The organism is Actinoplanes couchii, assembly GCF_016862075.1.
Classification (GTDB): Bacteria; Actinomycetota; Actinomycetes; order Mycobacteriales; family Micromonosporaceae; genus Actinoplanes; species Actinoplanes couchii.
In genome coordinates, this window is record NZ_BOMG01000090.1 from 1 (window position 1) to 54,204 (window position 54,204).

Consider the following 54,204-nt stretch of genomic DNA (forward strand, 5'->3'; position numbering starts at 1 on the left):
GGGTTGCGGTTTGCACCTTGGTCGGGTTGCGGTTTGCACCTTGGTCGGGTTGCGGTTTGCACCTTGGTCGGGTTGCGGTTTGCACCTTGGTCGGGCTTCGCCCTTCCTCGTGGTGGGTCGGTCCGGCGCTATCGCGCACAACCTTTTGTCGCCGTGGTCTTCCGTCGCTGCGTTTGGCCATTTTCCTGCCGCCACTCGCTGGGTTCCGCCACTGGGCACGGGCTTTTCGGCCAGCCTGCGTGGTTTCTTCGCCGAGCCCGGCCTGCTGTTGCCGCGTCTGGCTTTCTTCCGCCGCTACGCACTGCGTTCCGCCGACGCGCACGGTCTTCCTTGCCGCCCGGCTGGTTCTCACCGTCGAGCCGGCCTTCCCATGCCACGCCCGGCCTTCCCCACCACTACGCACCGAGTTCCGCCCCACGCGCGGCCTTTCCCGCCGCCGCGCATGGCCTCCATCACCACGCCTGGCTTTGGCTCGCCGCTACGTGGGTGTGCTTCGTTGCCACACGCGACCTCTCTCGCCGCCGCGAATGGTCCTTCACCGCAACGGCCGGCCTTCGTCTACCGGCACGCATCGCTTTCATCACCGCGCAAGGTCTGCCCATTGCCACCTGCCGCTTTCATCGCCATGGGTGGGATGCTCGGCCTTTCGGGAACACGTCCGGCTCTCTGTGAGCCACAACCGGCGTTTCGGGATCACTACCGGCTCTCTGTAGCCACAACCGGCGTTTCGGGATCGCTCCTGGTTCTCTGGGGCCGCGACCGGCGTTTCGGGATCGCGCCGGGGCCCTCTTGGAGCGCAATCGGCGTTGCGGGATCGTGGCTGGGTCTCTTTGAGTGGGGGCGGCTTTTGGGGGGTTGCGGGTGGTGGTACAAGGGTGGACCACTGCGGGTGAGGGTGGGGCTACCGTCGGCGGTATGGGTCCACTACGGAGCGCTGGTCTTGAGCTTGGGGAGCGGATTCGGGCGCGGCGCCTGCTTCGCGGGTGGAGTGTTCGGTATGCGGCCAGCCGGGCCGGGGTTTCGCATGCCACCTGGAGCCGGATCGAGCGTGGGCTGCAGACCGCCGACAACCGGTTCATGCTGGCCGACATCGCGGGGGCGCTGGAATGCGCGCCCGCCGATCTGGCCGGCGTCGGGGTGCCGGCGCACGATCGGGTGACCGCGTCGGCGCAGGCCGGGGTTCTCGGGCTGCGGCGGGCCCTGATCGACATCGACCTGACCGAGCCACCGGACGGGGCCGCGCCGATGCTTGCCGAGTTGCGGCGCAGCGTGGAGGTGGTGGAGGCGTTGTACCGGGCGTGCGACTACGCGGGTGTGGCCCGTCTGCTTCCGGAACTGCTGCGTGACCTGCACACCGAGACGGCCGGGCCGGATCAGGCGGAGGCTCTGCGGCTGCTGTGCATCGCGACGTCGATCGCCTCCACCACGTTGCGGGCGCTCGGTCATCCGGCCGACGCCTGGCTGGGTGCGGAACGGTGCCGGGACACGGCGGAGGAGTCCGGCGATCCGGTGCTGCGGGGGCACGCGGCCTATGCGATGGCCCGGGCTGCGGTCGCCTGCGGTTCCTACCAGCGGGGGCAGACCCTGGCCGAACGCGCCGCCGGCGATCTGCTGCCGCATCTCGGGCGGGCCGGGGCAGCCGAGACTCTCGGTACGTTGTTCCTGGTCGCCGCCCTGGCCAGCCGCTGCCGGGGCCGTCTCGACGACAGCCAGGAGTGGTTGAACGAGGCGGCGGCGCTGGCGCTTCGGATCGGCGAGACCGACACGACGCGGATGTTCTTCGGGCCCACCAACGTGGACATCTGGCGGATGAGCATCGAGGTCGACGACGGTGATCCGGCGCAGGTGGTGGAGATCGCCCGGCGCACCGATCCGGCCGCGATCCCGGCGGGCATACGCCAGGTGTTCTACTACGCGGACACGGCCCGTGCGCTGGTCCGTCTCGGCGGCCGGGACCGGGAGGCGATCCGTTTCCTGCTGACCGCCGAGCGCATCGCCCCGCAGCACGTCCGCACGTCCACCGAGCTGGCGGTGACCGTCCGTTCCCTGCTGGACCGCTCCCGCCGCCAGGCCGGCGGCGCCGAACTGCGAGCGCTGGGCGAACGTATGCGGGTGGCCTGAGAGCCGGGTAGAACAACGGGATGCGGAAGCTGCCCGTGGGCATGGTGGTGCTGCTCGGTGGTGGGGCGGTCGCGCTGGTGCTGGGACTGTGGTTCTTCGTCGAGCTGATCGGCCTGTCGCTCGGGTTCAGGACGTACGTTGCGGGCGGGGGCGGCCCGACCGGGTATCGGGCCCGGCACTGACGCCGGCGGACACCTGAGCACCGTCGGTGACCGGTCCGATGGCCACGAAGACGTCGTCGACGGCGCCGGCGAACTGGTCGTTGCCGGGGGCGGGGCCTTTGCCGCCGACGCGCAGGGGTTCGGCGTTGGCGATGGAGAGCTGTTCGGGGATCGGCACCCAGGCCCGCGGGATGCCGTCGACGTACATGGTCAGCCGGTCGGCGGTGCGCCGGCATTCCAGGTCGTGCCAGCTGCCGTCGGCGACGTCGATCCACGGTTCGGCCCGGTAGATCCGGGCCCGCTGACCGGCTATCACGCAGCTCGGATGCCCCTGCCGGTGGTCGACCTGGAGTTTGTACTGGCTGACGCCGCCGACCGAGTAGCCCTTCTGCACCACGTTCGCGCCGTCGGCCAGGTCGTCGTGGGTCATCCGGATCGAGGCGCCGTAGCGGAGCGAGCGGATGCCGGGGTTGAGGCTGTCGTCGCGGAGGCCTTCGAGGATGGCCCGGGGGCAATCCCTCTCCTTCGGGAGGGTGCACCGGTCCGGGTAGGCGACGGCAAGACCGGTTCCCTGCGGTACGAGCCGGAGGGTGCCCCCGTTCTGCCCGAGCGGCCGTAGCTCGTGTCCTCCGGCGGCGGCCGCGATCGGACGGCCCACTCCGCCGTCGAAGTCGTAGTGGACGGCGAGGGGGGTGCTGGCGGTCCGGACCCGGCCGGGTGGCAGCGGCGCGGAGAACGCGGCGACGTTGTCCAGGAACCCGGGCCGGGGCGGCAGCGGCGGGATGGTCGGGGCGGTGGAGATGTCCGGCTGGCTGGGGGAGACGGCGGGCACCGCGGCCGACGGGGTGCGGTTCAGCAGGAGCGGGACCGCGGACAGCGCGATGGTCGATGACAGGACGCCTACCGGGACGACGAGCCGCCGAATTTGAAGCATGGGGCTATTGTCCCGATTACCACGGAAGGACCGAAACGAAACTCCGGACGACGGCAGAAGCACCCGTACGAGGTCAACCGAACCGATGACCTAGGAGGCGCCCTGGACCGCCGGCTCCCCGATCACCGCGTGCAGCACGTCGTCCAGGGTGATCACTCCGAGCGGCCGCTGCCCGTCGCTGACCAGCACGATGTGCAGCCGATCCCGGCGCATCGTCAGCAGCAGGTCGGCGAGGCTGCGGCCGGGCGAGACCACCGCCAGGGGCCGGATCACGTCGGCCGGCACCGGGAGGCGGCGCTGTGCTCCCGCGTACCCGAGGATGTCCTTGATGTGAATGAAGCCGAGCACGCGCCGGGTGTCGCGCTGGACCACCGGGAACCGGGACCGGCCACTGCGCGTCGCGACCGCCTCCAGCGTTGCCGGTGACACGTCGGCGGCCACCGTGGTCACCCGTGACCAGGGCAGGAACGTGTCGGCGGCGGTGCGGTCGCTGAGCCCGAGGGCGGCGTGGATGCGGGCGTACTGTTCGGTCCCGAGCAGCCCCTCGGTGCGCGCGTGGTTGACCATGCCGGCCAGTTCCTCGGCGGTGAAGACCGTCTTGACCGCGTCGGTGGTCTCGATCTTCCAGAGTTTCAGGATCATCCGGGACAGGAACCGCATCGCATTGAGCAGCGGTTTTGTCGCGATGCAGAAGGCCAGCATGAACGGGCCGAGGACGAGCGCGGAGCGTTCCGGGCCGGCCAGGGTGATGTTCTTCGGCACCATCTCGCCGATCACCGTGTGCAGGAACGTCACGATCATCAGGGCCAGCACGAACGCGATCGGGTGCACCACGTTGTCCGGCAGCCCGATCGCATGGAACGGGCCCTCCAGCAGGTGCGCGACCGTCGGTTCGGCGATCGCGCCGAGGACCAGCGTGCAGATCGTGATGCCGAGCTGGGCGCCGGCGATCATCAGCGGGATCTGGCTCATCGCGGACAGTGCCCAGCGGGCCGCCTGCGAGGTCTCGGCGAGTGGCTCCAGGACGGTCCGCCGCGACGCGATCAGCGCGAATTCCCCACCGACAAAAAGACCATTTCCGACCAGGAGTACGGCTACAAAAAGCAACTCAGTCATCAGCCGGCTCCTGCGGCGCCACGACGCGCACCTGTTCGATGCGGTGCCGGTCGACCTCCATCACGGTGAACTCCCACCCGTGTTCCTCCAGCGATTCCCCGGCGATCGGGATGTGTCCGAGGCGGGCGAGCAGAAAACCGGCGAGCGTCTCGTACGGCCCCTCGGGCAGCCGGAACCCGGTCTGCTCGTGGATCTCGTCCTCCCGCAGCAGCCCGTCGACCAGGAAGGTCTTCTCCCCACCGGGCGCCGTCAGCTCCTGCGTGCCGGTCTCGCCGAGATCGGTGTCGTACTCGTCGGCGATCTCCCCGACCAGTTCCTCGACCAGGTCCTCGGTGGTGACCACGCCGTCGGTGCCGCCGTACTCGTCGACCACGATGGCCAGGTCCGCGCCGGCCGACCGCAGCACGGCGAGCACCTTGTCCAGGGTCAGGCTCTCCGGCACGTAGACCGGCTCCTTGGCCAGGGCGGACACCCGGGTGGCGGCCCGTCGTTCGGGTGGCACGCCCAGGGCGTCGTTCACACCGACGACTCCGGTCACCACGTCGAGGGTGTTCTCGTACACCGGAAATCGGGTGTGACCGGTCTCTCGGGCCACCGTGATCAGGTCGGCGACGCTGGCGGTGGTCTTGAGACCGACCACGTCGACCCGTGGCGTCATCGCCTTGGCGGCACGCTTCTCACCGAACCGGATGGTCCGGCGCAGCAGGGTGGCGGTCTCGGTGGGCAGCGCCCCGGCCGAGGCGCTGATCGCGGCGAGCAGGCCGAGCTCCTCCGGCGAGCGGGCGCTGGCCAGCTCCTCCTGCGGCTCGATGCCGAGGCGGCGGACCAGCCAGTTCGCGGTGCCGTTGAGCGCGGCGATCAGCCATTTGAGGACGATCGAGAAGGCGCGCAGCGGGGCCGCGGTCCGCAGCGCGATGCCCATCGGGCGGGCCAGCGCCGCGTTCTTCGGCACGAGTTCACCGAAGAGCATCGACACCAGGGTCGCCACCACCAGGGCGATCACGTGGGTCAGGGTTTCGGTCGAGTCGCCGGCGATCGGTTCGACGAGCGGCTCGAAGAGTTTGGAGAGGGCCGGTTCAGCCAGGTAACCGGTGAGCAGCGCGGTCAAGGTGATGCCGAGCTGCGCCCCGGAGAGCTGGAAGGAGAGTTCCTGGAGCGCGGTCCGAACCCGGCGTGCCTGACGATCACCCGCCGTGGCTCGTATGTCGATCTCCACTCGATCGACGGTCACCAAACCGAACTCGGCCGCCACGAAAAACGCGTTGCCCATCGTGAGCAGCGCGAACGCCACCAACGGGAGCACCGCGGTCAGGAACAGCCCGTCCATGATCGGTTCACCTCGGACCTCATTGTGCCGGACCCGGGCCATTCGTCACCAATCACGCCGGTGACGCAGGGTTCTACCGTCGGGGGATGGACCTCTTGGAAGAGCTGGTGCTTCTGGCGTACGCCGACGACGGGCGCCGGATCATCGAGGGCAGCGGCCTCGACTACGCGCTGGGCGGCGCGCTGCTTGTCGAACTGGCGCTGGCCGAACGCATCGGGGTGGAGAACGGCAGGGTCGTGGTGCTGGACACCACACCCGTCGGCTCCGGGTTGGTGACGCAGGCCCTCAACCGGATCAGCACCGACGGCCGGGACCGCAAGCCCGGGCACTGGGTGCGGAAACTCTCCGAAGGTGTCCGGCAGCCGGTGCTGGATCATCTGGTCGCCTCGGAGGTGCTGCGGGCCGAGCACAGCCGGGTGCTGGTCATCTTTCCCCGGACCCGGTACCCGGCGGTGCACGGGGTGGAGCCGGCCGCCGAGACCGAGGCTCGCGGGCGGATGCGGGCGGCGCTGGCGGGGCACGGGACCGTCGATCCGCGTACCGGCGCGCTCTGTGCCCTGGTCGCGGCGACCGGCGCGGCCCGCAAGATCTTCCCCGACATGGACCGCAAGGTGCTCCGGGCCCGGCTCGACGAGATCAGCGAGGGGCAGTGGGCGGCCGAGGCGGTGTACCGGACCATCCGGGACGTGCAGATGGCCGTGGCGGCCGCGGTCGTCGTCACCGATGGCGGCGGCGGTGACGGAGGCGGCGGAGGTGGCGACGGCGGGGGTGGTGGCGGGTCCTGAACACGACGATGGCCGGCCGCGGACCGCGGCCGGCCATCGTTCGGACCTGACTCAGGCTTCCTGTTTGAGCGAGCGGAGCAGGACGGTGGCCACGTCGACCACCTCCACCTCCTCCTGCTTGCCCTTTCCGGTCACGCCGTCACCGATCATCGTGTAGCAGAACGGGCAGCCCACCGCGATCGTCTTCGCGCCGGTGGCCAGGGCCTCCTCGGTGCGCTCCACGTTGATCCGCTTGCCGATACGCTCCTCCATCCACATCCGGGCGCCACCGGCACCGCAGCAGAAGGACCGCTCCTGGTTCCGCGGCATCTCGGTGATGTCCTTGCCGGCGGCCGAGCCCAGCAGCTCGCGGGGCGCGTCGAAGACCCGGTTGTGCCGGCCCAGGTAGCAGGGGTCGTGGTAGGTGACCTCACCGTCGATCGGCTGGACCGGGGTGAGCTTGCCCTCCTTGACCAGGTGCGCGAGCAGCTGGGTGTGGTGCACCACCTCGACCTTGAGGCCGAGCTGCTCGTACTCGTTGCCGAGGGTGTTGAAGCAGTGCGGGCAGGTCGCGACGATCCGCTTCACCTTCTGGTCTCCGAAGGCCTCGTTGAGCGTCTCGACGTTCTGCTGGGCGAGCATCTGGTAGATGAACTCGTTGCCGATCCGCCGCGCCGGGTCACCCGTACAGGTCTCCCCCTCGCCGAGGATCGCGTAGTTGACACCGGCCTCGTGCAGCAGCGTGGCCACCGCGCGGGTGGTCTTCTTGGCCCGGTCCTCGAACGCGCCGGCGCAGCCGACCCAGAAGAGGTAATCGAATTCGGCCTCGCCGACCCGCGGCACCTCGAAGTCCAGACCCTTGGTCCAGTCCTCCCGGGTGTTCTGCGGCGCGCCCCACGGGTTGCCCTTGTTCTCCAGGTTGCGCAGCATCACGCCGGCCTCGGAGGGGAAGCTCGACTCGATCAGCACCTGGTAGCGGCGCATGTCGACGATGTGGTCGATGTGCTCGATGTCGACCGGGCACTGCTCGACGCAGGCACCGCAGGTGGTGCAGGACCACAGCACGTCCGGGTCGATGACACCGTTCTCGTCGACGCCGCCGATCAGCGGGCGGTTGCCCTCGGCCAGCGCGAGGACGTCCATGTGGGCGAGCTGGGCCTCGGTGGCCTTCTCCTCGCCCATCAGATCTTTTCCGCCTCCGGCGAGGAGATAGGGCGCTTTCGCGTACGCGTGATCACGCAGCGACAGCACGAGGAGCTTCGGCGAGAGCGGCTTCGCCGTGTTCCACGCCGGGCACTGCGACTGACAGCGCCCGCACTCGGTGCAGGTGGAGAAGTCGAGCAGACCCTTCCAGGTGAACTGTTCGACCTGATTGACACCGAAGAGGTCCTTCTCCGGGTCGGCCTCCTCGAAGTCGAGCGGCTTGCCCTCGCTCATCATCGGCTTGAGCGCACCCAGTCCGGAACCGGCCGGCTTCTCCGGGCTGCGCTTGAAGTAGATGTTGAAGAACGCCAGGAAGCGGTGCCAGGCGACACCCATCGTCGGGTTCAGCGAGATGGTGATCAGCCAGCTCATCGAGATGAGGATCTTGATGAGCGCCATCCAGGTGGCGCCGTCCGCCCAGGCCGGCAGCACCGAGCCGATGGCGTGGCTGAGCGGGGTGGCCCAGAGCGGGTACTCGAAGTGACCGGTGGCGACCTTGAACCCGCGGATCAGGAACCCGAAGATCAGGACGCCGATGATGATCGCCTCGACGAAGTAGGCCTGCCACATCGTCGAACCCAGGAAACGTGAACGCTTGACCTTGCCCGGTTTCTGCCGCTGGCGCACGAACACCAGGTAGAGGATGCCGAGCGTGCCAAGGATCCCGATCCACTCGGTGACCAGCCCGAACACCACCCAGTGCCCGATGATCGGCAGGCCCAGTCGCGGGCTCACCACCTCGAAGTACGCCTCGAGCACCAGCGACGACAGGATGACGAACGAGACCATCACCAGCCAGTGGGCCGCGCCGATCGCGGACCACTTCAGCATCCGGGTGTGACCGACGGTCTCCACCAGCATGGTCTTCGTGCGGGTCTTCGGATCCTCGAAACGAGCCGGGTCCGGCTGGCCCTGCCGGATCACCGCGGTAATCGTCATAACGGCACGGACCGCAAGGTAGACGGCCACCACCGTGATTGCCCCCGCCAAGACGGTGGCGACTATCTGCGCGTAGCCCATCAGCGTTGTGCCTCCTCGGTCGGCGGTGCGCCAACCTATGTTACTCATGAGTAATAGCTGGGCAAGCGCCCCACGCCGAAAGCGCACCCCACGCCGAGCCGGGGTGCGCTAACTTTCGGAGATTTTCACATGTATGCGGGGCGCTTTATCGCCAGCGTGACAGCAGTCCCAGGGAAGCGACCATGCAGCCGAAGCCGACCGCCAGGTTCCAGTAACGCCAGCTCTCCACTGGCCACTGCTGCGAGGACAGGTAGTAGATCACCAGCCAGGCGATACCGACCACGATCAAGGTCACCGCGGTAGCGGGCAACCAGACCGGACTCGGCTTGTTGGTCGCACCCTTGACCGCCGGGCTGATGTCCGACGGCGGGGTGTAGACCTTCTTCTTGCGAACCTGAGACTTGGGCACGGTCTTCTCCTGAGGGCAACAAGTGGTGAACAACCCACCGCTGAGCGGCTCCGGAAGTCCCGAACGCTGCCCGTGGCGAATACTGTTCGCTCGCTAGCGTAGTCAAGGCGGTACGCAGACAGGCACCCGCCGGGGAGAGAAAATACCCCGAGCGTCTGTTCTCAGGGGGGCTGAGTGGCTTTTTCAAGGTGGAAACTCGCGCTCCGGCGTGTCCCGACCGGCCGGCGATCGGTCTGGTCGGCCGGAGTTCCGCTGATCGCGCTCGCCGCGGGTCTGCTGTTCACCACGTCGGCGACCACGGCGGACGGTACGACCCTGCGCGAGGACCGGCGCCCGCAGCTCACCCAGCTGATCGCCGAGAAACGCAAGCGGCTGGCGGCCGGGGAGCGCGAGGCGGCCGATCTGCTGGCCGAGGTGGACCGGGAGACCGGGCGTCTGGCCGAACTGGACCAGCCGGCCCAGAACCAGGCCAACGCGCTGCGTCAATCCGCGGGTTTCTCGAAACTCACCGGTCCGGGTGTGACGGTCACTCTCAACGACTCACCCCGTCGTGGCGCGGATTTCGGCGACAACGCCCCGGACAACGACGACCTGGTAGTACATCAGGGTGACGTCCAGGCCGTCGTGAACGCTCTCTGGGCCGGTGGCGCCGAGGCCATGACGATCATGGATGTCCGGGTGATCTCCACGAGCGCGGTACGCTGTGTCGGCAATACCCTGCTCCTTCACGGCCAGGTCTTCTCACCACCCTTCAAGATCACTGCGATCGGCGAACCCACAGCGATGAGTCACGCGTTGGAGTCCGCAGAGGGAGTCAGACAGTTCCGGGAGGCCGTCACCGACTTCGGGCTCGGTTACACGGAAAAGGCGGAGAAGAACGTGACAGTGCAGGCGTACGACGGATCGACCGACCTCCGTTCGGCGCAGGCAGCCCCGTGACGGCCTCGTCCGGCTCGGGCCGCCACCGCGCCCCGGACAGCGACGCGCTGACCGCTCAGACCGCCTACATCCCACGCCTGACCGACGCGTCCCCGGACGGCGTCCCCGGCGGGCCGCTCACCCCGCCGGCCGACAGCGGCAGGCACTTCACTCCTCCGGCCGACAGCGGCAGGCACTTCACTGCTCCGATCGGCGGCGGGCAGTCCGCCCCCTCGGCCGGCGCCGGCGGAGGCACCGGGTCCTGGCACAGCCGGCCCGCCCCGGAGGGCCTGAGCGCTCCCACGGCCGCGCCGCACCCTCCGGCCCCGGTTGCGCCCGCCGCACCCGTCAGCGAGCCGCTGAGCACCGCTTACGACGGCGCCACGGCGGCTTGGGCTCCGGTCGACGAGCAGCGGAAGCCCGCGTGGGCCCAGTCCAACCCGTCGTGGGCGGCCGCGCCCCCCACGGCGCCGGTGCCCAACACCGCTCCGGCTGCCGTACCGGCTCCTGGTTCTGGTTCTGCCTCTGCTCCTGCCCCTGCTTCGGCTCCGGCTGAGCCGGTGCGGGACTTCAGCCCCACCACGATGATCCCGACCATCAACGCTCCGACCGGCCTGCTCCCGGTGGTGCCCGCGGCCGGCGCGGTCCAGGCCGCACGTGCGGCGGCCGGCCCGGATGCCGCGCTCGGCGCCGCCCCGGTCGGCCCCACCCCGCTCGGCGCCCGCCCGGCCGAGGCCGGCCCGGCCGCCGACGAGGCGGATCCCGGCAAGCGCGGCGAGCGGGTGGTCAAGCTGCGGCCGGAGCAGACCGATGAGGGCTACAAGAGCGTCTACTCCGAACTGACCCGGCCGACCATCGGCTCACGGATCCGCACCGGCATCCGCACCTCCGGCGAGCTGATGATCACTTTCGGCCTGGTGGTGCTGCTGTTCGCGGGTTATCAGGTCTTCGGCAACTCGGCCGCGGTCGAGTCCGAGCAGGACGATCTCGGCACCGAGTTGGACCAGGCCTGGGCCGATCCGACGGTGGCGCCGTCCGGGCCGGTCAAGAAGGGCCCGGCCGCGCCCGGCGCGAATCTGGTCGGCCGCCTCTACATCCCGAAGTTCGACATGAAGTGGGTGGTCGTCGACGGCGTCAAGCCGGACGACATCAAGTACGCCCCGGGCCATTACCCGGACAGCGCGAAACCCGGCCAGATCGGCAACTTCTCGGTCGCCGGCCACCGGGTCCGGAAGATCTTCTGGCGGCTGGACGAGCTCAAGGACGGCGACGTCATCGGGGTCGAGACCCGGGAGAGCTGGTTCGTCTACCGGGTGTATCAGCAGGAGGTCGTGAAACCGCACCAGGTCGAGGTGGTCGCGCCGGTCCCCGGCAAGCCCAAGGCCAAGCCCACCGAGGCGGTGCTCACGCTCACCACCTGCAACCCGAAGTTCAACAACTACGAGCGGCTGATCATCCATGCCGAGCTGGTCGAGACCGTCCCGCGGGACCAGACCAAGACGGACGCCGGCATGCCGGCCGAGATGAAGGCCTGATTTCGTGTACGCGTGGATCTGGCGCAAGTTGCCGGGTGGCCTGTGGGCGAAGCTGACCTGCGCGGTCGTGCTGCTCACGGCCGTCGGCACGCTGCTGTGGTACGTCGTCTTCCCGTGGGCCACCCCGCTCCTGCCGTTCGACGACGTGCAGGTCGAGGCCGGCACCGGGCAGGACGCCGACACCACGGTCCCGGGTGACGACGAGCTTCCGTACAGCACCACCTCCAATCAACCGAACCCGAACTCCAGCAGGTGACGACGTGCGCATTCTGGTGATCGACAACTACGACTCGTTCGTCTTCAACATCGTGCAGTACCTCGAACAGCTCGGTGCGCAGTGCGAGGTCCGGCGCAACGACGAGATCACCGTGGCCGAGGTGGGCACCTTCGGCGCGGCCGGGATCCTGCTGTCACCGGGACCGGGCGAGCCGACCCGCGCGGGCATCATGATGGACGTGATCCGGGAGTACGCCGGGAAGCTCCCGATGTTCGGCGTCTGCCTGGGCCATCAGGCGATCGGGGCGGCCTTCGGCGCGACCGTGGACCGGGCCCCGGAGCTGCTGCACGGCAAGACCTCCGAGGTGCACCACAAGGGCGCCGGGGTGCTGGCCGGGCTGCCCGACCCGTTCACCGCGACCCGCTACCACTCGCTCGCCGTGGTGCCGGAGACGCTGCCCGCCGAGATCGAGGTGACCGGCACGACCGAATCCGGCGTGGTCATGGCGATGCGGCACCGCACCCTCCCGATCGAGGGCGTCCAGTTCCACCCCGAGTCGGTCCTGACCGAGGGCGGCCACACCATGCTGGCGAACTGGCTGGCGTCCCGCGGTCTGCCGTCCGCCCTGGAGAAGGCCCCGGCACTGGCCGCCGAGGTGGAGACCCGCCGCCTGTCCGCGTTCGCCACCGCCTGAGCACTATCTGATCAAAAACGGCCGGCACCCTTCGGGGTGCCGGCCGTTTTCCGTTCGATCAGGGAGTCTCGCCGTCCGGTGGTGGGCTGGACGACTCCGAGGTGCTCGGATTCGGTTCGGCTTCCGGCTCCTGGATGATCTGGATGACGACGGTGCTGCCCTTCTTGACCTTCTTGTTGGCCGTCGGGCTCTGGGTCATCACCGTTCCCACATCACCGTCGGCCTGCACCAGCTGAACCTCGACGTTCAGCCCGCGCTCGTCGAGCAGCGCCTCCGCCGCCGACTGGGTCAGACCGACCAGCTTCGGCACCTCGACCTGGCTGTTGTTCGAGTACCGGACGGTGATCGTGGTGTTCGGCGGCACCGACTCACCGGAGCTCTCGACCTCGATGACCTGGTTCTTCGGCAGGGTGCTGTCGACCTCACGCGGATCCACCTTGAGGCCGAGGTCCTCCAGCTGCGCCTTGACCGAGCTGAGGCTGCCGCCCTTGAGGTTGCCCGGAATCGCGACCTGTTCCGGCTTGGCGCAGAGGGTGTACGTGACCGGGTCGGTTAGCTGCACGGTCGAACCCTGCAACGGGTTCTGCTTGATGACCGTGTTGTCGCAGTCCTCGGTCGTCTCCGGGTCGGTCGCGCTGAAATTGGTGAACTTCTGCGCGGTCAGCTCGGCCACCGCGTCCTTGTTGGTCATGCCCTCCAGGTTGGGCATGGCCACCGGCTGCGGCTCCGCGGCGGTGTTGTTGCCGGGATCCTTGTCCCGGTTCAGCGCCAGGGCCACCCCGAGAACGACCACCACCAGCACGGCCAGGCCGGCCACCACGGCCATCACCCACGACGACCGGCTCTCCGGTTTCGGCTGGACACCGCCCATGTAGCCGTCGTTGACCGGACGGTGCACGGTGGTGGCGCCCTGCGGCGGCCACTGTTGCTGCTGCATGCCGGAGTTCAGCGCCATGGTCTCGGCCTGGCTCATCACCGGGGTGGCCAGGACCGGACGGCCGGAGACGGCGCGCAACGCGTCGGCGCGCATCTCCTGGGCGCTCTGGTAACGGTTGAGGGGGTTCTTCGAGAGCGCCTTCAACGCCATCGCGTCGATCTCCGGCGGCAGGTCGCGGACGATCGAGCTCGGTGCCTTCGGTTCCTCACGGACGTGCTGGTAGGCGACGCTGACCGGGCTGTCGCCGACGAACGGGGGGTGCCCGATGACCAGTTCGAACAGGACACAGCCGGCCGCGTACACATCGGATCGTGCGTCGACCGACTCGCCCCGGGCCTGCTCGGGCGAAAGATATTGTGCCGTGCCGATGACCGCGCTGGTCTGCGTCATCGTGGTGGCACCGCTGGCCAGAGCCCGGGCGATGCCGAAGTCCATCACCTTGACCTGGCCGTTCTGCGTGATCATCACGTTGCCGGGCTTGATGTCCCGGTGGATGATCCCGTGCCGGTGGCTGAACTCCAGCGCCGCGCAGATGTCGGCGATGATCTCCAGTGCCCGGCGTGGCTGGAGCCGTTGTTCCTGGGCCAGAACCTCCTTGAGGGTCTGGCCGTTGACGAACTCCATCACGATGAACGGCTGCTTCTCGCCGGACGCCGAGATCTCCTCGCCGGTGTCGTAGACGGCGACGATTGCGGGGTGGTTCAGGGCCGCGGAGTTCTGTGCCTCACGACGGAAACGCTCCTGAAAGGTGGCGTCCCGGGCCAGGTCGGTTCGCAGCATCTTGATCGCGACGTCCCGGCCGAGACGCTGGTCGCGTCCCTTGTGCACCTCGGCCATGCCGCCGTATCCGAGCAGCTCGCCGACCTGATACCTGCCACCGAGCAGGCGGGCCTGAGCCGTCATAACGTCTGTCGTCCTTCGTTAGGTCGGAACCGACCGAGCTGGGCATCGGCCTTCTTTAGACGGTACGACGTCACCGACACCTCGTCAGCGACCGCGTCCGAGCGGAGGATAGCCTCAGAGCTGCTGTGATGACCCAGCGTGCTGCCTGAGGCGGTAATGCCGTTGCCGGTTCGTAACAGGAAAGAGATGACCCCGGCGCAGAGCAGCACCAGCAGTGCCAGCACCACGGCGAGGACGACCAGCACCTGACGTCCGAAAGTACTCTCCGGTTTGGCAGCCGCCGGGTGGTAAGGGTTCGCGGGGGGCGCCGACTGCGGCCGGTAGGGCTGCGGCGGCGCTGGTGACACGGGTGGTGCCATCGGCGGCGGGGTCGGCACCGAGGCCGCACCCCGGGCACCCGACACCGGGCGCGGCACCGCGGCCCGGGCCGCCCCCGACTGCGGGCGGTTGGGCGGAGCGCTGACCGGGCTCGGGTTCTGCATCGGCGGCTGCTGCGGAGCGACCGGCTGCTGCGCGGTCGTCAACGAAGACGCCGCCTGCCGGGCCACCGCGGCCATCGCCGAGGCGCTGGGCCAGCGGGTCGTCGGGTCCTTGGCCATCGCCCGTTCCACGATGGCGCGCACCGCGGGCGGGATGTCGCCGGGAAGCGGGCGCGGAGTCTCCCGCACGTGCTTCATGGCGATCTCGATCGGGGTGGCGCCGTCGAACGGCCGGTGCCCGGAGAGGCACTGGTACGCGACGACACCGAGGGCGTACACATCGGAGGCCGCCGTGGCGACGTCACCGGCGGCCTGTTCGGGAGAGATGTAGGACGCCGTGCCGAGCACCGCGCCGGCCACCGTCAACTGGCCGACCAGGGCCGACCGGGCGATGCCGAAGTCGGTCAGGACCAGGGTGCCGTTCGGGCGTACCAGCAGGTTGCCGGGTTTGACGTCCCGGTGCACGATGCCGTTGCCGTGCGCGGCCTGGAGCGCGTCGGCGGCCTGGGCCACCAGCGCCATGGTCCGGGCCGGGGTGAGCCGGCCGACCCGGCTCAGGGTCCGGGACAGCGCGTCACCCTCGACGTACTCCATGACCAGGAAGGCGATCGACTGGTCACTGCCGTAGTCGTAGACGTCGACCACGCCCGGGTGGTTGATGGTGGCCATGGTCCGGGCCTCGCCGCGGAACCGCTCGGCGAAACCCGGCTCGTCGAGCAGGGCAGGGAGCAGGATCTTGACCGCGACGGTCCGGCCCAGGACATCGTCGATGCCCTTCCAGACATCGCCCATGCCGCCCCCGGCGATCCGCTCCTCCAAGCGGTATCGCCCCCCGAGCGTGACCCCCGGGCGGATCATGTCAGTTCCCTCCCTGAGCGGCCGTGGCCTTCATGATGAGCCCGGCGATCCGGGCCGCCTCGGCACTGGCGTGACCACCGGGCACGTTCTCCAGCATGACGCACACCGCGGAAACGGCCTTGCCGTCCTTGTAGGCGAAACCGACGAACCAGCCGTGCGGATCGCCGTCGGCGGTGTTCTGGGCGGTGCCGGTCTTGCCACCGACCTCCCACCCGCTGATCTTGGCGTTCTTGCCGGTGCCGTCCGTGACGACGCTCACCATCATCTCGCGCAGGCCGTTGGCCGTGGACGAGCTGATCGGCTCACGCAGCGCCTTCGGAGCGGCGGTGTAGATCGTCCCGCGACTCGAGTCGAGCTGCTGTTGCACCAGGTAGGGCCGCATCTGCTTGCCACCGTTGGCCACCGTGGCGGCGATCATCGCGCCCTCCAGCGGAGTCATCCGGACGTCACGCTGACCGAGCGACGACTGGGCGAGGGCCGCCTTGTCGACGCTGCCGTCCTTGTTGGCGATGGTGCCGGTGCGGCTGGCCGCCACCGTCAGGCCCTTGCCGCTCTCCAGGTCGCCGACCTTGAGCGACTCGTCCTCGAACCCGAAGTCCTTGGCCTTGTCGATCACCTTGTCGCGCCCGAGCTTCACACCGAGCTTGGAGTAGCCGGTGTTGCAGCTCGTGGTCAGCGCCTCCTTCAGGGTGATCTGGCTGCCCGGGCAGACCTCGTCCTCGGAGTTGCGGATCGTCGCGCCGCCCTCCTGGTAGACGGCGCCGGCCGGGATCTCGGTGTCCAGGTTGTACCCGTTCTCCAGCGCCGCCGCCGAGACGATCACCTTGAACACCGAGCCGGGCGGCAGGGTGTTCGCGACGGCCCGGTTCAGCAACGGCTGGCTCTTGTCGTTGTTGAGCTCGTTGTACGCCGCCGAAGCCACCTTGCTGTCGTGGCTGGCCAGCGGGTTCGGGTCGTAGCTCGGCATCGAGACCAGGGCCTGGACGGCGCCGGTGCTCGGGTCGATCGCGACCGCCGCGCCTCGGGTGACACCGCGCTCGTTGTTGGTCATCTGCTTCCAGGCGACCTCCTGCGCACGCGGGATCAGCGAGAGGACGATGTTGCCGCCGCTGCTGGAATCACCGGTGAACATGTCGCTGAGCCGGTCCGCGAAGAGCTTGTCGCTGGCGCCGGAAAGGATGTCGTTCTCGGCCGACTCGATGCCGACCGCCACACCGCTCAGCGGCTTGTAGCCGAGGACCGGGGCGTAGACCTCTTTTTTCGGGTACGTCCGCTGGTACTTCAGCTCGCCACCGGTCTCGGTGTTCTCGGCCAGGGGCACGCCGCCGGCCTCGATCACGCCACGGGGACGGTCGTACTCGGCGATCTGGACCCGCTGGTTGCGGTCGTCGGTGCGGTACTCGTCGGCCTTGTACGCCTGGATCCAGTTCAGTTTCACGAAAATCGCACCGAACAGGACCATGATGACCACACCAGAGCGTCGAAGCGGACCGTTCACGGCTTGATCACCTCCGTCATGGCGCCGTGCAGTTGAGTGGGTGCTTTCTTGGGTGCTCCACCGGCCCGTTCCGGCACGGCGTTCTGTGGTCGCCGGGCCGCGTCGGAGATCCGCAACAGCATGGCGACGAGCATCCAGTTCGCCATCAGCGACGAACCACCGGCGGACAGGAACGGGGTGGTCTGACCGGTCAGCGGGATCAGGCCGGTGATGCCGCCGAGGATGACGAAGACCTGCAGGCCGAGGGTGAAGGCCAGACCACCGGCGACGAGCTTGCCGAAGGAGTCCCGGACCGCCAGGGCCGCGTGCAGGCCACGTTCCACGATCAGCAGATAGAGCACCAGGAGCGCGATCAGCCCGAAGAGACCGATCTCCTCGCCGAGACCGGCGAAGATGAAGTCGTTCCGGACCTCGGGCACCTTGCTCGGGGAGCCCGCGCCCGGCCCGGTGCCGAAGAGGCCGCCGGTGCCGAGCCCGAACAGGCCCTGGACGAGCTGGTAGCTGCTGCCGCTCTCCCGCTCGTAGTTCGACTGGGCGAACGGATCGAGCCACACCGCGGCCCGGTCGTAGAAGTTCGCGAACGGCCCGCCGACCACGCTGCCCAGCAGGTACGCCACGTAGACGCCGCCGAAGAACAGCAGCAGGCCGATGATCAGCCAGCTGGACCGCTCGGTCGCCACGTAGAGCGTGACGACGAAGAGCCCGAAGTAGAGCAGCGCGGTGCCGAGGTCCTTCTCGAAGACCAGGACCAGGACGCTGAACAGCCACACGGTCAGAACCGGACCGAGGTCCCGGCCACGCGGGAAGTCGATCCCGAGGACCCGGCGGCTGGCCAGGGACAGCACCTCGCGCTTGCGGACCAGGTAGTACGCGAAGAACGAGACCAGTGCGATCTTGGCGAACTCACCCGGCTGGATCGAGAAGGCGCTGCCGAACTTGATCCAGATCTTGGCGCCGTTGACCTCGGAGTACTTACCCGGGAGCACGGCCGGGATCATCATCAGCACGATGCCGATGAGGCCGAGTGTGTAGGCGTACCGCGAAATGATCTTGTGGTCGCGCACCACCGTCAACAGCACCGCGGCCAGGACCAGCGACATCAGCGTCCAGGCGAGCTGCCGCCCGCTGGTCTCGGCGAAGAACCCCGGCTCGGGCAGGTCCCGGGCGATCGCCCGGGCGATGTCCAGGCGGCGGAGGAAGGCCACGCCGATGCCGTTGATCAACGCCACCGCGGGCAGCAGAACCGGGTCGGCATACGGTGCGGTGAATCGGACGACGATGTGCAGACCGAGGAACAGGCCGCCGATCAGAGCGGCCGGCACCCAGAAGTTCGCATTGATCTTGTCGTACTGATTCGCCTCGACCGTCGCGCTGAAAACCGCGACGAGGACCATGGCGAACGCCAGCAGCCCGAGTTCGGCGTTACGGCGCGTCTTCCATTGCCGGATACGCGACATCTCGCCCGTGGAGGCGGGCGTCGGAGCCGGTACGGCGGGCGCGGTCAAGAATTATCCCCAGACGTGTAGGCCGAGTTACTCAGTCGACGGTCCGGCACACGACCGGGTCGACCGCCGGCGGAGTACTTTCCGCGGAACCGGCACCGGCAGCGGGCGCCGAGGCCCCGGCACTCCGGTTCGGCACCACGGACGGACTGGCCGAGGCGGAGACCGGCGGCGTGGTGCCGGCGGTCGTGCAGATCGGCTTGAGGTTCGGGTTCGACGGATCGTCCTTGGTCAGGTCGGCCAGCGTGGTGCGGGCGGTCGCCTGGTTCGCGGCGTGGATGCCCTGCTTGACCCGTTCCTGAGCGGTCGAGGTCAGATCCTCGAGCCGGACCTGGCTGGTCTCGCTCACCGTCGACAGGTCCAGACCGGCGACCTGGCCGGGCACGCCCTGGAAGATGGCGAGCTGACCCTGCTCGGTCGCACCGACGTAGTACTGCCCCTGGGTGTACCGCCAGCCGGCCCACAGGCCACCGCCGAGCACCCCGAGCAGCGCCAGCACCAGCAGGGTGGTGCGCACCGGGTGACCGGAGGGCTCCGCGTCCCGCTCGTAACCGCTGCTCGGCTCCGGCTGGGCCGGGCGGGGCGCCTGCGGTTTCAGCGCGGCGGCGCGGGCCGCCGAGGTGGAGCTGTCGGCGACCGTGGTGTTGCCCCGGTCGAGCGACGCGGCGCCACCCACGATCGGAGCCTGCTCGACGATGCCGTCGACGGCGTCCGCGATGATCACGGTGATGTTGTCCGGCCCGCCGCCGCGCAGGGCGAGCTGGACCAGCCGCTCGACACACGCTTTCGGGTCGGTCAGCTCCCGCATGGTCTGGCCGATGGTCTCGCCACTGACCACACCGGAGAGACCGTCGCTGCAGATCAGGTAGCGATCGCCCTGGAGCACCTGGCGAACTGAATACTCCGGGTCGATGTCCCGCCCGTCCAGCGCCCTGGTGAGCAGCGACCGCTGCGGGTGGCTGCTCGCCTCCTCCGGGCTGACACGGCCTTCGTCGACGAGCATCTGGACGTACGTGTCGTCCTTGGTGATCTGGGCGAACTCACCCTTGCGCAGCAGGTACGCCCGGGAGTCCCCGATGTGCACCATGCCGAACTTGCTGCCGGAGAAGAGGACCGCGGTCAGCGTGGTCCCCATCCCCTCGAGTTGAGGGTTGGCGTCGACGGTGTCCCGCAGCTGCTGATTGGCGGTCCCGACGGCGTGCCGCAAGGCGTCGACCATGGCGTCCCCGGGGACGTCGTCGTCGAGCGGCGCCATGGCGGCGATGACGATGTTGGACGCGACGTCACCGGCGGCCATGCCGCCCATGCCGTCCGCGACAGCGAGAAGTCGCGGCCCGGCGTAGACGGAGTCCTGGTTCAGGTCTCGGATCAGACCGCGGTCGCTCTGGGCGGCATAGCGCAGGGTCAGGGTCATGGCCGTAACTCGAGAGAAGTGCGCCCGATCCGGATCGGAACGCCAAGGGGGACTGGAGTGGGTCCGGAGACCTTACCGCGATCAAGGTAGGTGCCGTTGGTCGAGCCGAGGTCCTCGACGAACCACTGGCCCTCGCGCGGCACCAGGCGGGCGTGCCGCGCGGACGCGAAGTCGTCGGTGATGACGAGCGTCGAATCCTCGGCGCGGCCGATCGTGATGTGAGCTTCACCGAGAGTGATTCTCGTGCCGGCCAAGTTACCGGCAGTCACGACCAGTTGCCGCGCCGCCTTACCGCGTTTCACCTTCGCGGGCCGGCCAGGGAGCACCGCGCCACCCACCCCCCGAGGGCTGGCGACGATGCTCTTGGCCCGGCTGCTCGCGAAGAGGTCCCGCCGGATCACTCCGACCACCGTGAACACGAAGATCCACAGCAGGATGAGGAACCCGAAACGAGCAACGGTGAGGACGAATTCGGGCAAGGCCGCTAGCCGTCCACTCGGAAGGTGAGTGTGGTCGTCCCGAGCTGGATCATGTCCCCCGGGTTGAGGGCGACGGCGGACACCCGCTGGCCGTTGACCATGGTGCCGTTCGTCGACCCCAGATCCGTCAGCACGACCTGGTTGCCGTCGTAGTCCAGCCGGGCGTGGCGGCGCGAGATGCCGACGTCGGGCAGGCGCAGGTTCGCCTGGTCGCCGCGGCCGATCACCGTCGAGCCCATCTGCAGCGGGTAGGTCCGGCCGTCACCGGAGACCAGGCCCACGCTGCGCGGGCCACCATGGTGCTGTTGCTGCTGGTAGCCGCCGCCCTGCTGGTCATAGGGCGAATACTGCGGGCCGGCGTCGTAGGCCGGCTGTTGCACCGGGGCGACCTCGCCACCGGTGTAGACCTCGGCCGTCACCCGGAACATCCCGGTGTCCAGCCCGTCGCCGCGCTCGATCTCGACGATCACGTCGCCGTAGACCGTCCAGGCCTGCTCACCGATGAACTCGGCCTGGGACTGCGCCAGCTCCTGAGCCAGCGCGGCGGCATAGGGCGCCAGACGACTGTGGTCGTAGGGCGACAGGTCGATCACGTAGCGGTTGGGCACCAGGGTGCGGCCACCGGCGAGGATGGCCTTGTGCGCCTCGGCCTCCCGCTGCATGGCATTCAGAATCTCCACAGGGTGCACGACACCCTTGAAGACCTTGGCGAAGGCCCCTTCGACCAGGCCTTCCAATCGCTTCTCAAAGCGCTGCAGCACGCTCACCGGCTCCTCCTCGGGTTCCGAGGACATGATGGTATCCGGCGACCGCTTGCGCATCCTTAGAGCAAGAGCAGCCGGCACTTCTGACCCTCGTATGGCGCCCCTCGACGCCGTGCTAATGTTTCCTCCGTCGCGGGGCGAATACAAACTCGCTTAGTGACGTGCGACAGCGTAGTCTGTCGCAGCCAGTAACAAGAAGCAGGCCTGACCCGCCTGGTTCCGCCGAAAAGATCAGATGTATGATCTTGGAAGCACAGCACGACGGCAAGACAGCAAGGCAGTCACATGGGGATGTGGCGGAATGGCAGACGCGCACGGTTCAGGTCCGTGTGTCCGAAAGGACGTGGGGGTTCAACTCCCCCCATCCCCACGAGAGCGAATGGGCGACGTCTGTTCCGCATATACCGCGGAACCGGCGTCGCTCTCGTCATATCTACCCCGTGGGCCGAGCCCCCGGGAACCCCGCATCACGGTGGGCGCTGAGGAAGGCCCCGGGTTCGGGTGGGCCTCGTCAAGGTCAAAATCAAGTGCCTGCGTGGGTACGCTCATCGAAGGTCCGCGGGGGCGTCAACTTTCGGGTGAAGGTGTGGGGAGCGTTATGCTCGCCGCCTCAATCGGTCTTCAGGGTGGGGTGCGGTCGTGACTGCGACTGGTGCTGGTGTTCGGCAGGGCAAGCACAACGTTCTGGGCGTGCTGGTGGACGCCACGGACTATGCGACTGCCACCGCGCAGATCATCGAGGCGGCTCGGGAGCAGCGTCCGTTCGCGGTCACCGCTCTGGCCGTGCACGGGGTCATGACCGGGGTGGAAGATCCGGCTCACAATGCCCGGCTCAATTCTTTCGATCTGGTCACACCCGATGGGCAGCCTGTTCGCTGGGCGCTGAACGTTCTGCACAAGGCCGGGCTGACCGATCGGGTCTACGGGCCGTCGCTGACCTTGAAAGTGGTCGAGCAGGCTGCCGCCGAGGGCCTGCCGATTTATCTGTACGGGTCCACCGATCCGGTTCTGGAGCGGCTTGTTCCGGCTCTTCAGGGGATGTTCCCGGCTCTGAAGATCGCCGGCGTGGAGGCTTCGAAGTTCCGTAAGTCACAGCCGGGCGAGCCGGAGGCCATCGCCGAGCGCATCAAGGCCTCGGGTGCCCGGGTCGTGCTGGTCGGGCTGGGCTGCCCGCGGCAGGAGATCTTCACCTACGCGATGCGCCCGCTGCTGGACATGCCGCTGCTGGCCGTCGGCGCCGCCTTCGACTACCACGCCGGCCTGCTGAAGAACCCGCCCGCCTGGATGCAGAAGTACGCGCTGGAGTGGCTGTGGCGTCTCGGTCTGGAGCCGAAGCGCCTGTGGAAGCGCTACATCATCCTGAACCCGGCCTACCTGAGCCGGCTGGGCGCGCAGAAGCTCGGCCTGTGGAAGGCGACCCCGCCGGCCCCGGCGACCGAGCCGGTGCGTGAGTTCGCGGTCTGATCTTTTTCCGACACTGCGGCACAGATCACTTTCCGGCTGACGCGTTTGTCCACATCGTCTGATCTGATCATGACCCAGGGTGAAGTTTCGATAACTCTTGGTCGCCCATAACCCCTACGGGTTCTCGTTCCGGGCATATCCCGGTTTCGAAGCTTGCTCCAGCGGTGAACGCTGTCGATGTGGACACCGCTGTGGACGTCATCATGATCAGCACGCTCGCTGCCGCCTGGCTCGCCGCCGGGTTGCTCTCCGACGGGCTGCAGACCGCCGCGACCGCACACCAGCTCCGCCGACGAGCCGGGCTGGTGACCGGGCTGATCGTCGCGGGTCTCGCGGTGTTCATCGCGGTGCCACTCGTCGCGACCATGCTGCCGGGTGTCCAGTCCGCCCCGACCGCGGCCCTGCTGCCGGCCGTTCCCGGCCTGCTCGTGGTGACCGCGACGGTGCGCCGTCTCGGGCGTGTCCGGCGTGGCGCGGGCGCGTTCGCCACCGCCCCGCTGACCCCGATCCCGCCCGGCCTGCGCGCCGCCGCCGCCCACCCGCTGCTGGCCGCGCCACTGCAGATCACCGGCCTGGCCGCGCTGATCGGCCTGCCGATCGCCGCCGGCCTGGTGACCCTGCCGATCGGCGAGTCGGCCGGGGTGGCGGGCTTCGCCGTCATCGGAGTCGCACTGGCGATCGCCGGCATCGGCGTCCGGGCCGCCCTGCGCCACAGCCGCCTGGCCCCACTGGTCCTGACCCCCATCGACCGCGAGCGCATCCCGGCCGGGGTCCGCTGACCCCACACCACCGCACCCCACATCCGCGTCCGGTCCGCGCCACCACACCCACGCCGTGCCGAGGCAGCCGATGTCACGGTCGGGGATCTGCGGGCCGACGACCGGCTCACGATGACCCTTTACATCGCCGAGCCGGGATCTCCGTCCGCCGACTCGCTGGGCCTGCTCAGCGCGTAGGGATCTGAGCGGTCAGTGGCGCCGGGCCTCCTGCTGGTAGAGAAGCTCCAGAATGGACCTGGTGGCCTCGAACCAGCGGTCCAGCCAGTCGGACGGCGGCAGGGTGCCCCGGGCCGGGAGTTCCATCAGCAGGCCCCGGAGCAGGGGGTGGTCGGCCATCGACTGGCCGGACGAGCCGCTGTCGCTCCAGCTGCTGGAGCTGAAGGAGTCGCTCAGGCTCGGCATGTCCAGGGCCGGGAGTTTCCCGGCTCGGTCCAGCGGGCTGCTCGGTTCGAGGCTGCTGTGTGACCGGCCCGGGGATCGGGTCGGCAGGCCCGACGTGGAGCGGACCAGTTCGCCGTCGCTGCTGTCCAAGGCTTCGCGCCGGCCCTGCCGGTAGGCGCTGACACCGCCGCTGAACCGGTCCTGCGCCGTCGACGAACCGCTGCTGAGATTGTCGGACCCAATCGTCATCTGTCTGCCTTGCCTCGTTTAGTGATGTGTCCCGGCCCACAGCGCGGTCCGGTCCGCGCTTGGACTCTTCAACGAGGCGATCCCGGTCCAGCGACGGAAAACCGGGCAAATAGCAACGACCGGCCCGGGCGATCATGTCGCCGGACCGGTCGTGCCTACGTTCTCAGAGGTCGAACTCGCCGTCCTTGGCACCACCCACGAACGCGTCCCATTCGGCGGCCGTGAAGATCAATGCCGGACCGGTCGGGTTCTTCGAGTCCCGCACCGCGATCGCCTCTCCGACAAAAGCCACCTCGACACAGTTGTCGCAGTTGGGGCCACTGCGCGTGCTCTTGAACCACTGGGCCCGGTTCAGGTCGACCCGGAGGCCCTTCGCCTCGATTTCCACAATGGCTCCTCTACCAGCATCTCGATCATCTCGATGGAATCCTCCGGATCCAGGGCGGCAGCCTTGATGGTGTCGAAGACTTCGCGGTACTTGCGGAGTTCGTCGTCCTTCTCCAGGAAGAGACCACCGGCCGCGTTCTCGGTGAAGACCACGGCGGGATCCCCGTCCGGGAAGTCGAGGATCGTGAACGTGCCGTCCATGGCGGCATGCGCGCCGACCTCGAACGGCAGGATCTGGAGAGTCACATTCGGCAGCCGTGCGGCCTCGACCAGATGTCGAAGCTGGTCACGCATGACCGCGTCACCGCCGACGGGGCGACTCACCACCGCTTCATCGAGTACCACCCAAAGATCGATTGGATCGTCCTGAATCAACAACGACTGGCGTTGCATGCGGACGCGGACCCGATGCGCGATTCTCAGGTCGGTGTCATCCCATCGGGCGGATCCAATGAGAGCCAGGGCGTATTCCTCGCTCTGCAACAGACCGGGAATCACCTGCTGTTCGTACGCCTGAATTGATCTAGCTTCGGCTTCGAAGCCGACATAAGTGCTGTTCAGGACGGTGGAGAAGGGATGCCACCAGCCTTTCTGGCGGGCATCTCGAGATATTTCTACTAATTCGCCCGCTATGTCATTATTCACACCATAAATGACCAACATGTCGCTTACGTCGACGGGGCTGGCACTGGTATGTCCGGTTTCGATGCGGGATATCTTCGATGGCGAACAACCAAGTCGCTCTGCCACCACGTCGATGGTTACGCCGGCCGCCTCACGATGTCTGCGCAGTTCCACACCGAGGCGGCGTCGACGAAGGGTGGGACTGCGGCGTCGATTCACCGATCCAGTCTCCCGGCGTGCCCATGATCATTCAAGCACAGTGGATGATCACGCAGGATCACGGAAGCGTGACATGCAACTTGCATCGACGACACTGGTGGTGCAATCTTTCCGTATGGCCAGCGTCACTTAATGTTCTTGAGCGACCCGGCCAGAGTTGGTTATTTCGTACCGAAACGACGTCCATCACGGGGCGCCGAGCCATCGGAAGTCCTTCGTGGACTTCTGCCCTGACACGGGTGGGGCTGTTCGGCGGCAGTGACGTTCCGCAACCTCCTTCGATGGTCAATTCCGTCGAGGGGTTGCAAAAGTGCACTCAGGCGGCAAACTGATGCACTTGTCACCAATGTCCACAATCCCACATGAGTCTCAGGGCAGGAGATGACGTGGTCCTACCTCGGTCCGGTGATGTAATCCACGTGACGAAGGCGGCAAGCGTCCAATTCGCGTCACCGATGTTGTTCCGGGTCATTCGTGTGCACGACTGGCCGACCTATGAAGGATGGGTCTGGCTGGACGGCTACGAACTGAACTCGGCAGGTGACGCGGTCGAACGCCGCTCCATCTTCGTCCAGGTAAACGGCCTGCGGCCGGTCGGAAAGGCCCCCGATCCGCGGGCCCGCAACGGTCGGCAGCCAGCACGTCCGGGAGCTGTTCCGACCCGGACTGTTCGCGCCACCAACCGCTAGCGCGTGGTCATCCGGGACTGCTGGCAGACGGCACGGCGGTCGGCGGCTCCTCGCCGGCTCGCGCGGTGGCCACGATGAGGGTGATGCGGGTGTCCGAGGGCACCTGCTGCCCCTCCTCCGGGTCACAGGCGATCACGGTGTCCGGTTCGGCATCGCTCTCCCGGCGGATCACCCGCCACCCCAACCCGGTACGCGACAGAGCCGCCTGCGCGTCCGCGAGGGGCATCCCACGTAATGCCGGCACGGTCACCTCGGCATCGGCCGGATCGGTCGTCGCCGGGGTGGCCGGTGCCTCCACCCGCTGAGCCGGCGGGCTGGTGTTCTCCGGAGCCACCCCGCCTGTCGTGATGCGGACAGCGGTCGGCGTGGCCGCGGGCCGTTCCGGTTCCTTGCCGGTGTTCTGTACGATCACCGCGATACCGAAGGCGAGAAGGGCGATCAGCGACAGCGCGATCGTGCCCACCGCGATCGGGGCCCACCACCGGCCGGACGGTTCGACCGCGGCCGGGTCGGCCCAGCCGCTCTCCTCCGCATAGGGGTCGCGAGGCACTGCGCCGACCGGCCGCACTCCGGCCCGACCGGTCCACACGTCACCGTCCGGGTCCACAGAGTCCGCTGGTTCCGGCCGCTCCGGATCGCGCTCCTCAGGCATTCCCGGTCCTTCCGCTGACAGGTATCCCTGGCGTCAACGTACCCGGTCAACATCTTTCGACATGCCCTCGTCCGTACGGATTCGACGGGCAAGTTTCCGCGAGATGCTCACCGGTCAGTGACGTTGGAGAATATTCGTGCTGGGGCCCGGTATGTGTTCCCACCAGCGGAAAGCGATCCAATGACCATTTCGCGGACATCGTCATCGGCAAGTACAGTGCCCCGCATGGCCGAGAAGGGCTTGACCACACAGGCCGCCACCGCCGCCGGGATCGCGGCCGGCGCGGGCGCGGCACAGCTCGGGCTGGGCTACGGGCTCGGCGTGATCGCGTGGCCGGTGAGCGCGGCCGATCCGGACAGCACCTGGCTGGGCAGCCTCGGCTGGGCCGCCTGGATCACCGCGAGCGCGACGGTGCTCGGTGCGGTGATCGCCGGCCGGATGCGTGCCGAGATCCCCAGCCGCTGGCGGGTGCTGTGGCGTTTTGTGCTCTCCCTGGCCGCGACTCTGGGCGGGGTGGTGTCGCTGATCCTGGTCGCGTTGCCGGCCCGGTCGGCGGTGCGCCCCGACACCGTCTCCCCGCAGTTGGTGGCGGGTGGCTACGCGCTGGCGGGTCTGGCCGTCGGCTTGATCGTGGCGTTCTGGGCGGTCTCGTCCGGCCCGGTCGCGGCCAACCTGATCGGGACGGCGCTGTGGCTGTGGGCGCTGGCCGTCGCCGGGGTGATGGCCGAGCTGGCCAGTGACCGCGATTTCGCGACCTACCTGGCGAGCTGGCAGTTCACCGAGTCGGTGAACCCGGTGTCGTACGGCGGGATCTACTGGCCCAGCGCCCTGCTGACGTTGGCCGCGGCGTTCGTCATCGGCCTGGTCGCGGCCGTTCCGGCGGCTCTGCGCCGGGATGTCGGGCTGGGCACGGCGATCTCCGGGGCGGTCGGCCCGCTGCTCGTCGCGTTCTCGTTCCTGGCGCTGGCTCCACAGTTGACCCAGACGCTCGGCCCGCTGCAGTCGGCTTACCTGATCGCGCCCTACGCGGTCCTCGCCGGCCTGGGTGGTTCCGCGCTGACGGTGGCCGTCGCGAAGAGCCGCCCGGTGAAGGCGCCGCGGGAGACCGAGCCGGTGGAGGCCGAGGTGGCGGAGACCGAGGTGACGGGGACCGAGCCGCGGGAGACCGGGCCGAGGGCGCTGCCCGCGCCCCCGAAGCCGAGCGGCCGCACCAACACCCAGGAAAAGCCGGCCCCCGCAAAGGCAACGCCGACCTCTGCGAAGGCGACGACACCTGCCCCCGCAAAGGTGACGCCGGCACCGGTGAAAGCTGCGGCTCCGGTAAAGGCCGCCGCACCCGTCGAGCCCCAGCCTGGTACACCCCGGCCGATGAACTCCCCGCCGACCGCGCCGAAGCCGGTGAACCCGCCGCCGACCGCGCCCAAGCCGGTGTCCCCGGCCCCGAAACCGCCGATGAAGCGCAAGAACGGCGAGTCCGCCTCGCGCTCGACGATCACCCCGCCGCCGGCCAAGCCGACGGTGGCCCGAATCAACCAGGACGACACGAAGTAGGTCCCGCCCCGCAGATCGCGGCAAGGCCCGGCGCAGCAAGGCGAGGCGCGGCGAAGGCGCGACACGGCGCGGCGCGGGAAAGCGCGGCCGGGCGTCACACCGGCCAGGTGTGTACCGGCTCGTTGGTGCGCTGGAACTCCACGTACCGCTGGGTCATCTCGCGGAGCGCGGCGGTCCGGTCCCGGCCCCGCTCCTCGGCGGCCCGGACCGCGGCCGTCTGCGAGGCCGCTCCGTTGCGCCCGGTCCGGCAGCGGTCTTCGATGATTCCGAGCAGCCGGTCGCGCTGGGCCGGCTGGACCCCGAACCGGTCCAGTCCGGCATGGGCCACCGGCAGCAGAACCTCGCGGACCAGCTCGGTGGCGGGCGCCGGATCCCGGCCGGGCCAGGCGAGCCGCGCGTCGATGCCGTCCCGCGCCCCGGCCCGGAAGTTGGCCTCGGCGCGGGCGAACTCCAGCCCGTGCCAGAGCTCCGGTTCCTCGGCGAGCCGGCCGATCAGTCCGAAGTAGAACGCCGCGTTGGCGAGGGTGTCGGCCACGGTCGGGCCGGACGGCAGGACGCGGTTCTCCACGCGCAGGTGGGGACGGTCGGCGGAGACGTCGTAGACGGGACGGTTCCATCGGTAGACCGTCCCGTTGTGCAGTCTCAACTCGTACAGCAGCGGGGTCTTTCCGGAGTCGCGGACCGCGACCGGGTCCTCCTCGCTGAGTTCCGGCAGCAGGGGTGGGAAGTAGCGGAGGTTCTCCTCGTAGAGGTCGAGGATCGAGTCGATCCAGCGGTCGCCGAACCAGACCCGGGGACGGACGCCCTGGGCGCTGAACTCGTCCGGCCGGGCGTCGGTGGCCTGTTCGAAGAACGGGATGCGGGTCTCCGCCCAGAGCCGGCGCCGGTAGAGGAACGGCGAGTTGGCGCCGAGGGCGAGTTGCACGCCGGCGACGGCCTGGGACGCGTTCCAGTAGCGGGCGAAGTCGTCCGGCGCGACCTGGAGGTGAAATTGCGCACTCGTGCAGGCGCCTTCCGGGGCGATGGAGTCGCTGCTGGTCACGAGTCGTTCGGCACCGTGGATGTCGATCCGGAAGTCGTCGCCGCGGGCGCCGGCGATCTCGGCGTCCAGGGCCCGGAACCGTTCGTTGTCGGTGAGGTTGGCCGGCACCAGGTGTTCGGGGGTGAGGGTGGGCAGCATCCCGATCAGGGCCAGGCCGGTCTCGTCCTTGGACGCGCACTCGGACGCGGCACGCAGGCAGTCGAGGATCTCGTTCTCGAAGTCGCCCAGCCCGGTTCCGGCGAGGTCGCGGGGTGGCACGTTGAGTTCGAGGTTGAAGCGGCCCAGCTCGGGCTGGAAGCGGGGGTCGTCGAGGTCGGCGAGGATCTCGGTGTTGCGCATGGCCGGCCCGGCTTCGGCGTCGACCAGGTTGATCTCGATCTCCAGGCCGGCGCTCGGCCCGCCGGCCTCGAACGGCTCGGTGGCCAGCATGCCGGACAGCACGTCGACGCAGCGTCGCACCTTCTCCCGGAACAGGACCCGGTCGTGCGGGGTGAAAACGGCGGTCACCAGATCCTTGCCCATGTGGCCCCTCCGGGGACGACGGGGACGAAACGGACGTCGATCACCGCTCTGTGAACGGACGCGTGCGCTCGGTCAACCCTGCCATCCCGGCCCGGCAATCGCCAGCGAAGAACAAAAGCGCCGCCCGCGGCCACCGGACGGCGCTTTCGATCAGGCCACAGAGGACTCAGCCCTGCTGCAGGATGGCTTCGCCCTCGATCTCGATCTTGATCTTCTTGCCGATCATCACGCCACCGGTCTCCAGGGCCATATTGTAGGTCAGGCCCCAGTCCTCCCGGTCGATCTCGGTGTGCGCGCTGAAGCCGAAGAGGTGCTGCCCGTAGGGGCTGGTGGTGGCGCCCTCGAACTCGACGACCAGCTCGACCGGCTTGGTCACGTCCTTGATCGTCAGCTCGCCGGAGAGCACGAACTCGGCGCCGGCGTGCGACTTCACACCGGTGCTCCGGTACTCGATGGTCGGGTACTTCTCGGCCTCGAAGAAGTCGCCGGTGCGGAGGTGGCCGTCGCGGTCGACGTTGCCGGTCTCGACGCTCGCGGTCTTGATGGAGGCGGTCACCGAGGAGTCCAGCGGGTTCTCCCCGACCACGACGGTCGCGCTGGCCTCGGCGAACTGGCCGCGGACCTTGCTGACCATGAGGTGTTTCACGACGAAGCCGACCCGCTTGTGCGCCGCGTCCAGCTCGTAGGTGCCGGCGGCGGGGATCTGGAGGCCTTCGAACTCACGGGTGCTGACGGTCATGACACTGCCTTCTTCCGAAGCTTTGTGGGGATGCTTGTCTGACGGAGCAACTATATGCGCAGCAATATTCCTCATGTCAAGTGCCTGGTAGTGTCGGCCACATGAACACCGACCTGGACGACCCACGTCTCACCGCGGGCGGGCTGCTGGCTGAGGCATACACCGGATTGATGAACCGCCTGGCCGCACAGTTCGAGGAACATCGGTTGTCCTCGGTGGAGTTCGAAGTGCTGATGCGGCTGGCCCGCTCGCCCGGGAGCCGCCTGCGGATGACCGACCTGGCCGGCCAGACCACCTTATCCACCAGCGGTGTCACCCGGGTCGTAGATCGCATGGAACGCAGCGGCCTGGTTCGCCGGGAGGCGTGCCCGACCGACCGGCGCAGCTCCTACGCGGTGATCACCGACGACGGCATGCAGCGTCTCGACGAGGTCCTGCCGGGGCACCTGGAGCTGCTCCAGAGGTGGTATGTCGGGTTGCTCCCCGAGGACCGCCTCACCCAGCTCCTCGACTCGCTGCGGGTGATCCGCGACGCGGTCAACCCCTGCGCGGCGGCCGGCAGCGAGGAGAGCGCACTCCCGGCCTGACCTCGCGGTCTTTCACGATCAAGAGCCTGCTGCGGTACGGGTGACGACAGCGCCGTCTCCGGCCGTACCACAGCAGGGGCTTGATCTGGCTCCTAAAGCCCCAGCCCACGGGCGATGAGCAGGCGTTGCACCTCGGAGGTGCCCTCGCCGACCTCGAGGATCTTCGCGTCCCGGTAGAACCGGCCGACCGCCGACTCGTTCATGAAGCCGTAGCCGCCGTGCACCTGGGTCGCCCAGCGGCTGTTCTCCATCGCGGCGTTGCTGGCGTTCAGTTTGGCGATCGCCGCGAACCGCTTGAAGTCGTCGCCGGCCAGCATCCGCGACGCCGCGTCGTAGTAACCGAGCCGGGCCGTGTGCGCGCGCAGATCCATGTCGGCGATCATGAACTTCACCGCCTGGTGATCGCTGATCGGCTTGCCGAAGGTGGTGCGGTTCCGGGCGTACGTCACCGACTCGTCGACACAGCCCTGGGCCAGCCCGACCGAGAGCGCCGCGATCGCGATCCGGCCCTCGTCCAGGATCCGCAGGAACTGGGCCAGCCCACGGCCGCGACCGCCGAGCAGGTTCGCGGCGGGCACCCGGACGTCGTCGAAGAACAGCTCGTGGGTGTCCGAAGCGCACCAGCCGACCTTGGAGTAGGCGGGCGCCACGGTGAATCCCGGAGTGCCGGACGGGACGATGATCGTCGACAGCTCCTTGGAACCGTCCGGATTCGTCCCGGTCACCGCCATCACCGTGACCAGGCAGGTGATGTCGGTGCCGGAGTTGGTGATGAACGCCTTCGTCCCGTTGATCACCCACTCGCCGGTGCTGTCGTCCAGGACCGCTCGGGTGGTGGTGCCACCGGCGTCCGAACCGGTGCCGGGCTCGGTCAGACCGAACGCGGCGAGCGCCTCACCGCTGGTCAGGCGCGGGAGCCAGCGCTCCTTCTGCTCGGCGGTGCCGTACCGGAAGATCGGCATGGCGCCGAGCGAGACGGCGGCCTCCAGCGTGACGGCGACCGAGCTGTCCACCCGGGCCAGCTCCTCCAGGGCCAGGCAGAGCGCGAAGTAGTCGCCGCCCATCCCGCCGAACTCCTCCGGGAACGGAAGACCGAAAAGGCCCATCTTGCCCATCTGCCGTACGACGTCGTACGGGAACGTCTTCTTCTCGTAGTGCTCGGCGATCACCGGCGCGACCTGCTCCTGAGCGAACTGCCGAACGCTGTCGCGCAACTCCTCGTGCTCGTCGCCGAGCCGGAAGTCGACCATGACTACCTCTCTCTGGGTTTCGCCTCGTTATGGCTGACTTTTCACACCGGGGTCACGCCGTGGCGGCGTCGTGCGAAGGAGCGGTCCTTGCCCTCGGCGGCGAGGAAACGCCGCACCAGCTCGGCCCGCAGATCGGCCGGCTCGACCACGGCGTCCACCACGAGCTCGCTGGCCAGGCGCATGATGTCGATGTCGCGCTCGTACTCGGCGCGACGCTCGGCGACAAACGCGGCCCGTTCCTCCGGGTCGTCGATCGCCGCGATCTTGTTGGCGTAGACCGCGTTCACCGCCGCCTCCGCCCCCATCACCGCGATCTTCGCGGTGGGCAGGGCGATGGTGGCGTCCGGCTCGAAACCGGGGCCGGCCATCGCGTACAACCCGGCGCCGTAGGCCTTGCGCACCACCACACAGATCTTCGGCACGGTGGCCTCGGAGATGGCGGTGATCATCTTGGCGCCGTGCCGGATGATGCCCTGCCGCTCGACCGCGGTGCCGACCATGAAACCGGGCACGTCGGTGAGGAACAGCAACGGCACGTTGAAAGCGTCACAGAGCTGCGTGAACCGGCTGGCCTTGTCGGCCGAGTCGACGAACAGCACCCCGCCCTTGAACATCGAGTTGTTGCCGACGATACCGATCACCTGCCCGTTCAGGCGGGCGAATCCGACCGTCAGCTCCCGGGCCCACAGCGCCCAGATCTCGAAGTACGAATTCTCGTCGACCAGGCCCTTCACATACCGCCGCATGTCGAAGGCCTGGCGCTCGCTGGCCGGGACCAGACCGGCGAGATCGATCTTCGCCGGATCGGCGGCGGCCGCGGCCGGAGGACGCCGGGTCCAGTTGGACGGCAGGTAGGACAGGTAGGTGCGGACCACGTCCAGGGCCTCGCGCTCGGACTTGCAGAGGAAGTGCCCGACCCCGGACTCCTTGCAGTGCACCTGGGCGCCGCCCATCGCCTCCAGGGTGGTCTTCTCCCCAGTGACCATCTCGACCATCCGGTCGGACCCCAGATACATACTCGCGTTGCCGTCGACCATGGCGACCACGTCGCAGAACGCCGGGATGTAGGCCCCGCCGGCCGCCGACGGGCCGAACAGCGCGCAGACCTGCGGGATCGAACCGGACGCCTTGACCTGGGTGTGGAAGATCTTCCCGGCGCCGCGACGACCGGGGAAGAGGTCGACCTGGTCGGTGATCCGGGCGCCGGCCGAGTCGACCAGATAGACCATCGGGACGCCGAGCTGATAGGCCCGCTCGATGACACGGATGATCTTCTCGACCGTGCGGGCGCCCCAGGAACCGGCCTTGACCGTGGAGTCGTTGGCCATCACGCAGACGTCGCGCCCGTCGATCCGGGCGGATCCGGTGATCACGCCGTCGGCGGGCAGCCCGTCGGCGAGACTGTTGGCGTAGAGGCCGTCCTCGACGAAGGAGCCCTCGTCGGTCAGCAGGGCGATCCGCTCGCGGGCGAAGAGTTTGCCCTTGGCCGCGTTGGCGGTGTGATAACGCTCCGCCCCGCCGGCCAGCACACGTTTGCGCACTCCGGCCAGCGTCTCGCCGTCCATGGCTCTCCTTAACGCTCGTTAGACTTAACGAACGTTAGGGTATCCCACAGAGTGATACACCGGCAACGGCGAACGGGAGCCCCTCCAGGGACTCCCGTTCGGTGGTGCCGGGTGAGAATCAGTTCCTGCCGCCGCGACCACCGACGGTGGTGTTGCCGTAGGCGTCGCCGGCCGGGGTGCCGTAACCGTCGTCCTTCGCCGGGGCGTTGCCGCCACGGTTGCCACCGTTCTTGTAACCGTCGTCGACCTTCTGGTCGTCGACGTTCTGGTTGTCGACGTCGCCGTAACCGGCCGGGTTGCCCCGGACCGGCTCGCTGGCCACGTTCTTGACCGGCTTCTTCTTCACCGGCTTCTTGGCCGGCTTGTCACAGTTGCAGGTCGCGGCGGGGCTGGTGTTGCCACCGTTGGTGCCGGGAGTGCCGTACGCGCTACCGGGCGCCCCACCGTTGCCGCCGGGGTTGCCGCCGCTGTACGCGCCACTGGGAGTGCCGGTGTTGTACGCGCCACCGGGGGTGCCGGTGTTGTACCCGCCGCCCTGGGTGCCAGCGTTGTATCCGCCACCCTGGGTGCCAGCGTTGTATCCGCCACCCTGGGTGCCGGTGGTGACGTACGCGCCGCCGGGGTTGTTCACGTTGGCGTACCCACCGCTCGGGTAGCCCACGTTGGTGTAACCGCCACCGGCGTTGGCGTACCCACCGCTGGTGGTGGTGTACCCGCTGCTGCTGGTGGTGTAGCCGCCACCCGAGTTGGTGTAGCCGCCACCCGCGTTGGAGCAGGTCGGGACGCCACAGCCGGCGCTGCTGACGTAACCGCCCAGGTAGCTGCTGTCCAGGTAGGCGCCGCCACCGCAGGAGTCGTAGTCGGCGACCAGGCCGTAGAACGCCGTGGCGCGGTAGTCCCAGTCACCGCAGTCGCTGCCGCCGATGATGTAGCTCGAGGTGTAGACCGGGACGACCCGCTTCACCCAGTGGGTCCGCTTGCGGTGGACGACGACGGCGTTGCTGTTCGAGCAGGAGCCGTAGGCGCTGGCGTAACCGAGGATCGCCATCGAGCTGCCGCACGAACCGCCCGAGATGCGCCGGAAACCGCTGGTGCTCTCGGTGCGCTGCCGGTTGTGCTTGGTCGCCCGGCGCTCGACCTGCTTCCTGCTGGGCTTGATGGTCCGGCTCTCCGGGGTCCGCGAACCGTCCACGGTGGAGCCGCCCTGGCTGCCGCCCTGGTTGGCGCCCTGCGATTCGCCGGCCAGCGCGCTGAGGTTGCCCAGCGGGACCACGCCGTCCAGCGACGGAACCGCCTTGCCCACGGTGCCGGTCACGGTGCTCAGATCGAGCGGGGCCAGACCACCCAGAATGCCCGGGGCCGCACTGCTCGGCGCCTCGCCGCCCGGGCCGTTGTCGGCGAGAGCGGCGGCAGACGGAGCGAGCAGCAGAGCGCCGGCCGCGAGCACGCCGACACTCAGCGTTTTACGAATCCAAGTCTTCTTCATAGAGAAGGGATGCCTTTCACAAATGGTCAATTCGATGTTTCGGGCGCAACGGCTCCCCGGAGCTATTTCTCCGGCCTGAATTCGCTGGTGACAGCGCCTTCGCAAGGCGTCATGCGATTCGCCGCTCGTTCGCAAGCGGATGGGGAATCACGAAAGTCGGGGGGTCATTCCGGTACGGGCGCGCTCCGGTGGATCTTCAGGCGGTCTCCGACGGCTGGTCGGCCGTTTGCAGGGAGCCGCCGACCGCTGAGACGACGCGTGCACGCGGGGCGCACCGGTGAGCGGTGCCTCCCGCGCGGCGCTCCGGTCGCCGCTCCGTCCCCTGGCTGTGGGACGGCATGTGCGAGGAGCTGCCGTGGGGGATCACGGAGCGGCTCGCCGTGCGCTCGTCGCGCTCGACCCCCCAGCTCTTCACGATCCACCCCTCGTCGTCAGCGGCAGCCGATGTGGTTCCTTTAGTCAGAAACAGGCGTTATCGGCTGCTCGGTAATGGTAACGACGGGAACGCGCGGGAAGTCACGCGAACAAATCGGGAAATCGCCCGCTTACCTATTGCCCACCAAACGGGTGCGCGGTCCGGCGCGGAGAACACCGGACGGCAACTGCCGGCCGATCAGGCGTTCGGCGAGCGCGGCCGCCTCGATGAGACGGTCCAGGTCTATTCCGGTGTCGATACCCATGTCGTGGAGCATGTGCACCACCTCCTCGGTGGCCACGTTTCCGGTGGCGCCCGGCGCGTAGGGACAGCCGCCCAGCCCGCCGGCGCTCGCGTCGAACTCGGACACGCCCAGGTCCAGTGCGGTCAGGATGTTGGCGAGACCCGTACCCCTGGTGTCGTGGAAGTGGAGCAGGTCCGGGCGTACCGCCGAAAGAAGATCTCGAACCCGCCGCGGCGTCGCCATGCCCGTGGTGTCGCCGAACGCGATCCGGTCCGCGCCGTCGGCGCGCACCCGGGCCACGATGCCGGCCACCCGGTCCGGATCGACGTCACCCTCGAACGGGCAGCCGAAACTCGTTGCGACGATCACCTCGAGTGTCGCGCCGGCCTCGTGCACCAGCGGGATCAGCTGCGCGATGTCGTCCAGCGACTCCTCTGTGGACCGATTCAGATTGCGCCGGTTGTGGGTGTCGCTCGCCGACACCACCACCTCGATCTCGCGGAAACTGGCGGCCAGGGCGCGCTGGGCGCCACGGGTGTTCGGGATCAGCGCGGAATAGCGCACGTCCGGGTTGTGCCAGGACTTCGCCCAGACCTCGTCGGCGTCGGCCATCTGCGGGATCGCCCGGGGATGCACGAAGGAGACCGCCTCGATCCGGCCCACCCCGGTCGCGCTCAGCGCGTCGAGCAGCTCGACCTTGGCGCCGGTGACGATCGGCTCCTCGTTCTGCAGCCCGTCCCGCGGGGCCACCTCGCGGAGGGAGATCGCGGTCATCGCATTCTCCCGACGATGCCGGTGTCGTAGTCGCCGGAGAGGAACTCGTCGTTCTCCAGCAGCTCGGCGAAGAACGGCAGGTTGTTCTTCGGGCCGGCGATGGCGAAATCCCGCACCGCGGTACGGGCCCGGCTGATCGCTTCGTCCCGATCCGCGCCGAAGATGATCAGTTTCGCCATCAGCGAATCGTAGTTCTGGCTGACCGTGGTGCCCTCGGCGTAGCCGGAGTCGACCCGGACACCGGCACCGGACGGCTCGACCCAGGTGGTCACCGTGCCGGGGCCGGGGAAGAAGCGCTTCGGGTCCTCGGCGTTGATCCGGAGCTCGATCGCGTGCCCGGCGCGGACGTCCGGGACCGTCACGTCCTGCCCGGCGGCGATCCGGAGCTGCGCCTCCACCAGGTCCATGTCGTGGATCAGCTCGGTGATCGGGTGCTCGACCTGCAGCCGGGTGTTCATCTCCAGGAAGAAGAACTCGCCGGTTGCCGGGTCGAGCAGGCATTCCACCGTGCCCGCGTTCCGGTAGCCGACCGCCTCGCCGGCCTGCACGGCCGCGGCCAGCATCCGCTCGCGCAGCTCCGGGCCGACCGTCGGGGACGGGGCCTCCTCGACCAGCTTCTGATTACGGCGCTGCACCGAGCACTCCCGCTCGGACAGGGCGACCACCCGGCCGTCGGCCAGCCCGAGGATCTGCACCTCGACGTGCCGCACCCGGGGGAAATAGCGCTCGACCAGCACCGCGCCGTCGCCGAACATCCGCTCGGCGAACGTGCGGACCTTCTCGAACTCCTTCGCCAGGCTCGCCGCGTCCTCGGCGACGGCCATGCCCATCCCGCCGCCACCGGCCGCGGCCTTCACCATCACCGGGAAACCGATCTTCCCGGCCGCGGCCAGCGCGGATTCGGCGTCACCGACCGGGTCCGGTGACCCGGGCGCGACCGGCACGCCGGCCGCGGCCATCAGGTTCCGGGCGTTGATCTTGTCGCCCATCGCGGTGATCGCGTCGGCGCCGGGTCCGACCCAGATCAGACCATTGGCTTCGACGGTACGGGCGAAGTGGGCGTTTTCACTGAGGAAGCCATAACCGGGGTGGATGGCCCGGGCACCTGTCGACTTCGCGGCGGCCAGGATCGCCTCGGTGTTCCGGTAGCTCTCCGCCGGATTCGCCGGGCCGACCAGCACCGCCTCGTCCGCCTCCCGGACGAACGGCATGTCGGCGTCCACATCCGAATGGACCGCGATCGTTCTGATGCCCAGACGATGGGCGGTACGGATGATCCGGCGGGCGATCTCGCCCCGGTTCGCGACGAGCAGTGACTCGATCATGGCCCTCTTTCCAACTTTGTCAGTCGGTCATACCGGGCTTCTCCTTGTGGGATCAGTGCCCGGTCAGTGCATGAATCGTGGCGTCTCGCAGCAGGGCCGCCCGGCGCACCCGGTCGACCTCACCGCCGAGGAACGGCGTCGAGTTCATCAGGCCGAACGCGGCGTGCGCCAGCACCCGGGCCTCCGGGGCGGGCAGCTCCGGGCGGACCCGGGACAGCACGTTCACCCATTCCTCGACGTACAACCGCTGCAGTTTTCTGATCTGCCGGCGCGGATCCTCCGGCAGACGATCCAGCTCGTGCAGGTGCAGGGCGATCACAGCCGGGTTCGCCAGAGCGAAATCGACGTGGAAGTCGATCAGGTCGGCGAGCGCCGCCTCCGCGTCGTCCGGATGCCGCTCGATCCGCTCCTTGCCACCCGCGAGCAGACCCTCGCTGACCGGGATCAAGGCGGCGACCAGCATCGCCTCCTTGCCGGCGAAGTGGTGGTACAGAGCCGGGCCGGTGACGCCGGCGGCGGAACCGATGTCATCCATCGACACGCCGTGATAGCCCCGGGAGGCGAACAGGCCCACCGCGATTTCCAGAATCTCGTCGCGGCGGGACCGCCGCCGGGGAGCCGGCGGAGTGGACCGGTGCCGCTGATCTACCGTCGTCACCCGGCAACTGTAACCCGGCGTCAAGTCAGAGCTTAACGGTCGTTCAGCCGATTTGTGGCCTCCTCGTAGAGGTCAGCCGCCAGCTCCCGCACCGGGGTGTCCGGGCCCAACCGCTCCAGCAGCACACTCAGCAACCGCGCGGCCTCGGCCTCCGATCCGGAATGCAGCAGCGCCTCGCACAACATGCACTCCGCCCGGGCGGCCTCGTCGTCGGCGCCGATCTCCCGCAGCTGCTCCGGAACGCCCCGCAGATGCGGCACCACGTCGGCGTGCCGATCCCGGCGCAGGTAAAGATTGCCGACCTCGAAGGAGAAGATCGAGCGGGTCCACCGTACGCCCGGCTGTTGCGCCAGCTCGTCGGGCAACTCCTCGAACCGCCGCGCGGCCAACTTGATGAGCTCCTCCGCCTGCGGCACGTCGTCCGCGTAGTTCAGCGCCATCAGCTGGCGGCGCAGCACCCGCAGCTCGGCGGACAACTCGCCGGCCTCGTGCAGCGACGCGGCCGCGGCCCGGAACGTCAGCGCCGCCTCGGCATCCCGGTCCAGGTCGTAGAGCAGCTGACCGGCCTGCTCGCCGACCTGGCCCCGGCCCACCGGATTGTCCGCCAGGCCCTCGATCAACGTCCGGTAGATGCCCAGCGCCTGATCGTTGTCGCCGAGACTCCGGTAGACGGCGGCGAGCAGGAACCGGGTGTCGGCCGCCGGTTCCGGATAGCCCAGCCGCTCGAAACCGAGCAGCGCCTCCTCGGCCACCTCGGCCGCCTCCGCCGGACGATCCGCCCGGTGGTAGGCCTGCGCCAGGTCCTGCCGGGCGAAGACGCCGGTCTCCTCGCCGTACTCGTTCGTGTCCAGCTGCGCGATCGCCTCGACAAGATCGTCGATCGCCTCCATCGGCCGGTCCAGGCTCAACAGCGCGCGGCCACGGTTGAGCCGGCCGGCCAGCGCCGTGCCGGGCAGGCCCCGGGTCGCCGCGTCACCGAACGCGTCCACCGCCTCCACGGTGTCCTCGGTCAGCTGGCCGAGCATCAGGGCGACCTCGGCGCCGCGCTGTGCCGGGCCGTGCACGCGGTAGAACTCCCACGCCTGCCGGGCCGCCTCGACCGCCTCGTCACGGTCGTCGTTCATCGCCCGGTTCTGGGCCCGGACCATCGCGTGATAGGCCCGCCGGCGTGGGTCACCGGTCTCCGCGGCGAAGCCGTCCGCCCGGTCCCCCGCTTCGTTCGCCTCGTCCAGCCGGTTCATCAGCCGGAACATCTGCGACAGCCGGATCCAGGCGCTCGCCCGGCTCTCCGCGTCACCGTGCTCGTCGTGGTGGGCGACGTTCGCCTCGACCACGGCCAGCAGCTCCGCAGTCGGCTCGTCGTCCCGGGCGCGCAGCACCGCCAGCCGGGCCCGCATCATGCTCGCCTCACCGGCGTCGCCGGACTCGGCGAAAAGCTCGGCGGCCCGCTCCCAGTGCTCCACCATTTGCCCGGACTCCTCGTCGGGCAGCAGGAACCCGCGCAGCGCCCAGAGCCGGGCCGCGGACCTCGGATCCTCCGGTGGCCGCTGCTCCAACACCGCCAGGACCTGCCGGGCCGCGTCCTCGCGATCATCCCGCTGATACTTTTCGGCCAGATCGAGTAGCTCGGCCAGGGAGGCGCTCTCGTCCACCCGAACCGGCGGCTCCGGCTCTCGCTCCGGCTTTTCGACAGGCCTGGCGGCGGTGATCCGCGCCGTCGCCGCGAGCGGGATCTCCACCTCGAACGGCGCGGCGCTCATCAGATCGGTGATCACACTCGTCTGGTGCATGGTGCCGTTGCGGGCGTCGAAACGAGCGGCCAGCTCCAGCGCGAACGTCGCCAGCTCGCCGGCCAGCTCGGCCGCGGTGGTGTCCGGCCGATCCGACCGGCGGATCGGGGAATCGCCGTGCCCACGCTCGGTCAGCCGGCGCAGCAGCAGCACCGCGCCCGCGGCGAAATGCATCGCCGCGGCCGGGGACGGCGCCCGGTCCAGCCAGTCGATGTGGCGCTGCAGGATCTCCAGGCCGCGATGCTCGTTACCGGTCCGCGCACAGAACCGGATGTGCCCGCCGATCTCCCACAGATCCGCCAGATTGTTGCGTTCCAGCAGGTAGGAGCGCCGGTGTGCGTCGGCGGCCTCCTGTGGGCGGCCGGTCTTCAGGTAGACGGTCATCAGCTCGCCGAGGATGTTCTGCGGCTGCTCGGAACAGGACAGGTCGCCGGCCAGCACCGGGCCGGCCAGCTCGGCGGCCTCCTCGAACCGTTCGGCGGCGACCAGATGCCGGACCAGCGTCGTCGGGTCACAACCGGCACAATCGGACAGCGCGTTACGGGGTGCGGCCTGCCACTTCTTGAACCAGGACTCCGCCTCCTCCCGGTCGCCGACGTGCCGGGCGATCAGGTAACGGTGCTTGAAGACCGGCTGCAGGCCGTGACCGGACTCGCGGTAGCGGCGCTCCATGTCGTCGAGAACCGCCCGGGTGCGCTCCAGCGGCACCTCGGGGAACGTCGTCAGAGAACTGACCATGTTCTTGAACAGCCACAGCAGGTTGTGTTTCCACTGCTCGTGGTACGGGCCCGGGTTACGGTCGAAATCGGACACACACCAGGAGAAGGCGGGGAACGCCTTCACCGGCTCGCCGCCGTAGATGTAGGCGGTGGTGGCGAACAGCCGGGTGTAGAACTTCAGCGCGGCGTCGTCGGTGGCGTCGACATGGCGGAGCACCTGCTCGACCATCGCGATCTGCGCCGACCCGTACGGCAGGTTGTCGGCTTCGCCGAGCAGTTCCCACAGGTCCTCAGCGGTCTTCATCAGTCCTGGTCCTTCTTGTGGCTCTCGCCGGGCACCGCACGATCCAGCAGGCCCAGGAACGACGTGGTCAGCAGGGCCGCATCGGACGGGCGGATCGGGTGGTGGCCGAGCAGCAGCGCCTGACCGTAGAGCGACTCCACGGCGAGACCCGCCAACTCGTCGTCACCGAGCGCAGTCACCCGCCGGACCAGCGGATTCCGATGGTTCAGCACCAGCTGCGGGCGATCCGACGGAACCGTGCGGGCCAGCGCGTCGAGCACCCCGCCCCACAGGTCGTCGGCCTGATCCCGGCTCGCGGTGAACTCGTCCTGGAACGCCGCCTCCCGGCTCACCAGGTAGAGGGCCGGCAGCGTGACCGGATCGAAGACCCGCACCACGACCTCGCAGCCCAGCCTGTCCAGACGCCGCTGGGCGGCCGCCAGGAACGGGCGCAACCGCAGCTCCGCCTCGGTGTCCACGGCGGTGAACCGGGTGGTCAGATCGGTCGGGTCGAGCCGCTCGGCACGCACCTCCGGATCCACCAGGGCCAGCCTCTGGATCAGCTCGGCGTCGTAGACGTAACCGCCGTTGATCAGCCCCACGTCCTGGGCGGCGGCCACCGCGGCCAGCTGACGGAACTCGTCGGCCGTCGACGCGTAACGCAGCACCCCGTGCCGGGCCCGGAACTCGGCGAGCGTGACCTCACCCATGTTGGTCTGCATCGGGTACCACTGCTCGACCAGCCGCAGCATCTCGTCGTCGTGCAGGGCCAGCGCCTTCACCCCGAGGTGGTGGATGCTCAGGAACGCGGCCAGGCGGCGCGGATCGGTTGTCGACAGCCGGACCAGCCAGCCGCGCAATTGATCTGCGATCGCCTCCCGGGTCTCGGCGAGCAGGCCGTCGTCGTAGAGCGCCTCCCGGCTCGCGGTCGGGCGCAGCTCGGTGCTGTCGACCACACAACGGGCGAAGAACGCCCACTCCGGCAGCAGGCCCTCGATGCTCTCGGACAGCAGCATCCGCTTCAGGTACACCCGGTGCCCGCCCCTGGTCGCCGGGTTCACCGGGGTGGGCAACACGAACGCGGCACCGGTCAGGCCGGCCGCCGGCACGTCCAGCTCGATCACGTCGAACGGGCGGAAACCCAGCGTGCGCTCGGCGTAGGCCATCCGGGACTCGGGCGGCAGGTTCCACGGGACGGTGCCGACGGTCACCTTGCGGTCGTCGACCATCACCCGAACCGGGAGCAGCGCGCCGTACGTCCCGGCCAGCTCGGCCACGGTCTCCGCGGTCAGGTAATGCTCGGCACCCCGGCGGGGCATCAGGGTGACAGTGGTGCCCGGCTCGCGGTCGTCGCCCGGCCGCACGTCGTAACGCCCGTCGGAATATCCGGTCCACAGCACCGGTGTGGCGTCACCGCGCCTGGTGTGCACCCGGATCTCATCGGCGACCAGGAAACAGGAGAGCAGCCCGATGCCGAACTGCCCGAGGAACTCGTGCCGGGCGAACCCCAGCTCGTCCCGTTTCGAACTGCGCCCGATCGTGGCCAGCAGCTCGTGCACCTGCGCCTCGGTCAGCCCGATCCCGTTGTCGTCGATCCGCAGCGTGCCGTCCCCACTGCGATCCGACGACGTGATGACCACGACGCCTTCGTGCTCCGGCCCGACCGCCGTGATCGCATCGACAGCGTTCTGCAGCAGCTCACGGACGTAGACGCGGGGGCTCGCGTAGAGGTGGTGGCTGAGCAGATCGACGATGCCCCGCAGGTCGACCTGGAACGTGTTGCTCACGCGCGGCACGGTACCGCCTACCACCGACAAATTCCGACCGATACGCCCCACAGAGCCACCCGTTCGGCTCCCGGCCCCAACCACCACCCACCCTCACCTCCCCAAACACACCCCGCGCCCACAACCACACCACCCCGAACAACTCCCACGCCGCCCTGCCCAGCCCGCACCCCACCTTCCCGCCGCGCCACCTGACCACCGTCGCCGCCCAAGCCCAACCCGCACCCACCGTCGCTGCCCAAACCCCGCCGCACCGCCCAGACGGCGCGCCCTCGCCGCCCGGATCGCCCCTCGCCGCCCGGGCCGCGCGACCTGGCCACCGCCCTCAGCCCAACCGTCTTGGTCACGCCGTTGCCATCGCTGCCCGAGCCCCGCCCTCACCATCCGGGCCGCGCCTCGCTGTCCCGGCCGCGCCTTGCCGTTCAGGTCGCGCTCTTGCTGCGGATCCCAAGACTCCTCGGACCAAGCGCTGCTGTGACGAAAGCCGCCAATCCATGCCCTGGCTGCGCCTTTCAGGAAAGGGCGCCGACCGCGACGGCCCCCGTTGGATCGGTTTCCCCCAGCCCGATCCACCGTCGCGGTCAGCGACCGGTCAAAGGCCGCCCCTCAGGCGACGCCCGGACTCAGGGGTCTGCCGGCGGCACGGCGGAACCCGATCGGCCGGGGTGGCATCTCCCGGTTGGCGAGGAGGAGCATGGCCAGGATCAACACCAGCGCGAACGGCCAGCACCGCTGAGCCGTGGTCCATTCCGCGGTGACCGGAAACGGCCACGGCGAACTCCGCTCGGTGAAGAACAGCGAGACGACCATGGCAACGCCCTGAACCGTGGGCCCGAACAGACCCCCGATGGACTCCACCCGATAACGGGCACCGATCGCCGCTGCGGCAACCGGCAGCAGCCCGCACACCGCCGCCTGGAGGATCACGAATCCGTCCGGCCAGATCGCTGCCGGCCCCACCACGATCCGGGCGCCGGCATACAACAGCACCCAGATCAGCGTCGCCGGGACAAGCAGCACCGCGAGGCGCAACCACTGCCGCCGCCACCGAGCAACTGGCGTGATCACCGTGAACGTCATCAGATCAGGCAGAGCGAATCCGGCCGCCGCACCGAGAACCGCTGCCGCCAACAGCAACCCGATCACCGTCATCCGCGGATCTGCCTCCGTCCGGAGCACCGAAGCCCGGAACACCGGAGCCTGCACGACCAGCGCCAACACCACCGCCCCGGCAAAGGGCCACCAGGGCACGGCCCGGATCAGGTGCATGGTGAGCAACCTGGTCACGGGCAGACCCCACGATCACGACCGGCTGTCGCACTGTCCGGGACGGTCTGCGCTCCGGCCGGAGCCGACGGCGGTGTGATCGTCACGCCGATCCCGGCCAATCCGGTGGCCGACAGGTCGAGGATTTCGGACCAGTGCTCGGCCAGATAGCCCAAGACCTCTTCACGAGGTTTCGCCAGCAGCATCTCGGCAGCGTCGACCTCGGCCTGGCTGTGACGGACCCGGGGAACGGTCAGGTTCTTACCGGGCGCGGCCTGCGCAAGCATCCACATGGCCACCACCACGCGATGCTGCCCGGTCGCGTCGCAGGAATCCCACACCCCGGTGTCCTCGACCCGGAGAAGCCCTACCGAGGCAGCCACGTAGTCGCGAACCACCCGCTCCTTGGAGTCCTCGGCCCAGCCACCGATCCGGCCCCAGGTGTCCCCGACGATCATTTCCGGATACCCGGGTGTCATCGGCTTCTGATCGAACATGTCGGCGATCTGTCGTACCGAAGGCCGGTCGGCATTAGCCGGCAACAACGCGGCGACCGGCTCGACCGCTTCCCGCCAGTGCTCGATCCAACCGCCGTAGCCGGGCAGCGCGCAGTACCGCACGCCCTGCTCCGTCCGGCAGTCCAGCTTGTCCGGGGCGATCGCCTGCAGGACCTCTTCCGTTTCGATGAAATCCGGCGTCGCGGCGGCTTCCCGATGCACGGACAGTCCGGCGGCCAGCACCGCGACCACGGCGACCACGGCGGAGGTCTTCGGAACGGCGGGCCGGCACACCGCGGCGACCGCCAGCGTCAACAGCCCCAGCAGGTAGAGCAGGTGCCATCCGAACGGATAGCTCGTGCCGAAGTCCCACACCATCAACGGAATCGGGAAGAGCGCGTCCGCTACCCCGCCTGGCCCCTGCCCGACGATCAACAGCACGAAAATCGCGGCGATCAGTGCGACGACGGTCAACGAACCGGCCGCGATATGGGGCAGCAACCGGCCGACCGCCACGCCGACGGCGGCCCCGATGGCCGGGATGACGAGCACGACCAACGCCGCCCACAGGTTGAACCGCCCGACCGGCCAGGTCGGCAGCAACAGCAGCAGCGAGATCGCGTAGACGATCGCCCCGGTGACCGCGGCGATCGGCACTGTCACCAGCAGGGCGAGGCTGCGGCGGCTCGGACCGGCGGGCATCGTGCGGATGCTCTCCTCGGCTCCGGCACGGTGGTCCCGCCCGGCCGCGAGATGGGTGGCGAGCAGCAGACCGGCGCCCAGGATCAGGGATGCCATGCCGACGTTCTCGTGGAAGGTCTCCCAGGTCGGCATCCTGGTCCAGGACCAGACGAGTGTCAGGGCGACGGACAGGAACAGGCCGATCCAGTAGTAGGGGCTGTGCCACATCCGCCGGGTCTCGGCCCGGGCCAGGGCCATCGTCGCCACGCTCGCAGCGGGCGCGGGGTGCGTGGGCCGGTCCATGGTGACGGTCATCGGGCCACCTCGGCAGCCGCGGCGGCGCCCAGCAACAGCAGGTAGCCGTCCTCGATCGACGGCCGGGTGGCCTCGGCACCGGCCGGTTGCCGCCCGATCGTCCGGTAGAGGCCGTCCGCATTCCTCCAGTAGGCCGTGCTGCCTTTCGGTGGCTCCTCGGAGAGCCACACCTGCCCCTCGGCCACTCCGGCCAGCTCGCGGGGGCTGCCCTCGAAGATCACCCGGCCGCCGCTCATCACCACGACCCGCTCGCAGAGTGCCCCGACGTCCTCGGTCTGATGGGTGGAGAGCAGCACGGTCCGCCGCTCGCCGAGCCGCGACACCAGTGCCCGGAACAGCATCCGCTGCTCGGGATCGAGCCCGACGGTGGGCTCGTCCAGGATCACCAGGGCGGGGTCGCCGAGCAGCGCTTGGGCCAGGCCCAGTCGCTGTCGCATCCCTCCGGAGAGTTTGCGCACCTTGGTCTTGGCACGATCGGTGAGTTCGACCTCGCCGAGCACCCGCCGCACCTCGGCCCGTCGGCGCCGGGTCTCGGTGATCTCCTTCAGCACGGCGACGTAATCGAGCAGGTCGTACGCCGTGAAGTTCGGATAGAGCCCGGGATTCTGTGGCAGGTAGCCGATCCGGCGGCGGACCTCGGTCCGCTGCGCGGGCACCGCCGGGTCGAGCCCGGACACCCGGATCGAGCCGTCGTCCGGGGCGAGCGCGGTGGCCAGGCACCGCAGCAGCGTGCTCTTGCCGGCGCCGTTGGGGCCGAGCAACCCGGTCACCCCGACGTCGATCGTCATGTCGACGGAGTCGAGCGCGGTCCGCGCGCCGTAGTGTTTGGACAAACCGCTGACAGTCACCGTGGTCATCGACTTTCCCCCAGGTCGAAGCGGCTCCGCCGCCGGAACAGGACGGCTGCGGCGACGGCCGCCGCGGCGAGATAGCTGATCTGTGCGGACGGCCCGAACAGGGTCGGCACGAAGACCTCCTCCTGGGCCTGTTGGACCGCCAGGAGGCCGGTGAGCCAGAGACCACCGAGCACGCTGGCGGCCACCGGCAGGGACAGGATCGTGGCGAGCGCCAGCGTCCCGGTGCAGAGCAACAGGGCCGGCAGCAACCAGCCGGCCGCCGCCAGCCACCCCGGCCCGGGCATCAGGAGCCCGGCGACGGCGGCCATCACCGTCGCGATGCTGATGACCGCAACCGCCCGCCACAGCACCAGCGCCGGGCCGGCTGACGGGGTGGTACCGGTGATCTCGTGCATCGGGTCGACAGCCGGGCCGTAGGCGCCGGAGACCGCTATCACCGGCAGGATCGGTGCCAGGACCAGGAACAACGTGCTCGCGGCGCCGGGGTCACCGCTCCAGGACAGCAGGGATCCAGCGATGGCCAGCCCGAGGACCGCGATCGTCGCGGCGAGCCAGGACCAGCGCAGTGCCGGAGTGGCGGTGAGCAGCAGCCACCGGTGCTCGGGCAGACCGACCCGGGCCAGCAACCGCTGCACCGGACCGATCCTGGGTGCGTGGATGTTGTCGTAGACGACCGAGAAGTTGCCGGTCAGCCAGGTGATGTCGACCTGGATCTCGCCACGGCAGCCGGCGCAGGCCAGCATGTGCGCCTCGACGGCCATGAGCCGACTCGGTTCGAGAGCACCACGCTCATACTGCTCGCGCAGCTCGGAATCGACGTGCCATTCAGCGGTCATGTGGCGCCTCCTCCGAGGTGCGGACGGTCAAGTCGGGGCTGGTCATGTCGGGGCTGGTCATGTCAGGAGCTCCCGCAGGCGGGTGCGGGCGCGTGTCAGCCGGCTCTTGGCGGTGCCCTCGGGGATGCCGAACAGCTTCGCCGCCTCACGCACGGTCAGGCCGTCGAGCGCGGTGGCCTCGATCAGGCTGCGCAACTCGGGGGAGAGCCGGTCGAGGGCCGGGCCGAGGGCGCCGTGCTCCACACCGAGCAGCACCAGCTCCTCAGCGGACGGTGTGGTGGCGACGTCGTCGGACAGGTCGGCGGCCGGGTCGCTCAGCCAGCGGTGGGCCGGGCCCCGCAACGCGGACACCAGACGGCGGACGGCGATGGTCCACAGCCAGGCCGCGGCGTCGGCTGCCCTCTCCTCATACCGATGGGCGTCGTCCCAGACCGCGACGAACGTGTCCTGGATCGCGGCGTCGATCACATCGGGGTCGGCGCAGCGCCGTCGCAGCCGGGCGCGCAACCAGCCGGCATGCCGGTGGTGCAGGATCCGCAGCGCCGCGGTCTGCTCCGCGGCGACGGCACGCAGCAGCTCGGCATCGCTGCTCTGCTCGTTGACCGGGGGGACCGGTCGTTGTCTTCTCCGTCGCACATCTGGTCTATCGCCGACGGGCCTCGATTTGGTTCACGCAAAATGATGGCGCTGCCGAAAAGGCAGCGCCATCAGGGATTTCAGCTCAGTCCACCGGGCTCCGTGCCCTTGACGATCGGTGCCCGGACCAGGTTTCCCCACTCCGTCCAGGAGCCGTCGTAGTTGCGGACCTGGGGATAGCCGAGCAGGTGCCGCAGGACGAACCAGGTGTGGCTGGACCGCTCACCGATCCGGCAGTAGGCGATGATGTCGTCCGCCGACTCCAGCCCCAGCTCGTCGCGGTAGATCTTGATGAGTTCGTCGTGCGGTTTGAACGAACCGTCCTCGTTCGCCGCCGACTTCCACGGCTTGCTGACCGCGCCCGGGATGTGCCCGCCGCGCAGCGCGCCCTCCTGTGGATAAGCCGCCATGTGAGTCAGCTCACCGGTGTACTCCTGGGGCGAGCGGACGTCGACCAGCGGACGCCCGCTGGAGATGTGGCCCATCACCTGGTCACGGAAGGCGCGGATCTCCGCGTCGTTGCGCACCGGAACCGGGTAGTCGGCGGTCGGCCGGACCGTCTTGTCCCTGGTCAGGGTGCGGCCCTCCGCCGCCCATTTCTGCCGGCCGCCGTCGAGCAGCCGCACGTCGCGATGCCCGAAAAGACTGAAGACCCAGAGGGCGTACGCCGCCCACCAGTTGAAGTTGTCGCCGTAGAAGACGATCGTGTCGTCGCGGCCGATGCCCTTGGCCGCGCACAACGCCGCGAACGCCGCCGGGTCCAGATAGTCCCGGCTGATCTGGTCGTTGAGCTCCAGATGCCAGTCGACCTTGACCGCGCCGGGGATGTGGCCGGTGTCGTAGAGGAGCACGTCCTCGTCCGATTCGACGACGACCAGGCCGGGAGTTTCCAGATTCGCGGCGAGCCACTCGGTGGTGACCAGTTTGTCTGGGTGCGCGTACGCCTGCAGCGCCTGCGCCGGATCACTCGGAACGGACATGCCGACAACGCTAGTCCCACCGAGAGGGTCGCCGCGCGCCTGTGGATAACTGGATGAGTTCGTCGCACCGGGTGCCTAAGCTCGCTCCATGTTGCTTCGGATGTCCACCTTGCTTCTCAAGACCCTTCGTGAGGAGCTGGCGGACGCGGAGGTGCCGAGTCACCGCCTCCTCGTGCGCGCCGGTTTCATCCGCCGCGCCGCGCCGGGCGGCTACACCATGCTCCCGCTCGGCAAACTGGTCCTCGACCGGATCACCGCCGTCATCCAGGAGGAGATGCTCTCCGCCGGCGGCCAGGAGGTCTCGTTCCCGGCTCTGCTGCCCCGCGAGCCCTACGAGACGAGCAACCGCTGGACGGAGTATGGGGATCTGCTCCTCACCCTGAAGGACAGGCGGGGCGCCGACCACCTGCTCGCCCCCACCCACGAGGAGATGTTCACCCTGCTCGTGCAGGACATGACCGGGTCGTACCGGGACTATCCGATCCTGCTCTTCCAGTTCCAGACGAAATTCCGTGACGAGGCACGGCCCCGTGGCGGTCTGCTCCGCGGTCGCGAGTTCCTGATGAAGGACGCTTATTCGTTCGACCTCTCCGAGGCCGGATCGATTGCGGCGTACGGCCGGATGCGCGCTGCCTACCAGCGCGTCTTCACCCGGATCGGCCTGGAGCACACCATCGTCTCGGCCACGTCGGGTGCGATGGGCGGCTCGGCGTCCGAGGAGTTCCTGGCCGCCGCCGAGGTGGGGGAGGACACCTTCGTCGGGTGCACCGTCTGTGATCACGCCGCCAACACCGAGGCCGTGACCACTCCCGTGCCGGCTCCCGTCTTGGCCACCGCGCCCCCGCTGGAGGTGCACGACACCCCCGACACCCCCACGATCGCCGCCCTGGTCGAGCTGGCCAACAACCGGCGGCTGGGCGGGCGCGACGACTGGACGGCCGCCGACACGTTGAAGAACGTGGTGGTCACCGTGGACCACCCCGGCCGCGATCCGGAGCTGCTGGCGATCGGTGTGCCCGGTGATCGCGAGGTCGACATGAAGCGTCTCGAAGCGGCGCTGTCCCCGGCCACCGCGACCCTCTTCGACGATTTCGCGGCGTCCCCCGATCTAGTCAAGGGTTACATCGGCCCGCAGGGCATCAAGATCCGATACCTCGCCGATCCCCGGGTCGCCCCCGGGACGTCCTGGCTGACCGGGGCCAACGAGCCGGGCCGGCACGCGACGAACGTGGTGGCCGGCCGGGACTTCACCCCCGACGGCACGATCGAGGCCGCCGAGGTGCGGGCCGGCGACCCGTGTGCGGCTTGCGGCGAGGGCACGCTGACGATGCGCCGGGGCATCGAGATCGGGCACATCTTCCAGTTGGGCCGGCGATACACGGACGCGTTCAAGGTCGACGTCCTGGGTTCGGACGGCAAGCCGGTCCGGCCGACCATGGGCTCGTACGGGATCGGTGTCTCGCGCGCGGTCGCCGCCGTCGCCGAGCAACACCACGACGACCGGGGTCTGGTCTGGCCGGCCGCGATCGCGCCCGTCGACGTGCACATCGTCGCCGCCGGTAAGGACGGTCAGGTGGAGGCGGCTCTCGAGCTGGGCGCCACCCTGTCCCGGTCCGGTCTGCGAGTTCTCGTCGACGACCGGCCCAACGTGTCGGCCGGGGTGAAATTCACCGATGCCGAGCTGATCGGCATCCCCAAGGCGGTCGTGGTCGGCCGTCGTCTCGGCGAGGGATTGGTCGAAATCCGGGACCGCAAGACGCAAGAACGGACGGAGGTACCGATGGTGGACGTGGCGGGTGTAATCAGAGCGGACGCCGGGTAACGAATGGGGCGACAGTGGTGGAGAGGCGGAAGCATGGTCAGGCTGGTTGCTGACGCGATGACCCGGCAGGTCGTGTACCTGCCGGCAGACACCCCGCTGGACGAGGCGGCCCAGGCCATGCGGGATCAGGGCATCGGCGACGTGGTCGTCACACAGGGCCCGACCCTGTCCGGCATCGTGACCGACCGGGACATCGTGATCCGGGCGGTGGCCGAGCATCAGGCGCCGGCCACCACGACGCTCGGCTCGATCGCCACCCGGGAGTTGCTGATGGTCGAGCAGAGCGCGACGGTCGAGGAGGCCGTCCAGGCGATGCGGGACCGGGGCGTACGCCGCCTGCTGGTCTGCGACGCGGACCGCAACCTGGTCGGCATCCTGAGCCTGAGCGACATAGCCCTGCTCCCGACTTCCCCAGCCGCCGCCTGACCCATCCCGCAACCCGCCCACTGGAAAGACGCGAAGCGCGGGCTCGACATCGCGACGCGTGCCGTCCGTCTTGCACCGGACGGCGCGCGCTGTCACCCGCCGCCGATTTCCGCCGCGACTCGGGCGATGCCTCGTGCCAGTCACGGGCTCGAACGATGCCTCGTCTCAGCCGCGAACCGGGGCGATTCCCCGTGTCAGCCGCGGACTCGAACGATGCCTTACCTCAGTCGCGGACTGGGGCGATGCCTCGTGCCAGTCGCGGACTCGGGTGACTCCCCATGTCAGTCGCCGACTCGGGCAAGTCCTCATGTCACTCGCGGAGGAGTAGTGGGCGCGCGGGACCAGGGCGGGCGCGGGCGGGAGATCCGCGTAGGGTCGGAGTGTGAGTGACATGCCGCCGAAACTGGCTGAGATCGTCGATGAGTTTGCCTCCGCGCCTCGTGACGTGGTGCTGGAGATGCTGCTCGAGTTCTCCGACGCCGTGCCGCCTCTGCCCACGGAACTGGCCGGGCACGAGGGCATGGAGCAGGTGCCGGAGTGTCAGACCCAGTTCTTCCTGAAGGCGGTCGTGCAGCCGGACGGCAGCGTGGTGACCTACTTCGACTGCCCGCCGGAGGCGCCGACCACCCGGGCCTTCGCCGGCATCCTCGCCGAGGGACTGGCCGGGGCTTCGGCCGCTGAGATCCTGGCGGTGCCGGATGACCTCTACGCCCGGATGGGCCTTTCCCAGGCGATCAGCCCTCTGCGGGTACGTGGTGGAACAGCCGTCCTGGCCCGCCTCAAACGTCAGGTCGCCGAGCAGCCGGCGTCCTGATTCCACATGCCCTTCGACGTGCCCCGTAGCTGAGCGACAAATCCCCCCAAGACGGAGTGACGTGGATATTCAGGTCTGGTCGGACGTGATCTGCCCCTGGTGTTACATCGGCAAGCGCCGTCTCGAGAAGGCGCTGGAGTCCTTCGACGGTGCGGTGACGGTCACGTACCGGGCGTATCAACTGGACGCCACACCCGTACCCGAGCCGCTGCCTCTCAAAGAGGCCTTGGCCGACAAATTCGGTGGGGTGCAGCGTGCGGAGCAGATGTTCGCTCAGGTGGCGACGATCGGCGCGGGTGAGGGGCTGACGCTCGACTTCGACCGGGCGATCGCCGCCAACACCTTCGCCGCGCACCGGCTGATCACCTGGGCCGCGTCCCACGATCGGCAAGCGGACATGCTGGACGCCCTGCAGCGAGCCCACTTCACCGACGGCGTCGACATCGGGTCGCTGCCGGCCCTCGCCGCGGCCGCCGGATCGATCGGGCTGGACACCGCGGAGGCGCTGGCCTACCTGGAGTCGGAGGCCGGCACCACCGCGGTCCGTACCGACATCGACGAGGCCCGCGCGCTCGGCATCAGCAGCGTCCCGACGTTCGTGATCGACGGGAAGTACGCCGTGTCCGGCGCCCAGGAACCGGAGACGCTGCTGTCAGCCCTAACGGAGATCACCCGACGCGAGGACGCCAACGCCGGCCGATGATGTTTCACGTGAAACATCATCGAATCGCGTCAGGAGACCTCTCGGGCGAGTCCGTCGATCACCACCGCGTTCGGTAGCGCCCCGAGAGCCGGACCAGCGATCGCAATCTTGCTGTGCCGGACTCCCGAACCGACAATCACATGCGGCGTGGCCACCACCCGGGAGTCGACCAGAATCGGCCAGTCCGCTGGCAGGCCGATCGGGGTGATGCCGCCATATTCCATCCCGGTCAACGAAACCGCGTCGTCCATCGGCGCGAAACTGGCCTTACGAACGTCGAGCTGACGCCGGACCACACCGTTGACGTCCGCGCGGGTGGTGGCGAGCACGATGCAGGCGGCGTACTTGGCCACCCCACCTCGACTACCGGCAACGATCACACAGTTGGCGGACTCGGCCAGGGTCACCCCATACGCCTCACAGAACGCGGCCGTATCCGCCAGCGTCGGGTCAATCGGCGCCACCAGTACCTGGTCGGCGTCGATCGGCCCTTCCACCGGCCACACGGCCAACGCCTTGGCCACCGGCGCCGCGAGCAGGTCCGGACGTGACTGGGCAGATTCGGTCTGCAGGCTTCCCATCATGACGCCCATCCTCGCCCAGCCCACCCCCATCGGCACATCCACCGCGAGATGGTCAGCCCAACTCATCCCCCGAGACCGACCCCCACCGTCCGACCCCAGCCCTTCGGCCCCGGCATCCAACCCGGAGTCCGACTTCCAGGGGTCCGACTTCCGAAGGCCAACTCACGGCTGGCAGCCGACAACAGGCAACGGACAGCAGGCGCCAACACAGGCGACGGCAGACAGCAAACAGCGGACCACAGTCGGCAGGCGGCGGGCAGGCGGCAAGCGGACGGTGGTCGGCAAGCGGACGGTGGTCGGCAAGCGGACGGTGGTCGGCAAGCGGACGGTGGTCGGCAAGCGGACGGTGGTCG

Annotated in this window: 49 protein-coding genes and 1 tRNA gene; 17 read left to right on the top strand and 33 right to left on the bottom strand. The window is 69.0% G+C overall.

Features of this window, described 5'->3' with window-relative positions:
• Positions 1-915: 915 nt before the first annotated feature.
• Both Aco03nite_RS35650 and Aco03nite_RS35655 read left to right on the top strand, forming a co-directional pair.
• Entirely contained in the window at positions 916-2,121 is a 1,206-nt protein-coding gene (locus tag Aco03nite_RS35650; RefSeq protein ID WP_203803881.1) for a helix-turn-helix domain-containing protein, read from the top strand.
• Positions 2,122-2,141: 20 nt separating this feature from the next.
• The gene (locus Aco03nite_RS35655; RefSeq protein WP_203803892.1) at positions 2,142-2,303 is read left to right on the top strand and encodes a hypothetical protein; all 162 of its coding nucleotides are present in this window, start codon (positions 2,142-2,144) and stop codon (positions 2,301-2,303) included.
• Here the strand turns inward: Aco03nite_RS35655 and Aco03nite_RS35660 are convergent.
• From Aco03nite_RS35660 to Aco03nite_RS35670, 3 genes are all read right to left on the bottom strand, one after another.
• The gene (locus Aco03nite_RS35660; RefSeq protein ID WP_203803895.1) at positions 2,248-3,216 is read right to left on the bottom strand and encodes a LamG-like jellyroll fold domain-containing protein; all 969 of its coding nucleotides are present in this window, start codon (positions 3,214-3,216) and stop codon (positions 2,248-2,250) included. The two genes, Aco03nite_RS35655 and Aco03nite_RS35660, sit on opposite strands and share 56 nt — an antisense overlap.
• A 90-nt stretch (positions 3,217-3,306) precedes the next feature.
• A complete protein-coding gene (locus tag Aco03nite_RS35665; protein ID WP_203803897.1) occupies positions 3,307-4,332 on the bottom strand; it encodes a hemolysin family protein in 1,026 nt (341 codons plus the stop codon).
• Positions 4,325-5,659: a hemolysin family protein gene (locus Aco03nite_RS35670; RefSeq protein ID WP_203803900.1), complete on the bottom strand. Its 1,335-nt coding sequence runs from the start codon at positions 5,657-5,659 to the stop codon at positions 4,325-4,327. Before Aco03nite_RS35670 ends, Aco03nite_RS35665 begins: the two co-directional genes overlap by 8 nt.
• A gap of 86 nt (positions 5,660-5,745) precedes the next feature.
• Here Aco03nite_RS35670 and Aco03nite_RS35675 point away from each other — a divergent pair, with 86 nt between their 5' ends.
• Positions 5,746-6,444: a GOLPH3/VPS74 family protein gene (locus tag Aco03nite_RS35675; RefSeq protein WP_203803903.1), complete on the top strand. Its 699-nt coding sequence runs from the start codon at positions 5,746-5,748 to the stop codon at positions 6,442-6,444.
• A gap of 51 nt (positions 6,445-6,495) precedes the next feature.
• On the opposite strand, the gene Aco03nite_RS35680 is transcribed toward Aco03nite_RS35675, so the two are convergent.
• The gene (locus tag Aco03nite_RS35680; RefSeq protein ID WP_203803905.1) at positions 6,496-8,646 is read right to left on the bottom strand and encodes a (Fe-S)-binding protein; all 2,151 of its coding nucleotides are present in this window, start codon (positions 8,644-8,646) and stop codon (positions 6,496-6,498) included.
• 145 nt (positions 8,647-8,791) lie between these two features.
• Positions 8,792-9,055: a cell division protein CrgA gene (locus Aco03nite_RS35685; protein WP_203803907.1), complete on the bottom strand. Its 264-nt coding sequence runs from the start codon at positions 9,053-9,055 to the stop codon at positions 8,792-8,794.
• Positions 9,056-9,229: 174 nt separating this feature from the next.
• On the opposite strand from Aco03nite_RS35685, the gene Aco03nite_RS35690 reads away from it, so the two are divergent.
• From Aco03nite_RS35690 to Aco03nite_RS35705, 4 genes are read left to right on the top strand one after another with little or no spacing between them, the layout of a single operon-like run.
• The gene (locus tag Aco03nite_RS35690; protein ID WP_203803909.1) at positions 9,230-9,994 is read left to right on the top strand and encodes a DUF881 domain-containing protein; all 765 of its coding nucleotides are present in this window, start codon (positions 9,230-9,232) and stop codon (positions 9,992-9,994) included.
• Positions 9,991-11,508: a class E sortase gene (locus Aco03nite_RS53415; RefSeq protein WP_239145718.1), complete on the top strand. Its 1,518-nt coding sequence runs from the start codon at positions 9,991-9,993 to the stop codon at positions 11,506-11,508. The genes Aco03nite_RS35690 and Aco03nite_RS53415 overlap by 4 nt, the downstream gene beginning before the upstream one ends.
• A 4-nt stretch (positions 11,509-11,512) precedes the next feature.
• Complete coding sequence (locus Aco03nite_RS35700) at positions 11,513-11,764, top strand: hypothetical protein (protein WP_203803911.1); 252 nt, start codon at positions 11,513-11,515, stop codon at positions 11,762-11,764.
• A gap of 4 nt (positions 11,765-11,768) precedes the next feature.
• Positions 11,769-12,419, top strand: coding sequence for an aminodeoxychorismate/anthranilate synthase component II (locus tag Aco03nite_RS35705; protein ID WP_203803913.1), 651 nt, complete (start codon positions 11,769-11,771; stop codon positions 12,417-12,419).
• Positions 12,420-12,477: 58 nt separating this feature from the next.
• Here Aco03nite_RS35705 and pknB read toward each other — a convergent pair whose 3' ends face one another.
• The 7 genes from pknB to Aco03nite_RS35740 form a co-directional block, all read right to left on the bottom strand.
• A complete protein-coding gene (pknB, locus tag Aco03nite_RS35710; protein ID WP_203803915.1) occupies positions 12,478-14,259 on the bottom strand; it encodes a Stk1 family PASTA domain-containing Ser/Thr kinase in 1,782 nt (593 codons plus the stop codon).
• Positions 14,256-15,596 (bottom strand): serine/threonine-protein kinase, encoded by a 1,341-nt coding sequence (locus tag Aco03nite_RS35715; RefSeq protein ID WP_203803924.1) that lies wholly within the window; start codon positions 15,594-15,596, stop codon positions 14,256-14,258. The genes pknB and Aco03nite_RS35715 overlap by 4 nt, the downstream gene beginning before the upstream one ends.
• 1 nt (position 15,597) lies before the next feature.
• A complete protein-coding gene (locus Aco03nite_RS35720; RefSeq protein ID WP_203803927.1) occupies positions 15,598-17,094 on the bottom strand; it encodes a peptidoglycan D,D-transpeptidase FtsI family protein in 1,497 nt (498 codons plus the stop codon).
• On the bottom strand, positions 17,091-18,551 hold the full coding sequence (locus Aco03nite_RS35725; RefSeq protein ID WP_203804059.1) for an FtsW/RodA/SpoVE family cell cycle protein: 1,461 nt from the start codon (positions 18,549-18,551) through the stop codon (positions 17,091-17,093). Before Aco03nite_RS35725 ends, Aco03nite_RS35720 begins: the two co-directional genes overlap by 4 nt.
• Positions 18,552-18,630: 79 nt before the next feature.
• Positions 18,631-20,010: a PP2C family protein-serine/threonine phosphatase gene (locus Aco03nite_RS35730; RefSeq protein WP_203803940.1), complete on the bottom strand. Its 1,380-nt coding sequence runs from the start codon at positions 20,008-20,010 to the stop codon at positions 18,631-18,633.
• The gene (locus tag Aco03nite_RS35735) at positions 20,007-20,489 is read right to left on the bottom strand and encodes an FHA domain-containing protein FhaB/FipA (RefSeq protein ID WP_203803943.1); all 483 of its coding nucleotides are present in this window, start codon (positions 20,487-20,489) and stop codon (positions 20,007-20,009) included. Before Aco03nite_RS35735 ends, Aco03nite_RS35730 begins: the two co-directional genes overlap by 4 nt.
• Before the next feature lie 5 nt (positions 20,490-20,494).
• A complete protein-coding gene (locus Aco03nite_RS35740; RefSeq protein ID WP_092557979.1) occupies positions 20,495-21,283 on the bottom strand; it encodes an FHA domain-containing protein in 789 nt (262 codons plus the stop codon).
• A 257-nt stretch (positions 21,284-21,540) separates the two neighbouring features.
• Between Aco03nite_RS35740 and Aco03nite_RS35745 the strand changes: the two genes are divergently transcribed.
• From Aco03nite_RS35745 to Aco03nite_RS35755, 3 genes are all read left to right on the top strand, one after another.
• Positions 21,541-21,623 (top strand) — tRNA-Leu (locus Aco03nite_RS35745).
• A gap of 269 nt (positions 21,624-21,892) precedes the next feature.
• Positions 21,893-22,717 (top strand): WecB/TagA/CpsF family glycosyltransferase, encoded by an 825-nt coding sequence (locus Aco03nite_RS35750; RefSeq protein ID WP_203803946.1) that lies wholly within the window; start codon positions 21,893-21,895, stop codon positions 22,715-22,717.
• Positions 22,718-22,881: 164 nt separating this feature from the next.
• Positions 22,882-23,496, top strand: coding sequence for a hypothetical protein (locus Aco03nite_RS35755; protein WP_203803948.1), 615 nt, complete (start codon positions 22,882-22,884; stop codon positions 23,494-23,496).
• A gap of 189 nt (positions 23,497-23,685) precedes the next feature.
• On the opposite strand, the gene Aco03nite_RS35760 is transcribed toward Aco03nite_RS35755, so the two are convergent.
• The 3 genes from Aco03nite_RS35760 to Aco03nite_RS35770 form a co-directional block, all read right to left on the bottom strand.
• Positions 23,686-24,126 carry a hypothetical protein gene (locus Aco03nite_RS35760; protein WP_203803951.1) on the bottom strand — a complete coding sequence of 147 codons (441 nt, stop codon included), beginning with the start codon at positions 24,124-24,126 and terminating at the stop codon, positions 23,686-23,688.
• A gap of 163 nt (positions 24,127-24,289) precedes the next feature.
• Complete coding sequence (locus tag Aco03nite_RS35765) at positions 24,290-24,508, bottom strand: DUF397 domain-containing protein (RefSeq protein WP_373872661.1); 219 nt, start codon at positions 24,506-24,508, stop codon at positions 24,290-24,292.
• Positions 24,478-25,356, bottom strand: a complete 879-nt coding sequence (locus Aco03nite_RS35770) for a helix-turn-helix domain-containing protein (protein ID WP_203803957.1) — start codon at positions 25,354-25,356, stop codon at positions 24,478-24,480. Before Aco03nite_RS35770 ends, Aco03nite_RS35765 begins: the two co-directional genes overlap by 31 nt.
• Positions 25,357-25,718: 362 nt before the next feature.
• On the opposite strand from Aco03nite_RS35770, the gene Aco03nite_RS35775 reads away from it, so the two are divergent.
• Positions 25,719-26,045, top strand: a complete 327-nt coding sequence (locus Aco03nite_RS35775) for a hypothetical protein (RefSeq protein ID WP_203803960.1) — start codon at positions 25,719-25,721, stop codon at positions 26,043-26,045.
• Between the two features lie 7 nt (positions 26,046-26,052).
• Here the strand turns inward: Aco03nite_RS35775 and Aco03nite_RS35780 are convergent, their stop codons facing one another.
• Positions 26,053-26,697: a PASTA domain-containing protein gene (locus tag Aco03nite_RS35780; RefSeq protein WP_203803976.1), complete on the bottom strand. Its 645-nt coding sequence runs from the start codon at positions 26,695-26,697 to the stop codon at positions 26,053-26,055.
• A 225-nt stretch (positions 26,698-26,922) separates the two neighbouring features.
• On the opposite strand from Aco03nite_RS35780, the gene Aco03nite_RS35785 reads away from it, so the two are divergent.
• Entirely contained in the window at positions 26,923-28,248 is a 1,326-nt protein-coding gene (locus Aco03nite_RS35785) for a DMT family transporter (protein WP_203803979.1), read from the top strand.
• A 94-nt stretch (positions 28,249-28,342) separates the two neighbouring features.
• Here Aco03nite_RS35785 and Aco03nite_RS35790 read toward each other — a convergent pair whose 3' ends face one another.
• Together Aco03nite_RS35790 and Aco03nite_RS35795 are read right to left on the bottom strand one after the other, a co-directional pair.
• The gene (locus tag Aco03nite_RS35790; RefSeq protein ID WP_203803982.1) at positions 28,343-29,812 is read right to left on the bottom strand and encodes a glutamate-cysteine ligase family protein; all 1,470 of its coding nucleotides are present in this window, start codon (positions 29,810-29,812) and stop codon (positions 28,343-28,345) included.
• 166 nt (positions 29,813-29,978) lie between these two features.
• A complete protein-coding gene (locus Aco03nite_RS35795) occupies positions 29,979-30,551 on the bottom strand; it encodes a YceI family protein (RefSeq protein ID WP_203803984.1) in 573 nt (190 codons plus the stop codon).
• A gap of 101 nt (positions 30,552-30,652) precedes the next feature.
• Here Aco03nite_RS35795 and Aco03nite_RS35800 point away from each other — a divergent pair, with 101 nt between their 5' ends.
• Positions 30,653-31,138, top strand: coding sequence for a MarR family winged helix-turn-helix transcriptional regulator (locus Aco03nite_RS35800; RefSeq protein WP_203803987.1), 486 nt, complete (start codon positions 30,653-30,655; stop codon positions 31,136-31,138).
• A 92-nt stretch (positions 31,139-31,230) separates the two neighbouring features.
• Here the strand turns inward: Aco03nite_RS35800 and Aco03nite_RS35805 are convergent, their stop codons facing one another.
• The 14 genes from Aco03nite_RS35805 to Aco03nite_RS35870 form a co-directional block, all read right to left on the bottom strand.
• Positions 31,231-32,388, bottom strand: a complete 1,158-nt coding sequence (locus Aco03nite_RS35805; RefSeq protein ID WP_203803996.1) for an acyl-CoA dehydrogenase family protein — start codon at positions 32,386-32,388, stop codon at positions 31,231-31,233.
• Between the two features lie 41 nt (positions 32,389-32,429).
• A complete protein-coding gene (locus tag Aco03nite_RS35810) occupies positions 32,430-33,953 on the bottom strand; it encodes an acyl-CoA carboxylase subunit beta (protein ID WP_203803998.1) in 1,524 nt (507 codons plus the stop codon).
• 118 nt (positions 33,954-34,071) lie between these two features.
• A complete protein-coding gene (locus Aco03nite_RS35815; protein WP_203804000.1) occupies positions 34,072-35,439 on the bottom strand; it encodes a hypothetical protein in 1,368 nt (455 codons plus the stop codon).
• Positions 35,440-35,984: 545 nt separating this feature from the next.
• Positions 35,985-36,872: a hydroxymethylglutaryl-CoA lyase gene (locus Aco03nite_RS35820; RefSeq protein ID WP_203804002.1), complete on the bottom strand. Its 888-nt coding sequence runs from the start codon at positions 36,870-36,872 to the stop codon at positions 35,985-35,987.
• Complete coding sequence (locus tag Aco03nite_RS35825) at positions 36,869-38,197, bottom strand: acetyl-CoA carboxylase biotin carboxylase subunit (protein WP_203804007.1); 1,329 nt, start codon at positions 38,195-38,197, stop codon at positions 36,869-36,871. The genes Aco03nite_RS35820 and Aco03nite_RS35825 overlap by 4 nt, the downstream gene beginning before the upstream one ends.
• A 52-nt stretch (positions 38,198-38,249) precedes the next feature.
• Positions 38,250-38,855 (bottom strand): TetR/AcrR family transcriptional regulator, encoded by a 606-nt coding sequence (locus tag Aco03nite_RS35830; RefSeq protein WP_203804011.1) that lies wholly within the window; start codon positions 38,853-38,855, stop codon positions 38,250-38,252.
• A 32-nt stretch (positions 38,856-38,887) separates the two neighbouring features.
• Complete coding sequence (locus Aco03nite_RS35835) at positions 38,888-41,668, bottom strand: tetratricopeptide repeat protein (protein WP_203804014.1); 2,781 nt, start codon at positions 41,666-41,668, stop codon at positions 38,888-38,890.
• On the bottom strand, positions 41,668-43,434 hold the full coding sequence (locus tag Aco03nite_RS35840) for an HSP90 family protein (RefSeq protein WP_203804024.1): 1,767 nt from the start codon (positions 43,432-43,434) through the stop codon (positions 41,668-41,670). Before Aco03nite_RS35840 ends, Aco03nite_RS35835 begins: the two co-directional genes overlap by 1 nt.
• Before the next feature lie 606 nt (positions 43,435-44,040).
• Entirely contained in the window at positions 44,041-44,721 is a 681-nt protein-coding gene (locus tag Aco03nite_RS35845; RefSeq protein WP_203804027.1) for a hypothetical protein, read from the bottom strand.
• A complete protein-coding gene (locus Aco03nite_RS35850; protein ID WP_203804030.1) occupies positions 44,718-46,193 on the bottom strand; it encodes a hypothetical protein in 1,476 nt (491 codons plus the stop codon). The genes Aco03nite_RS35845 and Aco03nite_RS35850 overlap by 4 nt, the downstream gene beginning before the upstream one ends.
• Positions 46,190-47,050: an ABC transporter ATP-binding protein gene (locus Aco03nite_RS35855; protein WP_203804032.1), complete on the bottom strand. Its 861-nt coding sequence runs from the start codon at positions 47,048-47,050 to the stop codon at positions 46,190-46,192. Before Aco03nite_RS35855 ends, Aco03nite_RS35850 begins: the two co-directional genes overlap by 4 nt.
• Entirely contained in the window at positions 47,047-47,886 is an 840-nt protein-coding gene (locus Aco03nite_RS35860; RefSeq protein ID WP_203804034.1) for a zf-HC2 domain-containing protein, read from the bottom strand. The genes Aco03nite_RS35855 and Aco03nite_RS35860 overlap by 4 nt, the downstream gene beginning before the upstream one ends.
• A 57-nt stretch (positions 47,887-47,943) precedes the next feature.
• On the bottom strand, positions 47,944-48,522 hold the full coding sequence (locus Aco03nite_RS35865) for an RNA polymerase sigma factor (protein WP_203804036.1): 579 nt from the start codon (positions 48,520-48,522) through the stop codon (positions 47,944-47,946).
• Positions 48,523-48,602: 80 nt separating this feature from the next.
• On the bottom strand, positions 48,603-49,502 hold the full coding sequence (locus Aco03nite_RS35870; RefSeq protein WP_203804038.1) for a sulfurtransferase: 900 nt from the start codon (positions 49,500-49,502) through the stop codon (positions 48,603-48,605).
• An 88-nt stretch (positions 49,503-49,590) separates the two neighbouring features.
• Here Aco03nite_RS35870 and Aco03nite_RS35875 point away from each other — a divergent pair, with 88 nt between their 5' ends.
• From Aco03nite_RS35875 to Aco03nite_RS35890, 4 genes are all read left to right on the top strand, one after another.
• Positions 49,591-51,324, top strand: a complete 1,734-nt coding sequence (locus Aco03nite_RS35875; RefSeq protein WP_203804040.1) for a proline--tRNA ligase — start codon at positions 49,591-49,593, stop codon at positions 51,322-51,324.
• Positions 51,325-51,357: 33 nt separating this feature from the next.
• Positions 51,358-51,750, top strand: a complete 393-nt coding sequence (locus Aco03nite_RS35880) for a CBS domain-containing protein (RefSeq protein ID WP_203804053.1) — start codon at positions 51,358-51,360, stop codon at positions 51,748-51,750.
• 382 nt (positions 51,751-52,132) lie between these two features.
• Positions 52,133-52,564, top strand: coding sequence for a SufE family protein (locus Aco03nite_RS35885; RefSeq protein WP_203804054.1), 432 nt, complete (start codon positions 52,133-52,135; stop codon positions 52,562-52,564).
• Positions 52,565-52,625: 61 nt separating this feature from the next.
• Positions 52,626-53,267 carry a DsbA family oxidoreductase gene (locus Aco03nite_RS35890; protein WP_203804055.1) on the top strand — a complete coding sequence of 214 codons (642 nt, stop codon included), beginning with the start codon at positions 52,626-52,628 and terminating at the stop codon, positions 53,265-53,267.
• A 29-nt stretch (positions 53,268-53,296) separates the two neighbouring features.
• Here the strand turns inward: Aco03nite_RS35890 and Aco03nite_RS35895 are convergent, their stop codons facing one another.
• Positions 53,297-53,848: a YbaK/EbsC family protein gene (locus tag Aco03nite_RS35895; RefSeq protein ID WP_203804062.1), complete on the bottom strand. Its 552-nt coding sequence runs from the start codon at positions 53,846-53,848 to the stop codon at positions 53,297-53,299.
• Positions 53,849-54,204: the final 356 nt, after the last annotated feature.

Coding starts and splice junctions, on each gene's coding strand:
- Aco03nite_RS35650 (WP_203803881.1), top strand. CDS start 916: ATGGGTCCACTACGGAGCGCTGGTCTTGAGCTTGGGGAGCGGATTCGG.
- Aco03nite_RS35655 (WP_203803892.1), top strand. CDS start 2,142: ATGCGGAAGCTGCCCGTGGGCATGGTGGTGCTGCTCGGTGGTGGGGCG.
- Aco03nite_RS35660 (WP_203803895.1), bottom strand. CDS start 3,216: ATGCTTCAAATTCGGCGGCTCGTCGTCCCGGTAGGCGTCCTGTCATCG.
- Aco03nite_RS35665 (WP_203803897.1), bottom strand. CDS start 4,332: ATGACTGAGTTGCTTTTTGTAGCCGTACTCCTGGTCGGAAATGGTCTT.
- Aco03nite_RS35670 (WP_203803900.1), bottom strand. CDS start 5,659: ATGGACGGGCTGTTCCTGACCGCGGTGCTCCCGTTGGTGGCGTTCGCG.
- Aco03nite_RS35675 (WP_203803903.1), top strand. CDS start 5,746: ATGGACCTCTTGGAAGAGCTGGTGCTTCTGGCGTACGCCGACGACGGG.
- Aco03nite_RS35680 (WP_203803905.1), bottom strand. CDS start 8,646: ATGGGCTACGCGCAGATAGTCGCCACCGTCTTGGCGGGGGCAATCACG.
- pknB (WP_203803915.1), bottom strand. CDS start 14,259: ATGACGGCTCAGGCCCGCCTGCTCGGTGGCAGGTATCAGGTCGGCGAG.
- Aco03nite_RS35715 (WP_203803924.1), bottom strand. CDS start 15,596: ATGATCCGCCCGGGGGTCACGCTCGGGGGGCGATACCGCTTGGAGGAG.
- Aco03nite_RS35725 (WP_203804059.1), bottom strand. CDS start 18,551: ATGTCGCGTATCCGGCAATGGAAGACGCGCCGTAACGCCGAACTCGGG.
- Aco03nite_RS35730 (WP_203803940.1), bottom strand. CDS start 20,010: ATGACCCTGACCCTGCGCTATGCCGCCCAGAGCGACCGCGGTCTGATC.
- Aco03nite_RS35740 (WP_092557979.1), bottom strand. CDS start 21,283: ATGTCCTCGGAACCCGAGGAGGAGCCGGTGAGCGTGCTGCAGCGCTTT.
- Aco03nite_RS35760 (WP_203803951.1), bottom strand. CDS start 24,126: ATGACGATTGGGTCCGACAATCTCAGCAGCGGTTCGTCGACGGCGCAG.
- Aco03nite_RS35775 (WP_203803960.1), top strand. CDS start 25,719: ATGAGTCTCAGGGCAGGAGATGACGTGGTCCTACCTCGGTCCGGTGAT.
- Aco03nite_RS35780 (WP_203803976.1), bottom strand. CDS start 26,697: ATGCCTGAGGAGCGCGATCCGGAGCGGCCGGAACCAGCGGACTCTGTG.
- Aco03nite_RS35785 (WP_203803979.1), top strand. CDS start 26,923: ATGGCCGAGAAGGGCTTGACCACACAGGCCGCCACCGCCGCCGGGATC.
- Aco03nite_RS35790 (WP_203803982.1), bottom strand. CDS start 29,812: ATGGGCAAGGATCTGGTGACCGCCGTTTTCACCCCGCACGACCGGGTC.
- Aco03nite_RS35795 (WP_203803984.1), bottom strand. CDS start 30,551: ATGACCGTCAGCACCCGTGAGTTCGAAGGCCTCCAGATCCCCGCCGCC.
- Aco03nite_RS35800 (WP_203803987.1), top strand. CDS start 30,653: ATGAACACCGACCTGGACGACCCACGTCTCACCGCGGGCGGGCTGCTG.
- Aco03nite_RS35805 (WP_203803996.1), bottom strand. CDS start 32,388: ATGGTCGACTTCCGGCTCGGCGACGAGCACGAGGAGTTGCGCGACAGC.
- Aco03nite_RS35810 (WP_203803998.1), bottom strand. CDS start 33,953: ATGGACGGCGAGACGCTGGCCGGAGTGCGCAAACGTGTGCTGGCCGGC.
- Aco03nite_RS35815 (WP_203804000.1), bottom strand. CDS start 35,439: ATGAAGAAGACTTGGATTCGTAAAACGCTGAGTGTCGGCGTGCTCGCG.
- Aco03nite_RS35820 (WP_203804002.1), bottom strand. CDS start 36,872: ATGACCGCGATCTCCCTCCGCGAGGTGGCCCCGCGGGACGGGCTGCAG.
- Aco03nite_RS35825 (WP_203804007.1), bottom strand. CDS start 38,197: ATGATCGAGTCACTGCTCGTCGCGAACCGGGGCGAGATCGCCCGCCGG.
- Aco03nite_RS35835 (WP_203804014.1), bottom strand. CDS start 41,668: ATGAAGACCGCTGAGGACCTGTGGGAACTGCTCGGCGAAGCCGACAAC.
- Aco03nite_RS35850 (WP_203804030.1), bottom strand. CDS start 46,193: ATGACCGTCACCATGGACCGGCCCACGCACCCCGCGCCCGCTGCGAGC.
- Aco03nite_RS35855 (WP_203804032.1), bottom strand. CDS start 47,050: ATGACCACGGTGACTGTCAGCGGTTTGTCCAAACACTACGGCGCGCGG.
- Aco03nite_RS35860 (WP_203804034.1), bottom strand. CDS start 47,886: ATGACCGCTGAATGGCACGTCGATTCCGAGCTGCGCGAGCAGTATGAG.
- Aco03nite_RS35870 (WP_203804038.1), bottom strand. CDS start 49,502: ATGTCCGTTCCGAGTGATCCGGCGCAGGCGCTGCAGGCGTACGCGCAC.
- Aco03nite_RS35875 (WP_203804040.1), top strand. CDS start 49,591: ATGTTGCTTCGGATGTCCACCTTGCTTCTCAAGACCCTTCGTGAGGAG.
- Aco03nite_RS35880 (WP_203804053.1), top strand. CDS start 51,358: ATGGTCAGGCTGGTTGCTGACGCGATGACCCGGCAGGTCGTGTACCTG.
- Aco03nite_RS35895 (WP_203804062.1), bottom strand. CDS start 53,848: ATGGGAAGCCTGCAGACCGAATCTGCCCAGTCACGTCCGGACCTGCTC.